The sequence below is a fragment of the Collinsella sp. TF07-1 genome (assembly GCF_003437235.1).
GTDB lineage: Bacteria > Actinomycetota > Coriobacteriia > Coriobacteriales > Coriobacteriaceae > Collinsella.
Map to the genome: position 1 here is coordinate 44,203 of NZ_QSRV01000008.1, position 54,800 is coordinate 99,002.

A 54,800-nucleotide genomic window follows, 5' to 3' on the forward strand; every position below is an offset into this window, starting at 1 on the left:
GGCGGGGGCTGTCGCTAGCGTATGGCGTTGTAAGTCTTTAGGCCTCGTCGACGACCTTGAGACCGCGGGTCTGGTCGATCTCGTTGAGGAGGTTGACGCGACGCTCGTGGCGGCCGCCCTCGAACTCGGCGTCGAGCCACTCGTCGACGATCATCTTAGCGAGCTCGGAGCCAACGACGCGGGCGCCAAAGGCGAGCACGTTGGTGTTGTTGTGCATGCGGGAGAGCTTGGCGCTGAAGGGCTCGGAGCACACGACGGCGCGTACGCCCTCGACCTTGTTGGCAGCCAGGCTGATCCCGACGCCGGTACCGCAGATCAGGATGCCCAGGTCGACGTCGCCGTTGGCAACGGCCTTACCCACCTTGTAGCCGGCGATGGGGTAGTCAAAGCTCTCGGAGGTGTCGGTGCCAAAGTTCACGACCTCGCAGCCGCGCTCCTTCAGGTGCTCGGAAATGATGTTCTTGAGCTCGACGGCGGCGTGGTCGTTACCGATACCGATCTTCATAGATGGTTCCTCTCTGGTCTGTGCGGCGCAAATGCTAAAGGTGTTTACCGCGTTCGACTGCATGATAGCGCGACTTTTGTGTAAACGCTCGGGCGTTTTTTGATCAAACGCTTTAGCAGGCAACAAGACCCGCTTTTCATGAATGAATGCCGCCAGTTTGTGCTTGAGCGCCGTCCGCCGGAACCATGGTTGCGGTTTTTGATGCATTGTTATCAAATAGAAGAGCTAATTATTTTTGAGAGACCAGCCCGTTATGCAAGCAGGAGATACCTATGCCTACCGATTCCCTTCGTGATGCCGCGTTTTGCGATGTTTTGAACCGCGAGCTTGTCTGTGCGCTCGGCTGCACCGAGCCTATTGCCGTTGCCTATGCAGCGGCGTTGGCGAGCCAGACGCTCGGTTGCGAACCCGATCATATGGACGTTGCCTGCTCGGGCAACATCATCAAGAACGTTAAGAGCGTGACCGTGCCCAACTCGGGCGGTATGCACGGTATTGAGGCCGCGGCCGTGCTGGGTGCCGTGGGCGGCGACGCTAAGAGCGCGCTTGAGGTGCTCGAGAGCGTTAACGATGAAGACCGCGCTCGTGTGGCCGAGCTCCTCGCCGACGCCGGCTACTGCGATGTGTCGCTTGTCGAGGGTGTTCCCAACCTCTACATCAAGGTGACTGCGACGGCCGGGGGCCATACCGCGGTCGTCGAGATTACCGATCACCACACTAATGTCACGTGCCATACGCTCGATGGTATTCCGGTATGCGGCAAGTCGGCGGGGGAGTGCGCCGCCTGCGCCGAGCGCGTGGTGGCCGAGCGTGCGGCAGATAACGCCGATACGCCCATGTCCATTGATTCCATCATCGACTTTATCGAGGACGGTGACATTGAGGGCGCCCGCGCTGCCGTTGAGCGTCAGATTGAGCTGAATGGCGCAATCAGTGCCGAGGGCCTTGTGCACGCTTGGGGCGCCGAGGTGGGTCGTACGCTGCTGGGTGCTCGTGCCGATGACGTCGCCTGCCGTGCCCGTGCCCGTGCGGCCGCCGGGTCCGACGCCCGCATGAACGGTTGCGCGCTGCCGGTCGCCATTGTGTGCGGCTCGGGCAATCAAGGCATTACCTGCGCATTGCCCGTCATGGAGTATGCCGAGTACCTGCGTTGCGACCACGAGCGCCTGGTGCGTGCCGTGATGCTGTCCGATCTTATCGCCGTGCATATCAAGAGCTATATTGGTGCGCTCTCGGCGTTTTGCGGTGCTATTTGCGCTGCGTGCGGTGCCGGTGCTGCGATTACCTGGCTGTGCGGTGGCACGCGCGAGCAGATTGGCTCGACGGTTTCGAACACGCTCGGTAACGTTGGCGGCATCGTGTGCGATGGCGCCAAGGCGAGCTGTGCCGCCAAGATTTCGGCTGCCGTCGATGCGGCGATTCTGGGACATGACATGGCCATGCAGGGGCGTGGCTTCCGTGCCGGCGAGGGTTTGATCCAGGATACCGTCGAGCAGACGATTGCCAGCATGGGCTACGTGGGCCGTGTGGGCATGAAGGACACCGACGTCGAGATCCTCAACATCATGATCGGCAAAACCCAAGTGTGCTAGGACAGTTCGTCGGCTACTTGGTGTTCGTAGAAGGCTTCTACTACGGCGTTGAATTCGCGGGCGAAGTCTTCCATGGTTCCTCGCCAGGTGGCTCGGCCGGGTTTTCCCTGACCAACATAGGCAGTCTGAATGCCGCAGGCGGGGCTGGGGAAGTCACGCTTGGGGTCGTTGCCCACCATAAGGACCTCGTGCGGCTCGAGCCCCATCACCTGAAGCTGCTCTAGATAGTAGGTGGCATCGGGCTTGCAGCGGGTGGTGTTTCCCATGTGCGTGACGAGCTCAAAGGGGGCGTCGGCCAGGTCGCCCCAACCCATGCGGCACTCGATGGCCCCCTGCGGAAAGCTGGGGTTGGTGAAGAGCGCGCAGCGCAGCCCTGCGTCCTGTACGGCCTGAAGCGCGGCGTGTGCGCCCGGCATGGCGTGGGCGTTGATGACGTCGTCATTCTTATGCGGAAGAACTTCGCGGTCGTAGTAGGTAAATGCCTCGTAGATGATAGGATCGGAGAGGCAGATGCCGCACCTGCGTTCGACCTCGGTGCGGTAAAACTCAAGATTGGTGCGGTTGTCCGTGCCGCTTCGGCGGTTGGCGTTGAGGTCGACCAGGATGGTGCCGAGGCGTGCCATCGTGCCACCGCGGCTGCGACGTCCGATGTCCGCGAGCATCGACGAGACATCCTTAAAATAGCGAAGGATGAACGCGTTGAGGTTGATGCTAAGAAGCGTCTCGTCCATATCGAAAACGACTGCTTTGAGCACGCGGGCACCTTTCTCGAAAAATCGTTCCAGAATCGTTGGTTCCGGATACTTTACCCCAAAGCCGTATACCTAACGGCCTATCGTCAACTTACGGAGACGGTCGTCCACAAGATTGCGAAAAAGTCTCCATACGAGTAAAAAATCGCAGTTCGCGCTTGAAATCGAAGTAATTTCCCCGTAATCTATACGAACGTGATTGCATAAGCGTCACATTAGTATCTGTCGGCTCCCGAGTGTTCCTAAACGTTGTGTGCTTGTCGCACCCTTCTGTAGGTCCTAGCAATCGGGGCCCCGTAGTTCGAAAGGGGTCCACCTTTGAGTGAGATTCAGAACTCGTCCATTTTCTCTCTTGACGATGTCAACGAGGAGGAGATGAACAACCTCATCGACGGTACGATTACCGACTTTGATGAGGGCGATCTCGTTAACGGCACTGTCGTTAAGATCGAGCATGACGAGGTGCTCGTTGACATCGGATTCAAGTCCGAGGGCGTTATCCCGGTCCGCGAGCTGTCCATCCGCAAGGACGCTAACCCTGCAGACATCGTTGCACTCGGTGATCCCATCGAGGCCCTGGTTCTCCAGAAGGAGGACAAGGACGGTCGTCTGGTCCTCTCCAAGAAGCGTGCCGAGTACGAGCGTGCTTGGAACCGCATCGAGGAGAAGTTCAACTCCGGCGAGAACGTCGAGGGCGAGGTTATCGAGGTTGTCAAGGGCGGCCTGATCCTCGACATCGGCCTGCGTGGCTTCCTGCCCGCTTCCCTCGTCGACCTCCGTCGTGTCAAGGATCTCACCTCCTACATGGGCACCCGCATCGAGGCCCGCGTCATCGAGATGGACCGCAACCGCAACAACGTTGTCCTCTCCCGTCGCGTCGTGCTCGAGGAGTCCCGTAAGGCCGAGCGCTCTGAGATCCTGTCCAAGCTCAAGTCTGGCATGCGTCTCCAGGGCACCGTTTCCTCCATCGTCGACTTCGGCGCCTTCGTCGACCTCGGCGGTATCGACGGCCTCATCCACATCTCCGAGCTCTCCTGGAACCACGTCAACCATCCTTCCGAGGTTGTCAAGGTCGGCCAGGAGGTCGAGGTCGAGGTTCTCGACGTCGATCTCAACCGCGAGCGCATCTCCCTGGGTCTCAAGCAGACCACCGAGGATCCGTGGCGCGCACTGGTCAAGAAGTACCCCGTCGGCGCTATCGTCGAGGGCACTGTGACCAAGCTTGTCCCGTTTGGCGCTTTCGTCGACCTGGGCGAGGGCATCGAGGGCCTGGTGCACATCTCCGAGATGGCCAACAAGCACGTCGACCAGCCTTCTCAGGTCACCCACGTGGGCGACAAGGTTCAGGTCAAGGTCATGGAGATCGACCTCGACCGTCGTCGTATCTCCCTGTCCATGAAGTCCGCTGCTGAGACTCTGGGCGTCGAGATCGAGGTTACTCCGCTGCCTTCCGAGAAGAAGGATGATGAGACCGACGCCGAGTAATTCGGTTTGACGATCACTTGTTTTAAGGGATCCGTCCGTAATGGACGGGTCCCTTTTTGCATTTGGCGCCGAGATGCGCAATGCTGCCGGGCTGTCCACAGGCTATTGGATTGTCGGTGCATGAAAAAAGCCGACATCCCGCCTCGGGGAGGAGGCGGGAACACACCGAGTAGACGGAGGGGTGCGGAGCGCGGTCGCGTCTCGACTGACGACGTTGCCCATCGACAGGACCATTGTAGCGCGTGGCGGTTCTTGGTTTATCGTGTCGAGCGTTTGCGTTGTGCCATTGCCTGCGGCAACGGTGTGTTACACTCTTGCACTGCTGAGTGGGCCAGACGGTCGCGCGATGTGCTGCTTGCAGTACGCGTGAGGAAAGTCCGGGCTCCAGAGGGCGGGATGCCGGCTAACGGCCGGGCGGAGTGATCCGACGGAAAGCGCCGCAGAAAAGAAGACTCCCACCTGCGCCGCAAGGCGTAAAGGGAAAAGCTGAAACGGTGGTGTAAGAGACCACCAGCGTCGTGGCAACATGGCGGCTTGGCAAGCCCCATCCGGAGCAAGCGCGAATAGGAACGCTATGGGCCGGCCCGGTCCGCGTTCGGGTAGCGTGCGTGGAGCTGCACGGTAACGTGCAGACAAGATAAATGACCGTTCACGACAGAACCCGGCTTACAGGCCCACTTGGCATTTTTGTTACCCTGACAATCGGTACGGCCTTTGCCGTATTATTGAGGCTGTTTGTTGCTGCGCTTTATTTTGTTGAGGGGCTTTGTTGGACAGCTATTTTACTCTGCAATCGAATATTGAGGCTTCGGGCGAGTTTGTGGACCGCAAGAGCCGGTTTATTGCCCAGCTGGTCCATATTGAGTCTGAGGACGAGGCGAATGCCTTTATCGAGATGGTTCGCAAACGTCATTACGACGCTCGACACAATGTTCCCGCGTGGATTTTGGTCGATGGACGCGAGCGCCAGAGCGACGATGGTGAACCGAGCCGCACGAGCGGTATGCCGACGCTCGAGGTGTTGCGCGGTGCGGAGCTCAAAAATGTTTGCTGCGTAGTGACGCGCTATTTTGGCGGCACGCTGTTGGGGCCGGGCGGCCTGGTTCGCGCCTATACTGCGGCGACGCAAGCGGCGGTGGCCGCGGCTCAGGAGGCCGGGCAGATCGTCGAGATGACGAGTGTCGTGCCTGTTGACGTGCATGTGGCCTATCCGCAGTATGAGCAGGTGCTTCGCTTGGCCCAGGATTCCGGTGCCAAGGTTTCGGATACCGAGTACGCGGATGCCGTGACACTTCATTTGGTGTTTAAGGCGGGGGAGCAGGAGTCGTTTTGCGCTAAGATGCGCGAGCTTATGGCGGGGCGCGAGGAGATTGAGGTCAGCACTCCCGAATTTGCCGAGTTCTAACGGCGACGGTCGGCGTGCTTTTGGACGGATCCCAAGCACACCGACCGTCGTTTTATGTCGCTGCCGTTTACTCGGCGAGCTGCTTTAGTACATCACAGGCGATTTCGACGGCATCGTCGATGCAACCGGGACAGCTGCGGAGCGGACCCTTGTCCGATCCGATGCCCTTGAGCGTGCCGCAGACGGTCGTCGTGTTCTTCTCGCCAAAGCGCTTGGCAATCTCGCGCGACAGCTTGTAGGTCTGGCCCTTGGTCTTCGGGTTTTCCATGCCATCGCTCATTACAAAGCCCATGATGGCCACGGCGCCCGAGATGGCGCCGCAGGTCTCGGTCATACCGCCCATGCCGGCGCCAAAGCCCTCGGTGAGGGTAAAGGCGACCTGGGGGTCGAGCCCGACAGCGGGCGCGAGCGTGCAGGCGACGGCCTGGGCGCAGTTAAAGCCACGGGCGTGGTATTCGGCAGCCTGAGCCTGACAGGCGGTGATGTCGAGCTGGGCCGTATCGATTTGCTTCATCGTTGTCTCCTTGGTTACGGTGTACCCGCCTATGGTACCCGTGACGGGGCATGTAATCATCGAGAGCTTCATGTATGCCTCGTTTTTATCTATCGAGCAAATGCCCAAGGCTTGAGATAAATACCTCTGATCAATTTGTCCATTAACCTACCTTGGGGATGGGTTGAGAGGGGTGCAGGGTAGCGGTATCGTGAACCGAATAAAACGTAACCCAGGCAAGGGAGCTAGATATGAGCGAGCAGACCATCGGAACTACATGTGTTCAGGGCGGCTATCACCCGGGAGATGCCGAGCCGCGCCAGGTGCCCATCTACCAGTCCACCACGTGGAAATACGACACGTCCGAGCACATGGGCAAGCTGTTTGACCTGGAGGAGTCGGGCTACTTCTACAGCCGTCTGCAGAATCCCACGTGCGATCTGGTCGCCGCCAAGATCTGCGAGATGGAGGGCGGCACCGCTGCGATGCTCACGAGTTCGGGCATGGCCGCGAACTTCCTCGCGATCTTTAACGTGGCCGGTGCCGGTGATCACGTGGTCGCGAGCTCTGCTATCTACGGCGGTACGTATAACCTGCTCGCCCACACCATGGGCCGCATGGGCGTGACTTGCACGTTTGTCGCCCCCGACTGCACCGATGAGGAGCTGGAGGCAGCCTTTGAGCCCAATACCAAGCTCGTCTTTGGCGAGACGATTGCCAACCCCGCCCTTGCCGTGCTCGATATTGAGCGCTTTGCCAAGGCCGCGCATGACCACGGCGTGCCGCTGATGGTCGACAACACCTTCCCGACGCCCGTGATGTGCCGTCCCTTTGAGTGGGGCGCCGACATCGTCACGCACTCTACCACCAAGTACATGGATGGGCATGCGGCCTACCTGGGCGGCGTGATCGTTGACCACGGCCAGTTTGACTGGATGGCCCATGCAGACAAGTTCCCGGGTCTCACCACGCCCGACGAGAGCTATCACGGCGTGACCTATGCCGAGAAGTTCGGTCGCGAGGGTGCCTTCATTACCAAGGCAACCGCTCAGCTCATGCGCGACCTCGGCCCCATGCAGAACCCGCAGGCGGCGTTTTTCCTGAATAGCTCGCTCGAGAGCCTGCATGTGCGTATGCCGCGTCATTGTGAGAACGGCCTGGCCGTTGCTAAGTTCCTGCAGAGCCATCCCAAGGTGCGCTTTGTAAGCTATCCGGGCCTGGAGGGCGATAAGTACTATGACCTGGCTCAGAAGTACATGCCCAACGGTACCTGTGGCGTCGTGAGCTTTGGCTTTAACGGTGGTCGCGCGGCGGCCGAGACCTTTATGAAGAGCCTTAAACTCGCCCAGATCGCCACGCATGTGGCCGATGCTCGCACCTGCTGTCTGCATCCCGCTAACGCCACGCACCGTCAGATGAACGATGAGGAGCTCATCGCCTGCGGCATCTCCGCCGACATGGTGCGCCTGTCGTGCGGCCTCGAGGACACGTCCGATCTGATTGCCGACCTTGAGCAGGCGCTCGAGCAGTGCTAGGCTAGCTTCTCGTATGAAGCGACGGAGCCTCTTGGGGTTCCGGTGACATATAGTTCCGATTCCGTAGGCGGGACCCCAATCGCGGCTGTTCACAGGCGATTGGGGCCCCGTTTTTGCGTTGCGCCACTCGAAAGGATGGATATGGAGAAAACCGCAGAGCAGCTGCGCCGCGAGCGTATTGCCCTAGAGGGCGACACCCATGGCAAGAACAAATGGGCGATTCTGTTTACCGTGCTCATCATGACGTTTATGGTGTGTCTGGATTCGACCGTCGTGACCGTGGCGCTGCCCGTGATGCAAAAGGAGCTGGGCGTGGGCCTCGATCGCATTCAGCTGGTAAGCTCGGTGTATCTGCTTGCGACTTGCGTGGCTATGTTGCCGTTTGGCCGTCTGGGCGACGTGCACGGCAAGGTGAATGTGTTCCAGCTGGGCGTCATCGTTTTTTCGGTCGGTTCGCTGCTGTGCGGCCTTTCGGCCTCGCTCGAGGTTCTTATTCTGGCACGCATTGTTCAGGGCGTCGGTTGCGCGGCGGCCATGGCTAACAACATGGGTATCATCACCGAGTCGTTTCCGGCGCGCGAACGAGGCCGTGCCATGGGTATTCTCGCGACCTTCGTGGCCCTCGGCATGATGTGTGGCCCCGTTCTGGGTGGCATGCTGGTGGCAAGCTTTCCCTGGGAGAGCATCTTCCTCATCAACCTGCCCATTGGCGTCATTTCGTTTATCGTGGGGCTCTACACGCTGCCGCATGTTAAGCCGGAGGCCGGCGAGCGCCCGATGTCCCTGATCGAGGCTGCTCGTCGCTGCTTTGCAAATTCGGCCTTCACCATCAACCTTGCCTGCATGCTCATCGTGTTCGTTGGCATCGGTGCGTCCGAGTTTATCCTGCCGTTCTATTTTCAGGACGCCCACGGCTTTGGTTCTGACATTTCCGGATTGCTCTTTTTGGCGTTGCCGATGGTGAATGCCTTTATCGGCCCGCTTTCGGGTACGGTTTCGGACCGTGTTGGCTGTGAGGGCCCCACGGCGGTCGGCCTGGGCGTGTACGTGTGCGGTCTCTTTGCGGTAAGCACGCTCGATGAGCACTCTTCTATCCCTGTGATCGTGTGCTGCGTCGCATTTATGTCGTGTGGTACGTCGATTTTCCAGAGCCCCAATAACTCGCTGTACATGGGCTCGGCTCCGCGCGAAGCGCTCGGCTTTGCTGGCAGCCTGGGTAGCCTGGCGCGCTATGCGGGTATGGCGGTGGGTATTACGGCGGCGTCGCATATCCTGTATGGGCAGATGAGCGTGGCGATGGGCGAGGCCGTGACCAGTTTTGTTGCAGGCCGTCCGGATGTATTCCTATTTGGCTTTCGCTCGGTGTTCTACGTGCTTATGGCTGTGGCCGCTGTGGGCTTTGCGCTCGCCATGGTGCGTTTTGTGAGGATGCGCGCCCGCCATTAGCGTGTTGGGAGGCTGTCTGCCACGATTCGCGCCGTCCCAAAAAGACTGGTTTGTGGTGCGATGCGGCTTGTGGGGCGGGCGGGGGTCGGTCCGTGGTAGACTATCGAACAACGTTTATTAATCGCGCGGTATCGTTGCCGCGAGAAGGGGTTGCGCCATGCAGGAGCTTGAGGATCGTATTCGCCATGACGGCATCGTAAAGGCCGGTAACGTCCTTAAGGTTGATGCCTTCCTCAACCACCAGTGCGACGTTGAGCTGTTTGACCACATGGGCGCCGAGTGGGCCCGTCTGTTCAAGGATGCCGAGATCAACAAGATCCTGACGATTGAGGCTTCGGGCATTGGCATGGCTTGCATCGCGGCTCAGCATTTTGGCGGCGTGCCGGTGGTCTTTGCCAAGAAGGCACAGTCCATCAACCTCGACGGCGAGCAGTATGCCACGACCATCTACTCCTTTACCAAGCAGAAGGAGTACCCGGTCATCGTTGGCAAGCGCTTTCTGTCCGAGGGTGACAAGGTTCTGATCATCGACGACTTCTTGGCCAACGGCTGCGCGCTCGAGGGTCTTATCAAGATCTGCGAGGCTGCGGGTGCCGAGGTGTCCGGTATTGGCATTGCAGTGGAGAAGGGCTTCCAGGACGGCGGCGATAAGCTCCGCGAGCGCGGCTTCCGCGTCGAGAGCCTGGCCCGTATCGCCGATATGGACTGCGAGACCGGCGAGATCACCTTCGCCTAAGCGCGCAACACAAGCGATTGGTATGCGATGTGACAAAGGGACTGTCCCTTTGTCACATTTTTTGTATGAGGGAAGGTGTTGATATGGATGAGAACAAGATGGGATGGCGCGAATATGCGCGCTATGCCGAGATGTCGGCCGAGGAGTTGGCGCGCGATTGCGAGGTGCAGGTGTTTCGCGCGACGGGTCCGGGCGGACAAGGCGTCAACACGACGGACTCGGCGGTGCGCATGAAACATATCCCTTCGGGGATTACCGTGACGGCGCGCGAGAGCCGCAGTCAGTTCCAAAACCGTAGTAGCTGCCTGCGTAAGCTGCGCGCTGAGCTTGAGCGTCGCGGGCGTCCACCGCGCCGACGCGTAAAGACCAAGGTGCCTCAGCGCTCTCGCCAGCGCAGGCTCAATGACAAGCACTTCAACGCCATTAAAAAGGCCAACCGTCGCAAACTGGGCAGCGACGAATAGCCTCCTCATAAGTTGCGGTGAAATAGGGACTGTTTTGCGGCTTTAGCTGCATAAGCAGTTCCTATTTCACCGCAACTTAGGCGGGGTTAGCGGGTTGGGTGCCAGACTTGGAGGGCACCGGGTAGGATGTCGACTTCGATGCGCGAGGCGACAACGGGCTCGCCGTCGGCCTGGATGGGGTAGTCAGGCTTCTCAAAGGTGAGCTCGGCATGGCGGCAGCGGCGCATGCGAACCGGCGGCAGCTTGGTGTGGTGGCCGTCCTTGGCCGAAAGAAACATAGGCAGGGCTACCGCGCGAGGGACAGGGCCGCATGCGTAGCAGACGTCGAGCATGCCGTCGCAGGGGTCGGCATCGGGGCAGATGCGATAGCCCGAGCCATAGGTGGGGCCCAGCTGAATTGCCATGATGATCGCCCTCACGCGCTCGGCGGGCGCGCCGTCAAAGCTGACTGTCATGGGGTAGTTGCGATAGCGTAGGCCAAACTGCTCAAGTCCCGAGAGGGTGTAGAGCGGAGCGCCCGTCAAGCCGGTCTTTTTGCGCAGTTCGGTGGTGCCAAGGCCGATGGCGGCATCAATACCGACGGAGAGCGTCTGGTCGTAATACTCGACGATCGCCTCGCCGCTGCCTCTTGCGGGGTTCCATGAGCGAATCCGCCCGATGTCCTGACGCTGCAGCTCACAGGTGAGCAGCGCGCCAAAATCCTTGCCGGAGAAATCTTCGATGCCGAGCGTCTGGGCAAAATCGTTGCCGGAGCCCACGGGCAGGACGGCAAGAGCGGGGCGGGCGTCCTCCTTTTGCGTCATAAGCCCGTTGACGACCTCGTGGATCACGCCGTCGCCGCCGAGTGCGATAACGGTGCGATAGCCCTGAGCCCGTGCGGCCAGCTCCTTGGCGTGTCCCATACGCTCGGTCAACACCAGGTCAAACTGGGATGCGCGTGCAGTCATGTCCAAAAAGCGTTGCAGGCGCTCGGCAACTTCGCGTGCCGCACCCGACTGGGCGGCTGGGTTGGCGATGATGAGCGTGCGACCAAAATCAGTTGCGTGCATGGGGCGACTCCCGGCGTGTGACATGACAGTGCGGTCGCGCTCAGGTCGAATTGCCCCCGATTGTGGCTGCACGGTGATTACTACGTCTACTCTATCAGGTCGTTGTGGCGCTCGATAGCATCCGCCACCGTGCCGCCCTCATCCACAATAAGCGAACGGCGTTTGGGTGAGATGATGCGCTGCGCGGGATACACGCCACGGTGGCCGCCGGCAAGGTAGCTAATAAACGAAACGATGACAAAGAAGCCCGCGGCCGTTCCATGGAACAGGTCGATGGCCATCATGCAGGTGGTGATGGGCACGTTGAGGCCGGCGCAGAACACGCCGAGCATGCCGAGAGCCGCCAGAAAACTGGGGTCGAGCCCGGTAAGGCAACCGATCCAGCCACCGAGTGCCGCGCCGATGCCAAACAGGGGCGTGACCTCGCCGCCTTGGAAGCCCGCGCCCAGGGTAAGCGCTGTGACGACCAACTTGATGACTGCGTCCGCCAGGGTGGTGTTGCCTGCAAATCCGGCGCCGGAAAGCCACGTGGAAAGGCCGGCGTAGTCCCAGGCGTCGAGGAGGGCATAGGCGGCCAAAACCACGAGTGCGCCTATGAGTGCGCGAACGAGGTAATTGGTGATAAAGCGACCGTACAGGCTCTTGACGGTTCGAACCGACCAGGCAAAGAGGCGTGCCGTCAGGCCGAAGATAATTGCGCTGATAACAACGATAACGACCGTTTTGGGCGTCATGTCGGGGACGCTGGCGATAACATTCGTCTCATACTCGGTACCCAGGGCAAGCGACGTAAAGTAGCCGGTAAACGAGGCGACCAGGCAGTAGATGCCCGCGGTGTAGTCGATCTTGCCGATAAAGCACATCTCCATGCCAAAGAACGCGCCGGCAAGGGGCGAACCGAATACGGCGCCAAAGGCCGACGAGATGCCGGCGAGCATGAGGTCGTGGTGGTCATGCTTTTTGAGGTGGGCGAGGCTCGAGATGTTGCTGGCGATGGTGCCGCCAATCTGCACCGCAGCTCCCTCGCGACCGGCCGACCCGCCCGTTAGGTGCGTAAGCGTGGAGCAGACGAAGGTGAGGACGGCCATGCGCATATGGATGAGGCGTGTGCCCAGAGCGGAGTCGATGACCAGGTTGTTTCCGCGTTTGGCGGCGAGACCGTGGTTCTTGTAGACCCACGCGGTGGCCATACCCACGATGGGGAGCAGGGCGTACACCCACGCATGGTGTTCGCGATAATCGGTCGCGATATTCAGTGAGGCCAAAAACGCCCAAGCGGCAACGCCCATGGCGAGCGAGACGATGACGACGAGCACGAGCAACTTGGCGCTCGCAAGTAGGTTGCGGGCGTTGCGGCGCGTGTCGGCAGCCAAGAGATGCTCGGAGCGGGTGAGCTGGTTGCGACCGCTGATGATCAAGTCGGCCGGAGAGAAGGACCTGCCGTCTGTGTCCTGACGGGTGTCATCAGACGGGTCGAGTGTATTTTCACGTTTATCGATAAAAGCCATAACGTCCTCTTTTTTGTTGCGATGCATGCATTATAAGACGGCACCCCGTGCCTTAAGGCAATTGACAGGTTTCGGTTCTGTTACGAAAGGCGCATGGCCGACAGGTGTATTTGCCGTTGCGGGCCATGTCTTGAGCGGGCAGCGGGGGATTATACTGAACCAAACATAAAGAATCGGCGCCACTGTTGCGCGCCGTGGCATGTAAGAGGTGTATATGGCTAAGACGCTCATCCCGCTGGAGGACGCGCAGGCAATCGTCCTTTCGCAGGTGCGCAGGACCGAGCTCGTCGAGATCCCGGTTTGGCAGGCGGCCGGTCTTCCCCTGGCTGAGGATGCCACGGCCGATATCGATATCTCGCCGTTTGCCAACAGCGCCATGGATGGATATGCCGTGCGTGCCGACGACCTCGCCAAAGCGTCCTCCGATACGCCCGTGACGCTTTCCGTCGTGGGGCACGAGGCGGCGGGCCATGTGTTTGAGGGCGCGATTGGCGCGGGCGAGACCGTCCGTATTATGACGGGTGCACCGGTGCCCGAAGGTGCGGATGCCGTTGTGAAATACGAGGTCGTCGAGGTGCTCGACGGCGACGGCAACGAGGGCTCACACGTGAGCTTCTCGGCACCGGCTAAGGTGGGGGAGAACGTTCGAGCTGCAGGCGAGGAGGCCCATGCCGGCGATGTTGTGATGCACGCTGGCGAGGTTGTGGCCCCGGCCGGCGCCGGTTTGCTGGCGAGCGCCGGTTACGCGAACGTTAGAGTGCACGCCGCCCCGCGTGTGGGCGTTATCTCGCTGGGCACGGAGCTGGTCGCGCCCGGCCAACTGCCGGCGCGTGGGCAGATTCGCGATTCCAATTCCTCGGCGTTAATGGCCGAGGCACTCGATGCTGGGGCCGACCCGGTGTTCTACGGCTTTGCGCCCGACGACGAGCGGGCGATTGCCGAGCTGGTGCACCGCGCCGCGCAAGAGTGCGATTTTGTCATTACGAGCGGTGGCGCCTCTGCGGGCGACTACGACTACGTGACGGCGCTGGTCAAGCGCGAGGGCGAGGTGCTGTTCGATCGCATTTCGTTGCGTCCCGGCAAGGCCATTACGTTTGGCCTGCTCGGCGGCAAGCCCTATCTGGGGCTTTCGGGCAACCCCGCGGCGGCCTATGTGGGCTTTGAGATGCTCGCCCGCCCGGCGATTCGCAAGATGCGCGGCTTTGCCGAGGGTGCGCGTCCCGTGCAGCAGGCGGTTCTTACCCACGGCGTGAAGAAGCGACAGGACCGACGCTTCTATGATCGCGCCACGGTTGCGCGCGATGCGCAGACGGGTGAGCTTACGGTCGCCGAGGCGCACAGCCAGAACTCGGCGCTGCTCGGAACCATGCAGCGTGCGAACTGCCTGTTGCGCATCAACGAGGGCCCGTGCGATCTTGAGCCGGGCGACGTCGTGGATGTTGTCCGCGTCGATCTGCCCGAGGGTACCGTGCTGTAGGAGGAATGCTATGGAGTTGAAGATTTCGATCGTGACGTGCTCGGATACGCGCGATATTGCCCAGGACGAGGCGGGCGCTGCACTCGAGGAGCTCGTCGCGGCGCAGGGCTGGACGGTTGCCTCGCATACGGTGGTGCATGACGATGTTGACGAGATCGGTGCTGCCATTGTGGCTGCGGCCGACGATTGCCAGGCCAACGTGGTCATCACCTGCGGCGGCACGGGGCTTTCGATGCGCGACGTGACGCCCGAGGCGACGCGTGCCGTCTGCGACCGCGATGTGCCGGGTATTGCCGAGGCGATCCGTGCATACTCTATGACCAAGACGCGCCGTGCCATGCTTTCGCGCGCCGTGTGCATGCAGCGTGGGGCTGCGCTTGTCATCAACTTTCCGGGATCCACGAAGGCGGCTCGCGAAAGCTGGGAGGCCGTGAGCGACCAGCTGGAGCACGCGGCCCACATGACGGCGGGCGGTGGACACACTCGCTAAACTGCTTGCCTGTAGCGGAGTGATCTTATGGGTCGCTCCGCTTTTTTAAGCGGCGACAACGCGAGCGTCTTGCGGCTATCGGTATAAGAAATTATCAAACGATAATTTCTTATCACAAGCATTATTCGCGCTAAAGTATAATTCAATTACAGGATAAAGCTCGCGGCGGGGTGCCCGGGCGTAGCGCTCGAAAGGGTTGAACATGTTCGATATGGTTTCTCGCCGCGGATTCGTCTCGCTTTCTGCTGTCGCCGCTGCCGGCCTTGGCCTTGCTGGCTGCTCGGGCAACAAGGAGCCTGAGTCGGCCGGCTCCGATGCCGGTTCTGCCAAGGCATCTTCCAAGAAGGCCGTCGGGCTGCAGGTGTTCGCCGCCAACTCGCTCGAGAAGGCTCTGCCCGAGGTTCAGAAGCTCTACACCGAGCAGACGGGTACCACCTTTGCCGACACGCAGTTTAAGGCTTCTGGCGACCTTGTCGAGCAGATGCGCGCCGGCGCCGCGGTTGACGTGCTCATCACGGCCTCCAAGGGCACTATGGACGACGCCGAGGCCGCCGAGCTCGTCGACGCCGACACGCGTGAGGACATGTTCGTCAACGACCTCGTGATTATTCGTGCCGAGGGCTCCGACACCAAGGTCGAGGCTATCGCCGACGTCGCGAACCTGGACGGCAAGATTGCCGTCGGCGACGCTAAGACCGTTCCCGCCGGCAAGTATGCCAACCAAGCGCTGGCTTCTGTTGGGCTCTACACCGGTACCGAGGGCGACGACGGCGAGTATGCACCCGAGCTCGCCGACAAGGTGGCTTTGGCCGACAAGGTCGGTACCGCCGCAGCTTACGTCTCTACGGGCGACTGCGTGGCCGGCTTTGTCTACAGCTCCGACATCTTCCGCTACGACGGCATCGAGGAGGCCTTCGTGTGCCCCGAGGATTCGCACAAGCCCATCGTGTATCCGGGTGCCGTTGCCGAGAGCTCCGAGCACGCCGACGAGGCCAAGGCGTTCATCGACTTCTGTCTGACCAACAAGAAGGCGCAGAAGATTTGGGCTAAGTACGGATTTGAGCTTTCCGCGTAGTGCGGCTTGGAGCGATAATCCCATCGTTTTGTCTTTTGCCCTGTCCTCGTCTTTCCTTGGAGCGTTTCGTGCGTAATAGATTTCGCATTCTTGTCGCCTGTGCTTTGACCTTCGCGCTTTGCTGGGTGCCGGGATTTGCGTTTGCTGGGGTCGCTGAGGACGGGGCCCAGGTTGCTGCGACCGCTCATGGGCTTTCCTATGGGATCGAGGGTTTTGAGCGGTTGGCCAAGGGGACCGCTCGTGCTATGGAGGGCCAGCCTGAGGGCTACCGGTTTCCCGTTGACGAGGACGTGGACCTTGTAGTGGCGCCTGCTGCCGATCGCGTTGTGGTGTGGATATCGCCCAAGGCGGCCGAGAAATATGGATTGGATCTGCAGAACAACGAGAGCGCATCGGATCTAAAGACCCTCGTCTGCGAGCTTGACGGCGCAAACTGCATGGGAGGCGCACGGCTGGAAGACATGGATCTTCCTTGGTATGCCACGACGGAAGCGGCATTTAATGTCGGTGGGTATACCTATGCCTTTGATGAGCGCGGTGCGAATGGGGACCGCTATGTGGTCATCGCATCTGCCTCGGGTGATGCCAAGGGCGGCGCGCGTTGGCTTGATAGCGCTCAAATCGTGGTAGCATCATCCGTTGTGATGCAAGATGAACAGGAGCCCTTGGCGTCCCTTGTCGCCTTTTTGACCGGCATCGACTATCGCCCGCTTTGGGTGTCTATCAAAACGAGTGGCCTTGCCTTGGTGATTGCCTTTGCGCTGGGCCTGTTTGCCGCATGGAAGACTATGGGCACGACGAGCCGCGTGAAGGGCCTGCTCGACTCGGCCTTTACCATCCCCATGGTGCTGCCTCCCACGGTGTGCGGCTTTCTGCTCCTCATGCTGTTTGGCCGCTCGACCGGGGTTGGCCAGTGGCTTATCGCGCACGGCATCTCGATCGTCTTTACCTGGCCAGCGGCGGTGATATCTGCCGTGGTGGTGTCGTTTCCCCTGGTCTACCGCACGGCGCTCGGCGCCTTTGAGAGCCTGGACACGCAGATGCTCGACGCCGCGCGAACCCTGGGGTGGTCCGAGCGCCGTATCTTTGCCAAGCTTATGATGCCACTCGGCTGGCCCTCGATCGCCGCCGGTACGGTGCTCGCCTTTGCCCGTGCGATGGGTGAGTTCGGTTGCACCCTCTTCTTTGCGGGTAACTATGCCGGTATTACGCAGACCATCCCCATCGCTATCTACTTTGAGTGGATGGGTGGCAACATCTCAGTTGCCCTCTTTTGGGTTGTCGTCGTGATTGCGTTTAGTTTCCTGGTCATCCTGTTTATCAACATGTACACCGCGCATTCGCAAAAGTATCGCGAGCGGGGCCTTTCCCGTGCGGAGCGCAAGCGGGCCAAAGAACTCGCCGATACGGCCGATTCGCTCGACCCGGTGGGCGGCGATGCCCCGCGTATCGATCGCGAGGCGCTGGCCGAGCTCATGCGCGATGATGCCACTCTGCAGGGAGGTCGATAGGCCATGTCGATCGTTCTGGATATCAAAAAGCGCTATCCCGGGTTTATGCTCGACATGCAGCTCGATGCCGGCGAGGAGCGTGTGGCGCTGCTCGGCGCCTCCGGATGCGGCAAGAGCTGCACCTTGCGCTGTATTGCCGGTGTGGAGACGCCCGACGAGGGTAAGATCGTCGTCAACGGCGTGACCTTTTTTGATTCGGCGGCGGGCATCAACCTATCGCCCCAGGAGCGTAAATGCGCCCTGCTGTTCCAAAACTATCAGCTGTTTCCCAATATGACGGTGGCCGATAACGTGTGCGCCGGCGTACAGGATGCGGGTGACGTCGCTGCACGCAAAAAGCTCGCCGAGCGCTATCTGGGCATTTTTGGTCTGGCCGATTTTGCCGACCGCTATCCCGCACGCCTCTCGGGTGGTCAGCAGCAGCGCGTGGCGCTTGCGCGCATGGTGGCGGCACACCCGGGCATTTTTATGTTCGACGAGCCCATGAGCGCGCTCGATGCCTACTTTAAGAGCGCGCTCGAGCAGAACATGCTCGACCTGTTCGACGTATGCAACCGCACCGTGCTCTACGTGAGCCACGATATCGACGAAGCGTGTCGCCTGTGCCAGCGCATTTGCGTGATGCATAACGGGCATGTGGAGGAGATCGGCTCCGTCGAAGATGTGGTCCGCCGGCCGCAAACCTTGGCCGCGCTGCGCTTGACGGGCTGCAAGAACACAAGCCGGGCGTGCAAGATCGGCGACGAAGAAGTTGAGGCTCTCGACTGGGGCATGACCTTTAATGTGGGTCGCGAGGTTCCTGATGATGTGGCGTACCTGGGGATTCGCGCAAGTTACTTCCATGTTGACAACCGTGCCGAGCGGGGTCGTAACAGCTACGACTTACACGTGGTCCGGGTGAGCGATTCGCGCTTTGAGCGGCTGGTGCTGTTGGACGTGCCACGTGTCGATGCGCCCACGCGTCTGCAGTGGAAGGTCAACAAGGTGAGCGTGGCTTCCGACGAGCTGCCGCAGGCCGACGAGACCCTGCGCATGCACTTCGATGCCAAGAGAATTCATCTGGTTTGTCGATAATGTGACAAAGGGACAGTCCCTTTGTCACATGCGGGACCTCGGTCGCCTAGAAGCGCGACCGTTTGCCGAATCTAGACTGACAAAACCTTATCAATATGATAAATAATTATCAGAGGGTAGGTTCGGGCATTAGACATCTTGTGCTCCGATGCTGTCGTACGTGTGTCGGCGGTGTTCGTCTGGACGACGACCGCCGGTATAATTGCCTTCGATAAGAAATAGGAGGGTGCGTCGATGCCGCAGATGACATATTCGCGTCGTATTGCGGCGCGCGCCCTGTATATGGCTCGGAGCCGCATATGAGCAGGTATGTTCACGGCTCCGGGAGAGACGACGCACAACTAAATAATCGACCGCAAAGTAGGTTCCCTAAAAATCCGGTTTTGAGCACGGCCGGGCAATCGCCGCCCGTCGTGCATCGATACCGCTGTTATCCGTTTTTGGTTCGAGAGGGGAACCGCCATGGCTGAAGAATTCGATTTCCATCCGATGTGGGAGAGCCTCGGCATGAATCTTGCCGACCACGACATGCTGCTGGGCGCCGTGGGCCAGATGTACGGCGACATGTTCCTGACGCAGAACAATCGCCCCAAGTCCACGTCCTACCTGGACTTTGTGGCCACCAACATCCATAGCGGCCGCATTAAGGAGATGCTCGACAAGAAGGAGGCTGGCGAGGCCACCAAAATCGTGGGCTCGTTCTGCGTGTACGTGCCCGAGGAGATCGTGCTTGCCTGTGACGGCATTCCCGTTGGTCTGTGCTCGGGTGCCGATTGGGCAACGGACAAGGTCGAGGAGCATCTGCCGCGCAACACCTGTCCGCTTATCAAGAGCTTTGCCGGCTTTAAGCTGGGCGAGGTCTGCCCCTACATTGAGTCGAGTGACCTAGTGGTAGGCGAGAACACCTGCGATGGCAAGAAGAAGGCCTACGAGTTCTTTGCAACGCAAAAGAACATGTACGTCATGGATATTCCCAACGTGCACGACGAGTCGACGCTCGTGACCTGGAAGGCCGAGGTCAAGAAACTCGCCGCCAAGATCGAGGAAGAGTGCGGCGTCAAGATTACGCCCGAGCGTCTGAAGGCTGCCATCCACGCCGTCAATGAGAAGCGCCGCGCCCTGCAGCGCCTCGCTGCCACGCGCGCTGCCGACCCTGCACCTATTAGCGGTCTCGACAGCCTACTGACCGTTCAGGCCGCCTTTATGGACGACACGCCGCGTCTGACCGGAGCCATCAACGATATGGCGGCTGAGTGCGAGCAGCGTGTCGAGGCTGGCGAGGGCGTGGCGCCCAAGGGGACCAAGCGCATCCTGTACACCGGCACGCCCATGGCCGTGCCCAACTGGAAGCTGTTCAACCTCATCGAGAAAGCCGGCGGCGTTGTGGTAGGCGAGGAGTCCTGCACGGGCTCGCGCTACTACAAGGACCTGGTCGACGAGTCCGGTGAGACGGTGGACGAGATGCTCGATGCCATCGCCGAGCGCTACTTTAAGATCAACTGCGCCGTCTTTACGCCCAACGACCAGCGTATGAAGGACATTGTCCAGATGGCCAAGGACCTGCATGCCGACGGCATCGTCGACGTGGCCCTGCAGTTCTGCACGCTCTATGAGATGGAGTCGTTTGCCGTGGAGAAGGCCGCCGAGGAAGCCGGCATTCCGTTTATGCACATCACGACCGACTACGCCGGTGAGGATGCAGGCCAACTGCAAACCAGGATCGAGGCCTTCTTGGAAACCATTTAGGACTATTCGTCCCGGCGGCTTCCCCAGGCACCCGATCTTGCTGTTCAAACCGTCGCTTGCGTACCAAAGTACGCGGCGCTTCTCTTTTACGGCAACCTCGGGCTCCTGGGAAAGCCGTTTCCTTGGTTGGTTAAAAGGTTTAGGAGTTATATGTCGGAAAATATTGAGCAGCCGTTGCCCAGCACGTTTGAGGAGTTTAACGAACAACGCAAGGCGGCGTTTATTCGCGTTAAGGATTACAAGCAGGCGGGTAATCGCCTGGTCGGCTTTTTGTGCAGCTATACGCCGCTCGAGATTATCGATGCCGCGGGCGCCTCGAGCGTGGCTCTGTGCGGTACGTCCGACGAGGTGATTCCCGAGGCCGAGAAGGTGCTGCCGGCAAACCTCTGCCCGCTCATCAAGTCGACGTATGGTTTTGCCTATTCGCAAAAGTGCCCGTTTACGTACTTTAGCGACATGATCATCGGCGAGACCACCTGCGACGGCAAGAAGAAGATGTACGAGCTGCTCAACGAGCTCAAGCGCACGCACATTCTACACCTACCGCAGGGCCGCGACCGCGCCTACGAGCGCGAGGGCTGGTACGAGGAGTGCCGTCTGCTCAAGGAGGAGCTCGAGAACTTCTACGACATTACGATTACCGACGGCGACCTACGTGCTGCTGCCCGTCGTCGCAATCGCCTGCGTGCGGCCCAGCTCGAGATGTTTGCGCTGCAGGCCAACCAGCCGGCGGCCATGAGCGGCGTCGATCTGATGAGCACCATGTTTGCCGGTACGTTCAGCTTTGATATCGAGGCCTATACGCAGCAGCTGGAGCAAAAGGTCGCTAACCTGCGCGAGGCCTACGAGGCCGGCGAGCACCCGGTTGCGGCGGATGCCAAGCGCATCCTGATCACCGGTTGCCCGGTGGGCGGCGTAATCAACAAGATCGGTCGCACCATCGAGTCCAACGGCGGCGTGGTCGTGTGTATGGATGACTGCTCGGGTGAGCGCACGGCGGCCATGATGGTCGACCCGGATGCGCCCGACATCCTGCGTGCGATCGCCGACCGCTACCTGGATATCAACTGCTCGGTTATGACGCCCAACGACGGTCGTATGGAGAACACGCTGGCCATGTGCGAGAAGTATCACGTCGATGGCGTAGTGGAGAGCGTGCTCCAGGCGTGCCACACCTTTAACGTGGAGAGTGCACGCATGCAGGAGGCCGTCGAGGGTGCGGGTATTCCGTATATGAAGATCGAGACCGACTACAGCAACGGCGACATGGGCCAGATCGAGACGCGTATCGCCGCCTTTATCGAAACCCTCTGACGTCTGAGGCACCCGACCTTCCGGCTCCAACCCTCCTCGCGTACCTTGAGTACGCTTCGTCGGGCTTGTCGCTCGGAATCTCGGGCACCTCAGACGCCAGAGGGCCGTTGTTGCAGCAGTGTCTGATCGTTTGATTTTCTTGCTGATTAGGAGAGAGCCATGATAGGGATCGGGATTGATATCGGGTCTACGGCGGCTAAGGCTGCTGTGGTCGATGGTGAGGGTTCGGTGGCGTGGACGTGCGTGCAGCCAACCGGGTTCTCCTCGGTCGTTGCAGCCGATAGGTTGCGCGAGGCGCTCGCGGCGGCGGGCTTTGACGTTGCATCCGATTCTGCGCGTGTGGTGGCCACGGGTTACGGGCGCGTGGCTGTGCCATACGCCCACAAGGTTGTGACCGAGATTACCTGCCACGGCGCCGGTGCCGTGCGTCTGTTTGGCGATCGCGGCACGGTGATTGACGTGGGCGGCCAGGACACCAAGGTCATTCAGCTTAAAAATGGCCGCGTGGCCAAGTTTGCCATGAACGACAAGTGCGCTGCCGGCACGGGGCGCTTTTTGGAGATCATGGCCGACCGCCTAGGTATTTCTCAACAGCAGATGGCCGACCTGGCGCGTTCCGGCGAGCCTACCAAGATTTCCAGCATGTGCACGGTGTTTGCCGAAAGTGAGGTCATTAGCCTGATCGGTCGCGGTGAGCCGCGCGAGAACATCGCACGTGGCGTGATCGACAGCGTGGTCTCGCGCGTGGCGACCATGGCCGGGCAGGCCGCGGGCGCCCCGTACTACCTGACCGGTGGCCTGTGCGAGAACGCCTTCGTGGTGGAGCGGTTGGGCGAGCTGCTGGGGTCGCCGGTGACCACCTCGCCCCAGGCTCGCTTTGCCGGTGCCATCGGCGCGGCGATTCGCGCACAGGCGCTCGATTAATGCATCGGCCGTGGGCCTGCATTCATGCGTATACTGGGAGGAAATGATTGACCGATGAGAGGAGGTATCGATGGCTGACGATCAGATTAAGCTCACGTCTATGACTGCCGCGAGCGGTTGAGCCGCTAAGTTGGCTCCTGGAGCCCTCGCCCAGGTCCTGGGCGACTTACCCAATGTGCATAACGACAACCTGCTCGTGGGGTTCGATACCTCCGACGATGCGAGTGTTTTTCGTGTTGGCGAAAACCTGGGCCTCGTGCAGTCCGTCGACTTCTTCCCGCCGATGGTCGACGACCCGTTCCTGTTTGGTCAGATCGCGGCGGCCAACTCGCTGTCGGACATTTATGCCATGGGTGGACGACCGAGCCATGCCATGAACCTGCTGTGCATTCCCAGTTGCCTGGGCGTCGAGGTCGCAGGTGAGATTCTGGCGGGTGGCGCCGACAAGTGCGTCGAGGCTGGCTGCACCATCGCGGGCGGCCACACCATCAACGACGACGAGCCCAAGTACGGCCTGTCCGTGAGTGGCTTTGTCGCGCTCGACCGCATGCTCGCCAACAGCGGTGCGCGCGTGGGCGATGTCCTACTGCTGACCAAGGCGATCGGCTCGGGCATTATCACCACGGCCATTAAGGGCGTGCTCATCGAGCAGGACGAGGCCGCAGCCATGTTTGACTCGATGCGCACCCTCAACGAGGCCCCGATTCGCCTGGCCGAGGGACTCGAGCTTCACGGCTGCACCGATGTCACGGGCTTTGGCCTGATCGGGCATGCGTGCGAGATGGCCGAGGGCTCGGGCGTGCAGATTGAGCTCGCGTCGGGGGCGGTGCCGCTCTTTGACCAGGTGCTCAATATGGCGCGTCTGGGCATTATCCCTGCCGGCGCCTACCGCAACCAGGATTTCTTTGGCCCGCGCGTGGCGGCCGACGATGACCTGGAGCCGGGAATGCTGGATGCGCTGTACGATCCGCAGACCTCGGGCGGCCTGCTCATCGCAGCGCCTGCTGCCGATGTGGATGAGCTCGCCCGCCGCCTGCATGCCGAAGGTCGCGTTGCCGCCACAATCGGCCGCGTGTGCGAGGCGGTGCCGGGTGGTCCTGCCGTTCACGTTGTGCATTAAGGAAAACCGTTTATGCGACCGTCTACTGTTCTGGGCGGTCCCTTTTGAAAGGATTTGCTATGTCTACCAAAATTGAAGTCAATGCCATGGGCGATGCCTGCCCGCTGCCCGTCGTCAAGACGCTCAAAGCTCTGAAGCAGCTTGATGGCGAGGGTGTTGTCGTGACCTCGGTCGACAACGAGACGGCCGTCAAGAACATCTCCAAGATGGCACAGGAAAAGGGCTGCACGGCCTCGGTCGAGAAGGTCGCCGATGCCGAGTGGCACGTGATCGTGGCGACCGCCGGCGCCGTTGCCGTGGCCGATCCTGAGCAGGACGGCGCCGCTTTCTGCGACGCCAGCGCCGGCAAGGGCAAGCTGGTCGTGGCCGTCTACACCGATTGCATGGGTCGCGGCGACGATGAGCTGGGCCACAAGCTCATGAAGGCCTTTATCTTTGCCGTGACGCAGCAGGAGGAGCTGCCCGCCACGATGCTCTTCTACAACGGCGGCGCCAAACTCACCGTCGAGGGGTCGCCGGTGCTTGACGACCTCAAGGGCCTGGCCGAGCAGGGTGTCGAGATCCTTACCTGCGGCACCTGCCTCGACCACTTTGGCATTAAGGACCAGCTTGCCGTGGGCGATGTCACGAACATGTACGTGATCGTCGAAAAGATGGAGCAGGCCGGCCGCGTCGTGCGTCCGTAGCGCCTGGGTGGGATTGCCATGAGAGAAAAGCGCCCGGCGCTTGTCATCACGTTTCCCACCACGGCGGCCGCCATGGGCTGCGAGTCTCTGTGCCGTGAGCGTGGCCTTCCCGGGCGAACGATTCCCGTACCCGGAGAGGTTGCTGCCGGCTGCGGCCTGGCATGGAAAGCCCTGCCTGAAAATGAACCACTGCTGCGAAGCGAGCTTGCCGCGGCGGACGTTCCCACCGAGGGCTTTACTGTGATCGATATGTGGGAGGTCGTGCGATGATCTACCTGGATAACGCGGCGACGACCATGCACAAACCTCAGGCGGTCATCGATGCCGTGGTGCAGGCGATGTGCTCGCTCGGCAATGCTGGGCGAGGCGCCACGTCGGGTGCGCTCGACGCGGCGCGCACCATCCACAGCTGCCGCACCAAGCTTGCGCGCTTGCTGGGCTGCCCGCGGGTGGACCATATTTGTTTTACGCCCAACTCCACGGCGGCGCTCAACACCGCCATCAACGGCGTGGTGCGCCCCGGCGATCGTGTGGTCACGACGGTGCTCGAACACAACTCCGTGCTGCGTCCGCTCAACCGCCTGGCGGCAGAGCAGGGCGTGACTGTTGAGCATGCGGGCTGCGACGCGAACGGCGTGCTCGACTACGACGAGCTCGAGCAGCTGGTCACGCCGGGCACGCGTGCCGTGGTGGTGACACACGCCTCCAATGTGACCGGCAACGCGGCCGACATTGCACGCGTGGCTGCCATGGCCCATGCGGCCGGCGCGCTTGTGATCGTCGATGCCTCGCAGTCTGCCGGCACGGCGCATATCGATATGCAGGTCATGGGGCTCGACGTGGTGTGCTTTACCGGCCACAAGGGGCTCATGGGCCCGCAGGGGACCGGTGGCCTAGCCGTGGCGGAAGGCATTGACGTGGCTCCTTGGGCCATGGGTGGCACGGGCGTGCGCAGCTTCGATGCGCTGCAGCCGCAAGAGTGGCCCACGCGTCTTGAGGCGGGCACGCTCAACGGTCACGGTATCGCCGGCCTTTCCGCCGGCCTCGACGTTATCGAGGCCCAGGGCGGGGTAGAGGCGATTGCGGCACGCGAACGTGCGCTTGCCGAGCGCTTCCTCGCCGGCGTTCGCGACATTCCCGGCATTGCGCTCTACGGTGCGTTTGACCAGCCCGTGCGCTCGGCGATCGTTTCGCTTAACGTGGGCGATATCGATTCGGCCGAGGTCTCGGACGCGCTCATGCAAGGGTGGGGGATTGCGACGCGCCCCGGCGCCCACTGCGCTCCGCTCATGCACCGCGCACTGGGGACCGAGCGCCAGGGTGTCGTTCGCTTCTCGTTTGGGTATTTCAACACGGACGAGGAAGTCGACACCGCGATTGACGCTCTGCACGATTTAGCCTGCTAAAGCGTATATACTTGCGGGACGGGTCTTTTGCCCGTCCCGTTTTGTTTCGACCCGAAAGGTGGTCCTATGGCATCATCCGCCCCGCGCGGTCTGCGCTCCGACCATGTCCTCACCGTCGGCATCGCCCTGTTCTCGATGCTCTTTGGCGCCGGCAACCTCATTATTCCGCCGCTGCTGGCGCTGCAGGCGGGCTCTGCCACGCCGCTCGCCATGCTCGGCTTTCTGATTGCCGCCATCGGCCTTCCCGTCATGGGCTTTATCGCCGTGGCACTTGCCGGAACGGCGCGCGAGCTTGCCGGTCGTGTGCACCCCAAGTTTGGCGAGTTTTTTGTCGCGGCGGTGTATCTGGCTATCGGTCCGTGTCTGGCCATTCCGCGCACGAGCTCCACGGCCTTCGAGATGCTGGTGCCGCTGCTGCCCGAGGGTGTCTCGCTCGGCACGGCCCGCCTGGTGTTTGCCGTCGCCTTCTTTGCCGTCGCCTTTGTGCTCACGCTGCGCCCGGGTGTCATTACGCGCGTGCTCGGCCGCATTACGGGCCCCGCGCTCATCGCCCTTATCGTATTGGTCGTGGGCGCTGCCGTGGTCTCGCCGCTGGGTTCCGCTGCCGCGCCGCAGGCTCCTTACGATGCCGGTGCCGCCGTGCAGGGCTTTTTGACCGGCTATCAGACCATGGACCTGCTCGCGTCGCTCGCCTTTGGCATCATCATCGCCGAGACCATCCACGAGCTGGGCGTTACCGACGACAAGCGCGTGGCCTTCGAGATTTCGCGCTCCGGCGTGATCGCTGGTGTGCTCATGGCCATCATCTACTGCGGTCTGGCGCTTGCCGGCACGCAGCTGAGCACCGTGATGCCCGATGCCACCAACGGAGCCGCCATCCTCGCCCGCTCGGCCTCCATGCACTTTGGCCTTGCCGGCACGGTCGTGGTCTTTGCGATCTTCTTCCTCGCCTGCATGAACGTATGCATCGGCCTCATCAGCTGCTGCTCGCGTTACTTCTGCGAGACGTATGTGGTCGAAGGGGGAGCAGAGGCTTCCGAGGAGGCCATGCGCCGTCCCTTTGCGATACTCGCCTTTGTGTTCGCGGCGTTTTCGTGCGTGCTCTCAAACGTGGGCCTCGACGTGATCCTCATGTTCTCGGTGCCCATGCTCAACGCCCTGTACCCTGTTGCAATTGTTCTGGTGCTTATGGGCCTAGTGCACGGTTTTTGCGACGCGCATCCGCAGGTGTGGGTCTGGGTCGGCGGCGTTGTCGCGGTGCAGAGCGTGATCACCTCGATCCGCGACGCGTTCTTTGCAGGCGTGTGGCTGCCGTTCGATGCGCTGCCGCTGGCCGACATTGGAGCCGCATGGGCGCCGGTTGCCGTGGTGGCGTTTGTGATTGGCCTGCTCCACAGCCGGTTTGTCGCACATTCGAGGAGCTAGGGTATCGTCGCTTGCACAGGCGGGGAGTCTCCCCTATAATTTCCTTCGCTTTGGGACACGCAAGGTTTAGACCTTAGCTGCTCAACACCTTCGGGACGTGGCGCAGTTTGGTAGCGCGCCTGCTTTGGGAGCAGGATGTCGCAGGTTCAAATCCTGTCGTCCCGACCATATCTTGCGGGCGTAGTTCAATGGTAGAACCCCAGCCTTCCAAGCTGATGACGCGGGTTCGATTCCCGTCGCCCGCTCCAAGTAATTTGCAGGTCAGAGGTACGTTTACTTCTGACCTGTTTTGTTTTGACCGTCCGACGCGGGGCCTTTGCATTGGCAATGCTCGTCCCTGCTGATTAGGAAAGAAGTGACTGACATGGCAGATTTCAAGGCAGAATACCCCAACCCCGACTGCCTGGCGCCTGCCGCAATCGAGACCAAGACCGAGGCCGCCGGCGTTACCAAGGCCAGTCTGCCTGCCTCGAAGGCCTTTTTGCTCGCCATGTTCGCCGGCGCGTTCATCGCCTTCGGCGGCCTGTTCTTCACGGTCTTTCTGAGCGATCCCACGCTTGGCTGGGGCGCCCAGCGCTTCGTGGGCGGTCTTGCTTTTTGCCTGGGACTGGTGCTAGTGCTCATTTGCGGCGCGGAACTGTTTACCGGCAACTCGCTTATGGTCTGCGCGCTTAAGAGCAAAAAGATCACGCTCGTCCAGATGCTCAAGGCTTGGGCTATTGTGTGGATCGGCAACTTTGCCGGCGCCCTGTTCGTTGTCTTTTTGATTTACATGGCAGCCATTTACAAACTCAACGGCGAGGCCGTCGCCAACACCATGGTGAGTGTCGCCGCCGGTAAGGTTACGATCGGCGCCGTTACCATCTTCTTCCGAGGCATTCTGTGCAACATCTTTGTGTGTCTGGCCGTATGGATCGGCACTGCCGGCAAGACCGTGGTCGACAAGGTCGTGGGCATTTTGCTGCCCATAGCTGCCTTTGTAGCCTGCGGTTTTGAGCACTGCGTTGCCAACATGTACTTTTTGCCCATGGGCATTTTGATGCACTCCTGCGGCTATGGAGCCGATGTCGCTGGCGCCGATGCCCTCAACGCTGCCGGGTTGGCGCTCAACCTTACGGTCGCCACGCTGGGCAATATCGTGGGTGGCGCCCTGATCGTGGCGCTGGGCTACTGGTTTATCTACGCCAATAAGGAGGCCTAAAGCCACCAAGCCATAACCGACCAAAAAGGGACAGGTTTATTTTGGCAGGTTTTAGACGAGGCGCTTCGACGTCTTGCCACGAGCTGCCATAATGGACCTGTCCCTTTTGCGTGCGCGCCGGTATTTATTTGCCCGATGACGATCGCGGGGGACCAGCTTTTTATTGAACATGTCGAAAGGCTTTTCATGAGCGACTGCGAATCCATGTCTGCCGAGGTGCGCGGCCGCCTGCGTTCCATTCCCGCCGTTCACGAGCTGCTTGCCGAGTGGCCGGTCATGAAGGCTGCTGGCGATGCAGGCGACACGATGGTACGCGAGGCGATTGACGCCGAGCTCGATGCCGAGCGCGCGGCGATTCGCTCCGGCGCCCCTGCAAGGGACAAGCGCGAGCTCGCCTTGGCAATTGAGCAGCGGACCCATCGCCTGTCGCTGCCGACCCTGCGCCCTGCCGTCAACGCGACGGGCGTTGTGATTCACACCAATCTGGGCCGCGCTCCGCTCGCTCCCGCGGCGGTGCAGGCGGTGACCGATGTCGCCCGAGGCTACAGCACGCTTGAGTATGACGTCTCAACCTGCGCTCGCGGGGGCCGCAAAGAGCATGCCGCGCGTCTGCTGCGCACGCTCACGGGGGCGCAGGACGCCTTAGTTGTCAACAACAATGCCGCCGCGGTGCTTTTGGTGCTTGCCGCGCATGCCTTCGGCAAAGAGGTCATCGTGAGCCGCGGCGAGCTTGTCGAGGTGGGCGGCAGCTTCCGCATCCCCGACATCATGGCGGCTTCGGGTGCCAAGCTTGTCGAGGTTGGCTCTACCAACCGCACACATCTGGATGATTATCGAAACGCCATCACGCCCAACACGGCGATGATCCTCAAAGTCCATCCTTCCAACTACCGTATCGAGGGCTTCCACGAGGAGGTTTCCGTGGCGGAGCTTTCTGCGCTGGCGCATGAACATGGCCTGTTGCTTTACGAGGACCAAGGCTCAGGCGCTTTGCTTGCAGATGGGGTACTCGCCGATGCGGGGGAGAGGCCCACGTCCGTGTCTCTTGGCGCCGGCGTTGACGTCGTCTCGTGCTCGGGCGACAAACTGCTCGGTGCTTCGCAGGTGGGCATCATCCTCGGCAGCGCCCAGGCAATCGCCGCCTGCGCCTCTCATCCGCTTATGCGCGCGCTTCGCCCCGGTAAGCTCACGCTCGCGGCGCTCGAGGCCACCCTGCGTCTGTATGTGGCCGGTCCCGATGCGGCACATCGTGAGATCCCGGTGCTCAACATGCTTTCCGCTGCGCCGGCTCCGCTCGAGCGTCAGGCCAAGCGCCTGCACGACCGCATGCTGCGCAAGCTTCGCGAGGCTCAGTGCGAGGAGGCCGTGGAGCTGCAGGTTGTCGAGGGCGCCTCTACTCCCGGCGGCGGATCGCTGCCGACTGTCGAGCTCCCTACATTTTGCGTTGCCGTCTGTCCCGTCGATGGGCGTCTATCCGCCGATGGCCTAAAGCGCGCTATGGTACAGGAGCCCGATACGCCGGTTGTGACACGCGTGCGCCACGACCAGGTGCTGTTTGACGTTCGCACGCTTTTGCACGATACCGACCTTGATCTGTGTGCGTCTGCGTTGGCGGATACCGTGCGGGCTGGTTTGCGTCGATGACTGCGCGTGAGCTTGTCGAATGTCCCGTTGTCGTTGGAACAGCAGGACACGTCGACCACGGAAAGTCGGCCCTTATCGAGGCGCTGACCGGCAAAAATCCCGACCGTCTGGAGGTCGAACGCCGCCGAGGCATGACTACGGAGCTCGGCTTTGGCGAGCTCGAGCTTCCCAGCGGCAAGCTTGTCGGCCTGGTCGACGTGCCCGGGCATGCGCACTACCTGCGCGCGATGGTACAGGGTGCCACCGGCGTGGGCGTTGCGTTGCTGGTGGTTTCTGCCGTTGAGGGCGTGATGCCGCAGACGCGAGAGCACGTGTACGTGTTGGAGCTGTTGGGCGTGAGGCACCTCGTGGTGGCGCTCACGATGCGCGATCTGGCCGATGACGAGACGGCGGAGCTCGCCGAGCTCGACGTGATGGACTTCCTCAGCGATACCGTCTTTGCCGATGCGCCCGTGGTGCCTGTTTCCTCGCGCACGGGCGTGGGCATCGAGGACGTTCGCCTTGCCCTCGATGCCGCCATCGACTCTTTCCTGGCCGATGCCGCATCCCGCCCGGTGCGCCCCGGTCTGGCCCCGCGCCTGCCCATCGACCGCTGCTTCACCATCAAGGGATCCGGGACGGTCGTCACGGGCACGCTTCACGATGCCCCCGTAGCGGTGGGCGACGAGCTCGTCTCATGTCCCGCGGGCGTGCGCTGCCGCGTGCGCGCGATTCAGGTGCATGGTGATACTCCTCGGGCGTTGCCCGGACAGCGCGCGGCGCTCAACATCGTGGGCGACGGTGCGGGCGACCTTCCGCGTGGCGAGGTCCTCTGCGGGTCTGGTGCCGAGGGCTTGACGCTCAGACTCATCGCCCGCTTCACGTATCTGGGGCGCGAGGGCACCAAGCCCGCGCCCTTCGAGTCCGGTACGCGCGTTCATGTGATGGCGGGTACGGCGGAGGTCCTTGGCCGTGTCATGCTCATGGAGGGTGAGGGACCCATTGAGGCTGGCGAGACCCGCATCGTGCAGGTCCGTCTGGAGGAGCGCCTTCCCGTGCGATCAGGCGACGGCCTCATTGTGCTCGCGTTCTCGCCGGTGGTGCTTATCGGCGGCGGTCGTGTTCTTCTTTCGCGGTGCCGCCGCTCGCGCGTCCTCTCCGCGGGCGAGTGCGCGCTGCTCGGGGCCCTGGATGCCGACGACCGCGCCGCCGCCGTTGCCGCATGGTTGGGGCTGCAGCGCCTGCCTGTGCCTGCCGCGGCCGCAGCCCGTGCTCTCGATCTTTCGGGTGCCGAGGCGGCTGCGCTCCTGCACGGGGCGGTTTCCTCGGGTGACGCCGTGGCGCTTCATGCCGAGCGCTCGACCGAGGAGCTCTATGCCGCCCCCGCTGTGCTCGATGCCGCCCTCGCCACGCTCTCCGTCACGTTGGCCGCCATGCACGGGGCCGCGCCCAAGCAGACGGGTTTCACGCCGGGCGAGGTCGCGCATGCCGCCTGGCCGACAGCGGGCGAAGACATTGCGTCCGCGCTCGTTCTCGAGGGCTGTGCGCGCGGCGTGTGCACCGTCGACGGTGCCGAGGTGTTCGACCCGCACTCTGCCGCTGCGGCGATACGTGTGGTGCGCGAGGCGAGCCAGCGCATCGTGGCCGCCCTCGACGAGGCGGGTCTCGGTGCGGCGACACTGCCCGAGGTGGGTGAGCGTCTGCAGCTCGATCGCGACACCATGACGCGTGCCCTGCGCGAGCTTTCGCTCAACCGCGCGATCGTTAAGATCGAACGCGACGTTGCCTTGTCTGCCGCCGCCGAGGCCCATGCACGTGAGGTCGTCGCCGCGGCTATCGAGGCTGCTGGCGGCGTTGCCACGACGAGTGTGCTGCGCGAGGCCTTAGGCGTGTCGCGCAAACGAGCCATTAGCATCTTGGAGCACCTGGATGCGGTGCGTTTTACGACGCTCAACAAGGAGGCCGGCGGTCTCAGATCCCTGCGCTAGGGCTCCGAATCGCCGCTCGCCACAAAACCGGCCTATCTACTACGTTTAAGTGACTACCCTCGACCATTTCAAAAACCGCAAAAACAAAACCGCAGGTAGATGACTTGCCGATGTTACGAAAAAGTGGGTATGGTTTACCCTTGCTGGTTAAACGTAGTAGATGGGCCGTTTTCGTGGCGCGACACTGCGCGTTTGGTAAAATACCGCCACGTTTGGGAACGGATGGGCTCCGGTGGGCCCCGCGGTCCTCAAAACCGTTGTGAGGCGTGCAAAACGTCTTGGATGTGTTCGATTCACATACGTTCCCGCCAACGCATCCTGCCAACCGCCACAAAGGTGCCTGTCCTCTTTGTGGTGGTATGGACCACGTGGACGAAACAGCTTCGAAACACGCGATTTGCTCGTCAGGCGGTCAAAAAGCTATCTACCTGCATCGTAATCAAAATGAAACATCCGCTCGTTGCCTTATTCGTAACTTTGTAGCAACAGTGCGATATTATCCATACTCGATAAAGCTCACGGCGCATGGGGCGCCGCGAACGACACCTTTCTTTTCCATCAATTGGAGGAAGCATGAGCTACACGCAGAAAGTTCTCGACGAGCTCAAGGCCCGCTATCCCGAGCAGCCTGAGTTCATCCAGGCCGCGACCGAGATCCTCGGCACCATCCAGCCGGCGCTCGACGCCCACCCCGAGTACGAGGAGGCCGCCCTGCTGGAGCGCCTCGTCGAGCCCGAGCGCATCGTCATGTTCCGTGTTCCCTGGGTCGACGACCAGGGCAAGGTCCAGGTCAACCGCGGTTACCGCGTCGAGTTCAACTCTGCCATTGGACCCTACAAGGGCGGTCTGCGCTTTAACCCGACGGTCACTCTGGGCATGCTCAAGTTCCTGGGTCTGGAGCAGATCCTCAAGAACAGCCTGACCACCCTTCCCATGGGTGGCGGCAAGGGCGGCTCTGACTTTGACCCCAAGGGCAAGTCCAACAACGAGATCATGCACTTCTGCCAGTCTTTCATGACCGAGCTCTATCGCCACATCGGCCCCAACACCGACGTCCCCGCCGGCGACCTTGGCGTTGGCGGCCGCGAGGTTGCCTACATGTTCGGTCAGTACAAGCGTCTGACCAACGAGTGGACCGGCGTCCTCACCGGCAAGGGCCTCTCCTTTGGCGGCTCGCTCGCCCGTACCGAGGCCACTGGCTACGGCCTGGTCTACTTTGTGGACGAGTACCTCAAGAGCCGCGGCGACTCCTTCGAGGGCAAGAACGTCGTCGTTCACGGCTCCGGCAACGTCGCTATCTACGCCGTCCAGAAGGTTTCCCAGCTTGGCGGCAAGGTGCTCGCCTGCTCCGATACCCACGGCTGGGTCGAGGATCCCGACGGCATCGACTACTCCGTGCTCGAGCACGTCTACAACCAGAAGCGTTCCGGCCATGATAAGGGCGTCACGCTCGCCATGTACGTTGACGAGAAGCCCGGTGCCGTGTGGCACGAGGGCGACGGCCGCGGCGTGTGGCAGCTGCCCTGCGACATCGCGCTGCCCTGCGCTCGCGAGAACACGCTGCTGCTCGAGGACGCCCAGGCGCTCGTCGCCAACGGCTGCAAGGTGGTCGGCGAGGGCGCAAATATGCCCACGACCATCGAGGCCACGACCTACTTCCAGGAGAACGGCGTCGCCTTTATGCCCGGTAAGGCTGCCAACGCCGGTGGCGTGCTCGTGTCCGGCCTTGAGATGAGCCAGAACGCTGAGCACCTGTCTTGGACCTTCGACGAGGTCGACGGCAAGCTCGAGCAGCTCATGCGTGGCATGTTCCACAACGTGGACGACACCGCCAAGGAGTATGGCCAGGAGGGCAACTTTGTCATGGGCGCCAACATCGCCGGCTTCCTGAAGGTCGCCGACGCCATGATGGCCCAGGGCGTCTGCTAAATCCAGCTTGACATAGCAACTGATGAGGCTCCCAGCATTTGTGCCGGGAGCCTTTTTCTATGGTGGTGAGGGCCGTGCGCCCTCGTTTGGTACACTAGAGGACACTGGACAAGTGAAGAGATGGGGGAGAACGTGCTCAAGTTCGGTACCTACGTCCGTGTTGGAAACGCGGCCGAAGCCTATGAGCTCTTACAGAAGAACCGCAACAACAAGATTGTGGGCGGCGGCATCTGGATGCGTCTGGGTTCGCGTCGCGTGGCGACGGCGATTGACCTTTCGGCCTGCGGACTCGATCAGATCGAGGAGACCGAGACCGAGTTTCGCATCGGTGCCATGTGCACCCTGCGCCAGCTCGAGCGTCATGCCGGGCTCAACGCGCTTGTCAACAATGTCTTTGAGTTCGCCGTCCACGATATCGTGGGCGTGCAGCTGCGCAATACCGCCACGGTGGGCGGCAGCATCTACGGTCGCTTTGGCTTCTCGGACGTTCTCTCTGCCTTCCTCGCGCTCGATTCCTATGTTGAGCTGACGGGCGCCGGCCGCGTGCCGCTCGCCGAGTTCGTGGATATGGGCTACGTGCGCGACGTGATCGAGCGCGTCGTAGTCGTCAAGCACGACTACCGCGCGAGCTACGAGGCCGTGCGCAAGGCCGCGACCGACTTCCCCTCGCTCAACGTCACCGCCGCCTGGTGGGACAACACCTGGCACGTCACCGTGGGCGCCCGCCCGCTGCGCGCAACCCTGCTGCAGGGCGAGGCGTGTGGTCTCACCAACGAGCAGCCTTCCGAGGACGAGCTGCGCGCCCTGGCTGCGTCCGTGCGCGCGCTGAGCTACGGCACCAATATGTGGGGCTCGGCCGACTACCGCCGCCGCATCTCGGCGCCGCTTGCCGTGCAGGCCGTTCGCCGCGCCGCCGGCATCGAGCTTTCGGCCGCGCTTGCCCGCGAGCTCGAGACCGTGCAAGTGCCTAAGTTTGCCACGGACGAGTATTCCTGCCGCCGCGTGCCCGGCGTCGATTCTAGCGAGGTGCGCTAATGGCTACCAAACTCATCGATCTTTCCTTTACGCTCAACGGCCGTAAGGTCAAGGTTCAGATTGCCCCCGACACTATGCTCTTTGCGCTGCTGCGCGAGCAGGGCTGTGCGTCGGTGCGCTGCGCCTGCGAGACCACCAACTGCGGCCTGTGCACGGTGTGGCTCGACGGCGACCCGGTGCTGAGCTGCTCGGTTCCCGCCGCCCGCGTTGAGGGCCACACCATCACCACGCTCGAGGGTCTCAAGGCCGAGTCCGAGGCGCTTGCCCGCGCGATGGCTGCCGAAGGCGCCGAGCAGTGCGGTTTTTGCGCCCCCGGCCTTATCATGAACGTGCTGGCGCTTGCCCGCGCCGCCAAGGAGGACCCGAGCCTCGTCGCCACGCGCGAGGAGCTGTCGCGCCAGCTCGCCGGCAACCTCTGCCGTTGCAGCGGCTACGAGAGCCAGCTGCGCGCCATTGTCCGCTTCCTCAACGAGTCCGGCGTGCAGGTGGGCTTTGAGATGCCCGAACTGCCGGTCAACGACACCAGCTGCGACGGTGTCTCGTACAAGCAGATCACCCATAAGCAGCCCAAGAAGGACTCGAAGGCGCTGCTCGAGGGCCGTCCCGTCTACACGGGCGATATGGTGCCCGCCGGGGCCCTGATCGTCAAACTCAAGCGCAGCCCCTATGCCCGCGCCAAGATCCGCTCCATCGATACGTCGCGCGCCCTGAAGGTGCCCGGCGTCGTGGGCGTCTACACTTACGAGGACGTGCCCAAGCGCCGCTTTACTATCGCCGGTCAGAGCTATCCGCAGCCGAGTCCCTACGACCGTTTGATTCTCGAGAACCTTGTGCGCTACCAAAACGAGGAGGTGGCGATCGTCGCTGCCGAGACCGAGGAGGCTGCCGACAAGGCGCTCAAGCTCATCAAGGTCGACTATGAGGTGCTCGAGCCCCTGCTCGACTTTACCCAGGCACTCGATAACGATATCGTGGTCCACCCCGAGGGCGACGTGACCTTTATGTTCCCGCAGGGCGGCGATGTCCCGCGCAACCTGGTGTGCAGCGGTACCAGCGATTTTGGCGACCTGGACGAGGCCTTCGCCCAGAGCGACATCGTCTTTGAGCGCACCTACACCAGCCAGGCCACGCAGACCGCGCCCATGGAGACCTTCCGCGCCTTCGCGACGACCGACGCGTTTGGGCGCATCTCCGTGACCACCTCGACGCAGGTGCCCTTCCACGTGCGCCGCATGGTCGCGCAGTCGCTCGACATTCCGCAGTCGCAGGTGCAGGTCATTAAGCCGCGCATCGGCGGTGGCTTTGGCTCCAAGCAGACGGGCTGCTGCGAGATCTTCGTTGCGTTTGTGACGCAGCAGACCGGCCGTCCGAGCTACTGCTGCTACACCCGTGAGGAGACCATCACTGCGGGCAACTCGCGCCACCAGATGCAGATGACCGTTAAGCTGGGCGCCATGAACGACGGCACCATCACGGCCATCGACCTGCACACGCTGTCCAACGCCGGCGCCTATGGCGAGCACGCCACCACGACGATCGGCCTTTCGGGCCACAAAAGCCTGCCCATCTACAACCACGTGAAGGCGAGCCGCTTTAGCTGGGACGCTGTCTACACCAATACCAACCGCGGCGGCGCGTATCGCGGCTACGGTGCCACCCAGGGCCAGTTTGCCGTGGAGAGTGCCGTCAACGAGCTCGCTGACATGCTGCACATGGACCCCGCCGACCTGCGCCTTAAGAACATCGTGCGCGAGGGCGAGATCATGACGCAGTACTACAACGAAAAGCTCAACGCCTGCGCACTCGACCGCTGCCTGCTGCGCGCGATGGACATGATCGGTTGGCGCGACAAGCCGCTGGCCGTCGACCTGGGCGACCGCGTGCGTGCTCTGGGCTGTGCGCTCACCATGCAGGGCTCGGGCATTTCCAACGTGGATATCGCCGGCATCGACATGCGCCTGGAAGAGGACGGCTTCATTTCCATCGGCACCGGCGCCACCGATAACGGCATGGGCGTCGACACGATCCTGGCGCAGATTGCCGCCGAGGAGCTGGGCGTGGAGAGCTCGCTCATTGTGGTGCGCGGCGTGGACACCGACGTGTCGCCGTTCGATGCCGGCTCGTACGCGAGCTCGGGTACGTACGTGACGGGCCTGGCAGCCAAGAACGCCGCGACCGAGCTGCGCGAGAAGATCTGCGCCAAGGCCGCCCAGATGTGGGACGTGGACGCCGCCGATGTGGTCTTTGATGGCCAGTACGTGCGCCTGTCCGACGAGCGCGCCGCGCGCGAGCAGAACCGCTACCTCACGCTGCGCGACTTTGCCAACCTGTGCGTCAAGAACATCGCGGGCGGCGACGCGCTCACCTCGCATGCCTCTGCCTGCCTGCCCGTTTCGCCTCCGCCGTTTATGGCCGGCATTGCCGAGGTCGAGGTCGACAAGGCCACCGGCAAGGTGACTGTGGTGGACTACGCGGCGGCTGTGGACTGCGGCACCGTGATCAACGAGGCACTCGCGCGCGTCCAGGCCGAGGGCGGCATTGCCCAGGGCATCGGCCACGCGCTCTACGAGATCGTCGAGCACGACGACCGCGGCCGCCTGCGCACCGGCAACTTTATGAGCTACAAGCTGCCCACGCGCCTGGACATCGGCAGTATTCGCGTGGCCTTTGAGCCGAGCTACGAGCCGACGGGCCCGTTTGGCGCCAAGTCGATCGGCGAGGTCGTCATTAACACGCCGCTCGCCGCCGTGGCCTCGGCCGTGGCACACGCCACCGGCCACCAGGTGCGCTCGCTGCCGATCACGCCCGAGAAGGCCCTGCTGGGGGAGTAGCGGGTCGGCGAACAAGTCGTAATGGGCGGGGCGGGGCAACTCGCCCCGCCTTTCGCACTCGTGGTGAGGTCGTGAGCCTGTAAAACGTGTGCGTGCGCTTGTCGTTCGTATCTGCTATCATTCCTAGTCTGTGCGCTCATGCGGGCGTGGCGGAATTGGTAGACGCGCCAGATTTAGGTTCTGGTGGGATTCCCGTGAAGGTTCGAGTCCTTTCGCCCGCACCAACGCATCTGCGTCGGCTTCGGCCGTCGCGACTCTTTGTTGCATAAAGGTACCAGCACCTCAGATAAGCTGGGCAGTATGAGGAGGAACGTGTTGAACATCACCGCTTCTGACGTCAAGGACGCCAAGCTCACCGCTACGGTCACCATCCCGGCCGCCGACGTCGACGCCGCGATCAAGAAGGCCTACAAGGACACCGCCAAGAAGTACCGCTTCCCGGGCTTCCGTGCCGGCAAGGCTCCCCGTCCGGTCATCGATTCCGCTCTTGGCGCCGAGGCTACCCTCGCTCAGGCCACCAACGACCTGATCGCCGCCAACGAGCCCGCCGTCCTCAACGAGCTGGACATCGTCCCCACCAAGAGCGGTGACTACAAGGAGCTCGACCTCGCCAAGGATCACGAGGACTACACCTACACCGTCGAGTTCTCCCTGCGTCCCGCCGCTGAGCTCTCCTCCTTCGACGCTGTCGAGATCGAGATGCCCCCTGCGGAGGTCACCGAGTCCGAGATCAACAACCAGGTCGAGATGCTCCTCAACTACCGTGCCACCTTCGAGGATGTCGAGGGCCGCGCTGTCGAGTCCGAGGACTACGTTACCGTCGACCTCAAGGCCGTCGAGAACGCCGACAACTTTGCCGCCGAGGGCCGTATGCTCATCGCCGGTAGCGACAGCAACCCCGCCGAGTTCAACGAGGCTCTGATCGGCGCCAACGTTGACGACGTCAAGTCCGTCACCTGGACCGACGAGGCCGAGGAGGGCGAGGAGGCCGAGACCCACACCGTCGAGGTCACCGTCAAGGGCATCAAGGTCCGCAACACCCCCGAGCTCACCGACGAGCTCGTCAAGTCCGACTTTGGCTTCGACAGCATCGACGCCATGCGCGACGCCATCAAGATTGAGATTGAGCAGGACAAGGCTTCCCGCCTGCCGGCCGAGAAGGAGAACCGTTGCGTCTCCGCTCTCGCCGAGCGTCTGCAGCTCGACGAGATGGACGCCGACTACGAGCAGTCCGTCTTTGAGGAGCTTGGCCAGAACTTCCTGTCCAACCTCGCTGCCCGCGGCATGACGCTCGACACCTGGCTGCCCGCTTCCGGTCTGACCATGGAGCAGTTCATCGGCGACCTGCATAAGCAGGCCAACGACGTTGCCCGTGAGTCCCTGGCTCTGGACGCCCTCGCGCGTGAGCTCAAGATTGAGGTCACCGAGGACGACATCAACGCCGAGTTCGAGAAGGCCGGCGTCAAGGACGTCGAGGCTTCCAAGGCCGAGTTCATCGCCGATGGCCGCATGCCTGCCGTCCGCGAGTCCATCCGTCGCTCCAAGGCCGTCGACCACCTGGTCGAGAACGCCAAGGTGACCGAGGTCGACGAGACCGCCAAGGACGCCGAGTAATTCTCGCCACCTTGCCCGCGAGCGCATGTATGTGCCCGTGATGGGGTAAAGTTAATAGCCGGTTATCCGGTTGCTTCGTACGGTGCCAGCCAATGCATAGCATGCGGGCACCGTACGTTTATCTAGAACCAATTTGGTCCGCAAGAGAGAAATGGAGATGCGTATGATCGCTAAGTTCGATTCCGCCCTCGTGCCATACGTTATCGAGCAGACGCCGCGCGGCGAGCGCAGCTACGATATCTATTCGCGCCTGCTCAACGACCGCATCATCTTCTTGGGCGAGGAGATCAACTCCGTCAGCGCCAACCTGGTCGTTGCCCAGCTGCTGCATCTTGAGAGCCAGGATGCCGAGAAGGATATCTCGCTCTACATCAATTCGCCCGGTGGCGAGGTTTACTCCGGCCTGGCGATTCTTGACACCATGAACTTCATCAAGCCGCAGGTCTCCACCATCTGCGTCGGTATGGCCGCGTCCATGGCCGCCGTGCTGCTTTCGGCCGGCGCTAAGGGCAAGCGCTTCTGCCTGCCGCACTCCAAAGTCATGATTCACCAGCCCAGCGGCGGTGCCCAGGGTCAGCAGACCGAGATTGAGATTGTGGCCGAGGAGATCAAGAAGACCCGCCGCGAGCTCAACCAGATCTTGTCCGATGCCTCGGGCCAGCCCATCGAGAAGGTCCAGGCCGATACCGAGCGCGACAACTACCTGACCGCCGCCGAGGCCCTCGACTACGGCCTGATTGACCGTATCGTCACCTCGCGAGATCTCGCCGCGAAGGATGCCTAGGATGGCAGGTAACATGCAGGACAACTTTGACGAGAACGGCAACCCCATCCGCTGCTCCTTTTGCGGAAAAGAGCAGGGCCAGGTCCGTCGCCTCGTAAAGGGCCCGACCAACATCTTTATCTGTGACGAGTGCGTCGCCGCCTGTTCCGAGATCCTTGAGGAGTCGCTGGCTTCGGACTTTATGGACGCTGCCCGCAACGGCAAGCTGCCGGGCTTCCTCAACGACCACGGCCAGGCTGCATCCCAGCCCGCCGTGGACCCCGAGGCCGAGGGCTTTGAGCTCGAGGACGACCGCCAGGTCATCACGCACGTGCCGACGCCGCACGAGATCTATGACGAGCTTTCGGCCTATGTCATGGGGCAGGAGGACGCCAAGCGCGCCATGTCGGTGGCCGTGTACAACCACTATCGCCGCGTGATCGAGGGCGGCGCCGCGGTGTCCGCTTTTGACGACAGCATGGGCTCGCAGTTCGACACCGATATGGACGAGGTGGAGCTCGCCAAGTCCAATATTTTGCTGCTCGGTCCCACCGGTACCGGTAAGACCCTGCTCGCCCAGACGCTCGCCCGCATTCTCGAGGTGCCGTTTGCCATCGCCGACGCCACCGCGCTTACCGAGGCCGGTTACGTGGGCGAGGATGTGGAGAACATCCTGCTCAAGCTCATCAACGCCGCTGATGGCGACATTGAGCGCGCTCAGGTGGGCATTATCTACGTGGACGAGATTGACAAGATTGCCCGCAAGGCCGAGAACCTCTCCATTACCCGCGATGTCTCGGGCGAGGGTGTGCAGCAGGCGCTGCTTAAGATTCTTGAGGGCACGGTGGCCAGCGTTCCGCCTACCGGTGGCCGCAAGCATCCCCAGCAGGAGCTGCTGCAGATCGACACGACTAACATCCTGTTTATCTGCGGCGGTGCCTTTGTGGGTCTGGACAAGATCATCGCCGACCGCGTGGGCAACAAGGGCGTGGGCTTTAACTCCGAGATCGCCGGCCCCACCTCGGTCGACGAGAACGACCTGCTGCGTCAGGTGCTCCCGCAGGACCTCAACGCCTTTGGCATGATCCCCGAGTTCGTGGGCCGTACGCCCGTTGTCACCCAGACGCAGGCGCTCGACGAGGACGACCTGGTGTCGATTCTGACCGAGCCCAAGAACGCCGTGGTGCGTCAGTACCGCAAGATGTTCCAGCTCGAGGACGTTGAGCTTGAGTTTGAGGACGCGGCGCTGCACGAGATCGCCCGCATGGCACTCGCCCGCAAGACCGGCGCCCGCGGCCTGCGCTCCATCTGCGAGGACGTGCTGCAGCAGACGATGTTCGACCTCCCCAGCGAGGAAGGCGTCGCCAAGGTCATCGTGACCGAAGCCTCCGTAAAGGGCGAAGAACAGCCCCAGCGCATCTATGGGTAAATAGCGCCCGTTTAGGTCCCGCGGCAACCACTGCGGGACCTGCCTTTTAGGGACAGGTTTATTTTGGTCGGTTTTATATGGGCAAACGTCATTCTGCCTGATAAAACCTGCCAAAATAAACCTGTCCCTTTTTGGTAGGTATGCCTGTGCTATTCTGTGAGATTGTTTAGCTAGTATCTTCAGACTGAAGTAATCGATACCTAAGGCGTGTCCGCCTGCTTGGTTTTCGTAGATTCCGCACGAGCCGAAGGCCACTTAATGTGGCCTTCGTGCGAGCCAGGACTTGACCGAGCGAAAACCAAGCAGGCGGACACGCCGGCGGGACAGGGAGAGATATATGGAAGAAATGCCCAAGAACTACGATCCGTCGACCAACGAGCCGGCGATCCTGCAGAAGTGGCTCGACGGCGGCTACTACAAGCGCCGTGAGGGCGTGGGCGACTGCACCGTCACCATTCCGCCTCCCAACGTGACCGGCAAGCTCCATATGGGTCACGCTACTGACGACTCCATCCAGGACGCCATCATCCGTATGGCCCGCATGCGCGGCAAGTCCACGCGCTGGGTGCTGGGCACCGATCACGCCGGTATCGCCACGCAGACCAAGGTCGACAAGAAGCTCAAGAGCGAGGGCATCAGCCGCCTGGAGATCGGTCGCGATAAGTTTGTCGACGCCTGCTGGGACTGGACCCACGAGTACGGCGGCATCATCGTCGAGCAGATCAAGCGCATGGGCTGCTCCGTCGACTTTGATAACGAGCGCTTTACCATGGACGAGGACTACGCGCAGGCCGTGCGCAAGGTCTTTTGCGACTGGTACCACGACGGTCTGATCTACCGCGGCAAGCGCATCGTCAACTGGTGCCCCAACTGCACCACCGCCATTTCGGACGATGAGGCCGAGTATAAGGACGAGAAGGGTCACCTGTGGCACCTGCGCTACCCGCTGACCGAGCCGGTTAACGGCCAGGACTACATCGTCGTCGCCACCACGCGCCCCGAGACCATGCTCGGCGACACGGGCGTCGCCGTCTCCCCGAAGGATCCCGAGAAGGCCGCCTTCGTGGGTAAGACCGTCAAGCTCCCCATCGTCGACCGCGAGATTCCCATCTTTGAGGATTGGCACGTCGATGCCAACTTTGGCTCCGGCTTCGTCAAGGTCACCCCGGCCCACGACCCCAACGACTACGCCATGGGTCAGGCCCACGACCTGCCGCAGATCAATATCTTCGACGAGCACGCGGTGGTCGTCGAGGGTTACGGCGAGTTCACCGGCATGAACCGCGAGGAGTGCCGCGAGGCCGTCATCAAGTGGTTTGAGGAGCACGGCCTGCTCGATCACGTCGAGGACCTCGACCACTCCGTCATGCACTGCTACCGTTGCGACTCCGCGCTGGAGCCGTGGCTGTCCGAGCAGTGGTTTGTGGCCGTCGACAAGCTCAAGGGACCGGCGCTCGACGCCGTCAACTCCGGCAAGGTCACTTTCCACCCCGCGCGCTGGACGCAGACCTACACCACCTGGATGGAAAACCTCAAGGACTGGTGCATCTCGCGCCAGCTGTGGTGGGGCCATCGCATTCCCGTGTTCTACTGCGAGGACTGCGGCTGGGAGGACGCCCTCACCGAGGACACCGATGTGTGTCCCAAGTGCGGCGGCCATCACGTGCATCAGGACGAGAACGTGCTGGACACCTGGTTCAGCTCGCAGCTGTGGACCTTCGCCACGCAGGGCTGGCCGCAAAAGCCGGAGCTGCTCGAGGGCCATCACCCCACGACGGCGCTCGTCACCGCACGCGACATCATCGCGCTGTGGGTCGCCCGCATGGTCATGAGTTCGCTGTATTTCTTGGACGAGGTGCCGTTTAAGGACGTCGTCATATACCCGACGATCTTGGCCAAGGACGGCAGCCGCATGTCCAAGTCCAAGGGCAACGGCGTTGACCCCATGGACCTCATTGGCATGTACGGCGCCGACGCCATGCGCTTCAACTTGCTCACGCTGTGCACCAACAACCAGGACGTCAAGTTTGACGCGAACATCGACAAGAAGACCAAGAAGCTCATCGACAGCCCGCGTACCGACCAGGCCAAGAGCTTTGTGACCAAGATCTGGAACGCCAGCCGCTTCCTGCTCATGAACATGGAGGGCTACACGCCCGGCGAGCCTGTCGTGGAGACGCCGGCCGACGCTTGGATGTTCAGCCGCCTGGCCAAGGCCGTGAAGATGGTCACCGAGGGTATTGAGAACTACACCTTTGGCGACATGGCCCGCGGCCTGCAGCAGTTCTTCTGGAACGAGGTCTGCGACTGGTACGTCGAGGTCACCAAGGCCCGTCTGAAGGGCGAGGGCCGTCTACAGGCGCAGCGCAACCTGATCTTTGTGCTCGACACCTCCATTCGCCTGATGCACCCGCTTATGCCGTTTGTCACCGAGGAGATCTGGGACAACATGCCGGCGAGCGTGCTCGACCTGGACGCCGAGGGCAACGTGAACCGCGCCGAGGCGCTCATGATCGCCAAGTGGCCCGAGCCCGCCGACTACGCCAAGTACGTCGACGAGCCCGCCGAGCGCGCGTTTGAGCTGTGCCGTGCCGTCGTTTCCGCCGCCCGTGCCACCCGTTCGCGTTATCGCTTAAGCCCCAAGGCGGAGCTCGACGTGGTCGTGCGCGCCGGTGCCGAGGACATCGAGAAGCTCGAGAGCCTGCGCTCCACGATTGAGCCGCTGGCGAACACCGCTTCGCTGGTCATGGGCACCGATGTTGAGAAGCCGGCTGCGAGCATTGCCGTGGTCGATAGCGGTGTCGAGGTCTTTGTGGTGCTCGAGGGCAAGGTTGACCTTTCGGCCGAGAAGGCACGCCTGGAGAAGGAGATCGCCGCGGCCCAGAAGGAGCTTGCTGGCTGCGAGAAGACCCTTGCCAACGAGGGCTTTGTGGCCAAGGCCGCACCCGCGGTGGTCCAGAAGAAGAGGGACCGTGCAGCTGAGCTCAAGGAGATCCTGGCGGCGCTGACTGCTCAGGTTGCTGACTTCTCGTAGGCGTTACTGGGGGGCGCGTCCCGACGCCTTGCTCGCTACTGCGAACACTTATTCCGCCGTTCTAACGAACGGCGGCTGACTCGACGCTGCAAACGCCTCTGATGGCCAATCTGCCGTTCAACTTCGGGCGCATGGGCATAAGCCCTATGCGCCCTTGTTTCACGGCACCTTGGCTCATCAGAGGCGTTTTCGCTGACTATCCTCAACCTATACTGTTTTATTTTTCTATGAATGGCGGTTCTAAAAATGCCTAAGCGTTCCGGCTTGTATACCGTTCCTTTTGAGTTTGATTTGCTTTCGTTTGATGAGGCTGTTGGGCTGGCTGCTGATACGGGGCGGATTTCTGGGGATGCTGGGCCTCTGCTCGAGACGGTTGTCGATATGCTTGATGAGCTGGGACGTCCGGACGAGTACTTTGATTGCATTCAGGTTGCCGGCACCAATGGCAAGACTTCGACTACGCGTTTTTCGGCTGCCATTCTTCGTGGTGAGGGGCTCAAGACCGCGCTGTATACGTCGCCACAGCTGGTACGCTATCCCGAGCGCATGGAAGTCGATGGATGTGTCGTGAGCGATGAGGCATTCGCCCGTGGCGTTTCGGCCGCTGTTGAGGCGGGGCATCGAGTGAATGCCCGTCGTGTGGCGGCGGGGGAGCGCGCCTATACCATCACGCCGTTTGACCTTTTGACGGCTGCTGCACTTGTGGTGTTTGCCGAGGCTCGCGTGGATGTTGCCGTGCTTGAGGTTGGCATGGGCGGACGCTGGGATGCTACGAGTGCGACTGATCCCGTGGCCGTCGCCATTACGGGTATTGGGCTCGATCACACACGTATTTTGGGCGATACGCTCGAGGCCATTGCGGGGGAGAAGGCTGCGGTTATTAAGCCTGGGCGATTGGTTGTTTTGGGCGAGGGCACGCATGAGCCGAGCGTTCAGCGCGTAATGGATACGCGCTGCCGCGAGTGCGGTGTGGTGCCGCTGGTGGTGAGCCATTCCACGACCAAGGTACCGGCGCATGTAGGCGATACCGTGGAGTTTAGCTGTACTACGCCGCGTGCCATCTATACGTCGAGTATGGTTAAGCCGGCGTATCAGCCGCAGAATGCTGCGTGCGCGATTATGCTGTGCGAGGGCTATCTTGGCCGCGAGCTCGACCACGATGCGCTCGACGCTTCGCTTATGGGCTGCCCCACGCCGGGTCGCTTTGATGTGCTGGGAACCGATCCGCTCAAGCTGATCGACGCCTGCCATAACCCTCAGAGCTGCGAGAACTTTGTGAGTGCGCTGGACGAGATCGATCCGTGCGTGGAGAATCGCCCCACGCTGTTGTGTGCCGCGCTGGCCGATAAGGACGTGGCGGGTATCGTTGACGTTCTGGTTCCGGCGTTCCCCCGCGTGGTCGTAACCCAGACCGATTCCGATCGCGCCTTGCCCGCACAGGAGCTTGTCTCCCTGGTGGACGCCGACAAGCTCGCGGGCGTATATCCGAGCGTGCCCGAGGCCCTCGCTGCCTTCGATGCCGCGGGCGAGTCCTTCGTAGCCGCCGGCACCATCACCCTAGCCGGCGAAGTAGCCGGCCTGCTGCGCTAACCCATCCCCTCAGCGGTTGCGGTGAAATGCGGACTGTTTTACAAGCCAGGAGCCTCAAACAGTCCGTATATCACCGCAACTCAAAAGCAGTCAATTTGGGACGGGGCTTTTTGGCTGCCCTGTGCCCCGAGTTGACTCGCTTGCCACGAAATGGGCCTATTTACTACGTTTGACCGACTACCCTCGACCACGCGGGGCATTGTGAAATTAAAACCGCAGGTAAAGGGCTCGCCATTTTTCAAAAAAGACCTGCATGGTCGACCCATGCGGGTTAAACGTAGTAGATAGCCCGTTTTCGTGGTGCGACGTTAACGGAATGTGTCAACGGGGCTGTCCCTTTGGCACATTGGCTAGCCTAGGCGGACTGGGTCGTGGGGGTAGGCGTTGAGGATCTCGACGCCGGACTCGGTAACTAGGGCCAGGTCCTCGATGCGGACGCCGGTGCGGCCGGGGAGGTAGATGCCCGGTTCGATGGAGAACGTCATGCCTGGCTCTACGACCTGCTCGTTGACCAGCGAGACGTCGCCCGGTTCATGGTCCTGCAGACCGATCGAGTGGCCCAGGCGATGCGTGAAGTACTTGCCGTAGCCAGCGTCCTCAATCACGTCGCGCGCGGCACGGTCCAGGTCGCACATGCGCACGCCCGGCGCGATGAGCGCCTCGGCGGCCTCGTTGGCGCGGCGCACGATGTCGTAGATGTGTGCCGTCTCCTCGTCCGGCTCGCCCCAAAAGAACGTGCGCGTCATGTCCGAGCAGTAGTTGCGGCGACGTCCGCCAATGTCGAACAGCACCACGTCGCCTCGCTTGAGTACGGTGCCGTCGGGCTCGTGATGCGGGTCTCCGGCGTTGGCGCCAAAGCTCACGATGGGCGGAAAGCTAAAGCCCTCGCAGTCGTGCTTGCGGTACAGGCCGAGCATCTGGTCGGCAATTTCGCGTTCCGTTACGCCCTCGTGGACGAGCTTGATGGCGTCGGCCATCACAGTGTCGTTGGCGGCCGAGGACGCGCGCATGAGCTCCTGCTCGGCTTCGTCCTTGTGGGTGCGTGCGGCGGTGACGGCAAAGTCGCCTAGGAAGAACTCGCTCGCGGCGTGACGATCCATAAGGGGCATCAAAAAGCCGGAACGCATGACGGTGTCGATGCCGAGTGGCTTGGCAGGATTGATCTCGCGTGCGATGGCGTCGGTCGCGACGTCGGTGTCGGTGTGGTAGGCCACGCGGGCATTATCGTACTCGGGCAGCTGATGCAGGGCGTTGACCAAGATCACGGGCTCGGCATCGCGCGCGAGCAGCACGCCACAAAAACGCTCGAACATATCGGCATAAAAGCCGGTCAGATAGTAGATCGACCACGGGTCGTTCACGAGCAGCTGCGCGCCGAGGTGCTGAGCCTCGAGCGCATCGAGCACGCGCGCCACACGCTGGCCATCGATATGTGCCATACATCGTCCTTTCGCTAGGTTGCCACCATGGTATCCCCAATGCCAGGGTAGTCAATTTGGGACGGGGCTATTTTGGCTGCGTCAAACATGCGGGCTGATAGGTAAAAGTAGTCAATATGGTCCCGTCCCAAATGGGCTGCTTTCAAAACTATGGCGGATTACGGGGCTGGACCTGTATTGCTTGACCATGGGAAAAATCGCGAAATTAAAACCGCAGGTAGAGGACTTATCAAAAATCGATAATTGCCGGTATGGATGGGGGTCTCCGAATCAGCCCCGTAATCCGGCATAGTTTTGAAATGGCACTAAAGTAGGCACAGGCTAAATACCGATTCCAATGATAGTTGCGGTGGAATAGTTCCTGGATACCGGGGTTTTGGCGGAAATCAGGAACTATTTCACCGCAATTCAGGAGGGACGGGGTGGATGGCGGGGTAGCTAAAAGAGCCCGGTCCTAAATGAGCTGATTAGGCGGGGTCGATGTCCATGCTGGCGATGAGGTCGGTGCCGGTGTCTAGGAGGTTCGGGAGGACTACGTCGCCCATGCGGATGGGGGCGTCGACGACTAGGCCGCGAATGAGGTCCATGGCCTGGGCATGGAGTTCGAGCGGGATGGCTTCGGCCGTGCGCACGGGTAGCAGCGCCTCGTCGCCGCCGGATACGGCTACGGTGGTGGTGAGCACGCGCATGGGGCAGGTGAGCTCCTGATGCGCGAACGTATCACCGCGCGGGCAGCTGTTGCCGGTCACGGAGCGCACCTCTACCACGGCGTCGTCTGTGTCACGCTCCACCTCCACGGTCAGGAGGCACTCGGAGGGGCAGGTGGTGCAGTTGAACTGCAGAGTTTCGATCGCATTCGTGCTCATGAGCTATGCCTCCTCAACGGGGTCGACGGACAGGACAATCTCGCTAACACCCAAGTCGAGCGCATGCTGAATCACCTTTGCCGGCAGCGGGAAGCTTTCCATGACGCTCGGTTTAAACGGGCGGACCTTGCCGGTGAACAGTTCCTCGTCGCCTGCTAGAATGCGCACGCGGGCGGCGTCGACGGGTCGGCGCACGCGGAAGTTAAGTTTAGTGAGCCCGACGGTCGTAATGCGCCCCGGCAGCGCGTAGCCCGCAATGCCGGCGGGGGAGACCGTGAGCTCGCAGCCCGCGTCCGCAGTGCCCGCATCGGCCCCAGCACCACAGCCCAGCGCGTACGCCGCCGCGGCTGCGCCGGCGCGTTCGGACTCGGTCGTCACGTTGTCGGCCAGATCGTGTACGTGCAGTACGTTGCCGCAGGCAAATATGCCCGGCACGTCCGTCTGCAGACTCTGGTCCACCACGGCGCCGCGCGTACGTGGGTCCAGCTCCACGCCCGCGGCAACCGAAAGCTCGTTCTCGGGAATCAGACCCACCGAAAGCAGTAGCGTGTCGCACGGAACAACGCGTTCGGTCCCGGGGATGGGTGCAAGATGCTCGTCAACCTGGCTCACCTCGACAGCCTCCACGCGGTCGTGCCCGATCACGCGCGTGACCGTGGTAGACAGATGTAACGGAATACCAAAGTCATCCAGGCAGTTCTTAACGTTGCGGCGCAGGCCGTTGGCGTACGGCATGAGCTCGTACACGCCCTCGACCGAAATCCCCTCGAGCGTGCAGCGGCGCGCCATGATAAGCCCGATGTCACCCGAGCCCAAAATGACGGCGCGCGAGCCGGGCTTGAGGTTCTCGATATTGATGTATCGCTGCGCCAGGCCGGCCGTAAACACGCCGGCGGGTCGGCTGCCGGGGATCTTGATCTCACTGCGGGTGCGCTCGCGGCAACCCATGGCAAGGACGACCGCACGCCCGGTGAGCTGCAGCATACCGGTGGGGCTCATGAGCGTGACGGTGTGGAGTGCGGCGTCTTCCGTGGACTCGCCCGAATCAATCCCGAGCACCATGTTGTCCAAGAACAGCGCAATGTTGGTCGCGCGCACCTGGTCGATAAAGCGCTGCGCGTACTCGGGGCCGGTGAGCTCCTGCTTGAAGTGCGAAAGGCCAAAACCGGGGTGGATGCACTGGCGCAGGATGCCGCCCAAGTGCTGCTCGCGCTCCACGATGGCCACGCACGCGCCGGCCTTATGCGCGGAAAGCGCGGCCGCCATGCCGGCAGGTCCGCCGCCGATAACGACCACGTCGAAGGCCTGCGTCGGCACGGCGTCCGCGGCGCCGTCGGTCGCGCTCGCTGCATTCACTTCAAAGCTTGCCATCCTAGCGCACCCCCTTCAGTGGTCCCTCAACCAGCCAAGATCCGGCATCCTCCAGCAGCACCTCGCTGGGATCACACCCCAGCTCTCGGGCAAGGATTGCCACCACGCGGCTCTGGCAAAAACCACTCTGGCACCGACCCATGCCGGCACGGCAGCGGCGTTTGACGCCCTCGACCGAAACCGCACCCGGGCGGCGTCGAATCGCGGCAACAATCTCGGCCTCGGGCACCGTCTCGCAGCGGCAGACAATCTGCCCCCACGCGGAGTCGGACTCAATGAGCTCCTCCTTGCGCGCAAGCGGCGCACGGTCGAAGTCGTCCGGCGCGCGGCGAATCGGATTCCAATCGGCTCGTTCGCGCAGGGCCACGCCGACATTGCGCAGTACCTGCTCCATGCGCTCGGCAATGGCTGGCGCGCTCGCCACACCCGGTGACTGAATGCCTGCCGCCTGGAACAGCCCCGGCACCACGGCCGACTGCCCAATAAAGAAGTCGTTCGTCCCCTTAATGACCGGGCGTCCGCCGGCAAACGCGCGCACCACGCGGCGCGTGTCCAGGTCGGGCACCAGCTTGCGCGCGCCGGTCAGCAGCGCGTCGACATCGGTCGCGTAGGTCTGCGTGTCGCCCGGCTCGCGCACGGCGGCGGTCGCGGTAATCACGGTGTTCCCATGTACGGTGCCCGTGACGATAACGCCCTTGGAAACTGGCGTGGGCACTGGGTAGAGCGGCATGAGCGCACGCGGCTCTTTGTCTAGCACCACGATGTTGCCTTGGCGCCAGACCATCTGGAACTCCTCGGCCCCCGCCATATGCGAGATGTCCGCGGCTCCGTTGCCCGCGGCGTTGATCAGGTAACGGCAGCGCACGTCGCCGGCGGGCGTCACCAGCGTAAAGCGCGCGCGGTCCTTGCTGTCGGCAGCAGCGTCCTCGTCGTGTGAGCTAGCAACCTCAATCGCCTCCACCGGTACGGAGCGCATAAACGTTACGCCGTTGGCAACCGCGTTCTCCAGCGCGGCGATGGCCACTTCAAACGGGTCAACGTAACCGGTCGAAGGACACCACAACGCGCATGTTGCGTCGGCGCTGGCACGCGGTTCCAGCTCGCGGATACGTTCGGGGCCGATAATCGACAGCTCGGGCACGCCGTTGGCCAGGCCATTCTGGCGCAGCTTCTCCAGGTGTGCGCGGTCTTCGTCGTTAAACCCCAGCACCATCGACCCGGTGCGGCGGAACAAAAAGCCCAGCTCCTGGGCCCAGATGCCATACAGTTCGCAGCCGCGGGCATTGACCTGTGCCTTTACGGTGCCCGGAGCCGGATCGTAACCGGCGTGCACCAGGCCGCCGTTGGCCTTCGAGGCGCCCAGCGCGATGTCGTTGGCCGCCTCGACCACGCAAATGGACAAGTCATAGCGCGAGAGCTGCCGCGCGATGGCGCACCCGGTGATGCCCGCGCCCACAATCGCGATATCAAACGTTTCTGCCACGGTGCCTCCCAGACGAGTTGACAGGCTGTCAATAGGACTATCCTACGGCCTGCACATCCCCAGTGCGGCGGCAATGCGGCGAACAGCCCCGCAACACCCGCCAACGGCAGGCGAGGGGAGACTCGGCAACGTCGACAACTTCGTCTGCCAACAACTACGGCAACCGTTCGTCTCGATCTGTAACAGTTGGACGAGGATTTGGGTTCCAGTTGTTACAGTTTGAGACATTCGGTTTGGACGGTTTTCTTTGTCTTAATCTGTAACAGTTAGCTGAGGATTTGGGTTCTAGATGTTACAGATCGAGACAAACCTTCCGGCGGATTTTGAATGTCTCGTTCTGTAACATCTAGGGACCGTTTTGGGGTCTAGATGTTACAGATTTAGATGAACCTATCAGTCGGTTTCGAATGTCTAAATCTGTAACGGTTAGACCTGTTTTTGCCGTGTTGTTGTTACAGATTGAGATATTTAACGGAGGGCTCACCGTTCGTCTTGATCTGTAACAGTAAGAGGGGTTTTGGGGCCCAAGATGTTACAGATCGAGATTGAAGTCGGGGAGGGACCCCTGTGTCTCGATCTGTAACACCTAGACCCGGATTCCGCTCCCACCTGTTACAGATTGAGATGTTTGTGTCCGCGCCAGCCCCGCCCCTAGCCGTAGTCCCATATAAACAAACCCCGTGGTAAACTTGAGCAGACTGTAAATATTCCGAAAGGTACACCCCAATGTCCAAGTACATCTCCGAGCTCATGTCGCCGCAGCTTATGGGCGTCGTCTATGCCTTCGTTGGCTTTATCATTGCCCTGTATGTGCTGTCGGTCGTCTATGTGTTCATCGACGCTCGCCGCCGCGGCGCCAGCGCCTACGTGGCATGGGGCATCATCGCCCTCATCCCGTTTGTGGGCCTTATCGCCTATCTGGTCCTGCGCCCGCACTCCTACGCGTCCGACCGCGAGGAGCAGGAGCTGGACATGGCTCTGCGCGAGCGCCAGCTTGCCCAGTACGGCACCTGCCCGCAGTGCGGCGCGCCCATCGAGAAGGACTTCGTCGTCTGCCCGGTGTGCGACACCCAGGTTCGAAACGTCTGCCCCAGCTGCCATCGCCCGCTCGATGCGCACTGGAAGGTCTGCCCCTACTGCCGAACTCGCATCCAGTAACGCATCCATCGCCGGGCCGGCCGCAAGCCACGGGCAGCGCGCGTCCCGCGCAAGCCACACGCGCACCCCGCCCCACACGATGAAGCATGCGTAGAAAATCGCCCGCCGTGCCATTAAGGTGCGGCGGGCGCTTGTATACCAAGGCAACCTGCCTATAATGATGCAAGTTAAAACGCCGAGCGCATCGCACGCACTTGCATCAGGCATCCGAGAGGAGAAAACATACCCATGAAGGCACTCTACAATGACGGTTCGGTGGCCGAGCTCCCGCAGGACGAGGTCACGCACGTCATCCGCCACTCCGCCGCGCACATCATGGCACAGGCCATCAAGCGCCTGTACCCCGAGGCCGACTTTGCCTACGGCCCCGCGACCGACAACGGCTTCTACTACGACGTCGACCTGCCCGAGGGCGTCAAAATCAGCGAGGACGACTTCCCCGCGATCGAGGCCGAGATGAAGAAGATCGTCAAGGAGAACCTCAAGTTTTCCGTGTACGAGAAGCCCCGCGCCGAGGCCATCGCTCTTATGGAGGAGCGCGGCGAGAAGTACAAGGTCGAGCACATCGGCGACCTGGACGACGACGCCCGCATCACCTTCTACCAGCAGGGCGACTACATCGACATGTGCGTCGGCCCCCACATCTGCTACACCAAGGCGCTGAAGGCCTTTAAGCTCACCGGCGTCTCGGGCGCTTACTGGAAGGGCGACAAGGACAACAAGATGCTCACCCGCATCAACGGCGTCGCCTTTGCCACCAAGGAAGAGCTCGACGAGCACATGCACATGCTGGAGGAGGCCAAGAAGCGCGACCACCGCAAGATCGGCCGCGAGATGGACCTCTTTATGATGCGCGACGAGGCCCCCGGCTTCCCGTTCTTCCTGCCCAACGGCATGATCCTTAAGAACACGCTGCTGGACTACTGGCGCGAGATCCACCACAAGGCCGGCTACGTGGAGATCTCCACGCCGCTCATCATGAACAAGCAGCTGTGGAAGACCTCGGGCCACTGGGACCACTACAAGGACAACATGTACTCCACCGTCATCGACGACGAAGAGTATTGCATTAAGCCCATGAACTGCCCGGGCGGCGTGCTGGTGTACGCCTCCAAGCCGCACTCCTATCGCGAGCTGCCCATTCGCGCCGGCGAGATTGGCCTGGTGCACCGCCACGAGCTGCGCGGCGCCCTGCACGGCCTGTTCCGCGTGCGCTGCTTTAACCAGGACGACGCCCACCTGTTTGTGCGCCCCGACCAGCTGACCGACGAGATCGTGGGCGTGGTCAACCTCATCGACTCCGTATACCAGAAGTTTGGCTTTAAGTATCACGTTGAGCTTTCCACCCGCCCCGAGGACTCCATGGGTTCCGATGAGGACTGGGCTCGCGCCGAGGAGGGCCTGCGCACCGCTCTGGAGAAGCTGGGCATGGACTACGAGGTCAACGAGGGCGACGGCGCCTTCTATGGCCCCAAGATCGACTTCCACCTGGAGGACTCGCTCGGCCGTACCTGGCAGTGCGGTACCGTGCAGCTCGACTTCCAGATGCCGCTCAACTTTGATCTGGAGTACGTGGATGCCGACGGCACCAAGAAGCGCCCCATCATGCTGCACCGCGTGTGCTTTGGCTCCATCGAGCGCTTCATTGGCATTCTGATTGAGCACTTTGCGGGCAAGTTCCCCACTTGGTTGGCTCCCGTGCAGGTCAAGGCGCTTCCCGTCTCTGAGAAGAGCCGCGACTACGCCCACGAGGTGTGCGCCAAGCTGGAGGAGGCCGGCATTCGCGTGGTCTGCGACGACCGCGACGAGAAGATCGGCTACAAGATCCGTGAGGCTCGCAGCATCGACCGCGTGCCCTACATGCTCATCTTGGGCGAGAAGGAGGTCGAGGCCGGCAACATCTCCGTCCGCGATCGCTCCAACGAGACCGTCCAGATGAGCGTTGACGAGTTTGTTGCAAAGGTGACCGAGGAGATCAAGACCCGCGCCTAAGGCAAACTTCACATCAAGTAACAAAGGCGACCGTCCACAAAGGGCGGTCGCCTTTTTTCATACCCAAAAAAGAAAAGCCGCTGGTTGAGCGGCTTTTTTTGTTGCACAAAAAGGTACAGGTTTTTGTAGAGGGGTATGGAGATGTATCTACCGGCAGAACATTTTGCGTAATCTGGGCAATCGTGGTTGATTTTCAATCTCAACGCAACAGCCTGAACGGGCCCCGCGTTTCCGCA

At 61.7% G+C, this 54,800-nt stretch carries 43 protein-coding genes, 4 tRNA genes, 1 other RNA gene and 1 pseudogene; 39 read left to right on the plus strand and 10 right to left on the minus strand.

Annotated features, from left to right (window positions below):
• Positions 1–37: 37 nt before the first annotated feature.
• The gene (gene rpiB, locus DXC67_RS04675) at positions 38–505 is read right to left on the minus strand and encodes a ribose 5-phosphate isomerase B (protein WP_055251633.1); all 468 of its coding nucleotides are present in this window, start codon (positions 503–505) and stop codon (positions 38–40) included.
• 272 nt (positions 506–777) lie between these two features.
• On the opposite strand from rpiB, the gene DXC67_RS04680 reads away from it, so the two are divergent.
• Positions 778–2,097, plus strand: coding sequence for a serine dehydratase subunit alpha family protein (locus tag DXC67_RS04680; protein WP_117637542.1), 1,320 nt, complete (start codon positions 778–780; stop codon positions 2,095–2,097).
• On the opposite strand, the gene DXC67_RS04685 is transcribed toward DXC67_RS04680, so the two are convergent.
• Positions 2,094–2,852 (minus strand): HAD family hydrolase, encoded by a 759-nt coding sequence (locus DXC67_RS04685; protein ID WP_117637543.1) that lies wholly within the window; start codon positions 2,850–2,852, stop codon positions 2,094–2,096. The genes DXC67_RS04680 and DXC67_RS04685 overlap by 4 nt on opposite strands.
• Positions 2,853–3,167: 315 nt before the next feature.
• On the opposite strand from DXC67_RS04685, the gene rpsA reads away from it, so the two are divergent.
• From rpsA to DXC67_RS04700, 3 genes are all read left to right on the plus strand, one after another.
• A complete protein-coding gene (gene rpsA, locus DXC67_RS04690) occupies positions 3,168–4,334 on the plus strand; it encodes a 30S ribosomal protein S1 (RefSeq protein WP_117637544.1) in 1,167 nt (388 codons plus the stop codon).
• Positions 4,335–4,657: 323 nt separating this feature from the next.
• Positions 4,658–5,019, plus strand: an RNA gene (rnpB, locus tag DXC67_RS04695) — RNase P RNA component class A.
• Positions 5,020–5,100: 81 nt separating this feature from the next.
• The gene (locus DXC67_RS04700; RefSeq protein WP_199410607.1) at positions 5,101–5,739 is read left to right on the plus strand and encodes a YigZ family protein; all 639 of its coding nucleotides are present in this window, start codon (positions 5,101–5,103) and stop codon (positions 5,737–5,739) included.
• A gap of 67 nt (positions 5,740–5,806) precedes the next feature.
• On the opposite strand, the gene DXC67_RS04705 is transcribed toward DXC67_RS04700, so the two are convergent.
• Positions 5,807–6,253: a C-GCAxxG-C-C family protein gene (locus DXC67_RS04705; RefSeq protein WP_055251626.1), complete on the minus strand. Its 447-nt coding sequence runs from the start codon at positions 6,251–6,253 to the stop codon at positions 5,807–5,809.
• A 230-nt stretch (positions 6,254–6,483) separates the two neighbouring features.
• Between DXC67_RS04705 and DXC67_RS04710 the strand changes: the two genes are divergently transcribed.
• The 4 genes from DXC67_RS04710 to DXC67_RS04725 all read left to right on the plus strand — a co-directional run bounded on the left by DXC67_RS04710 (position 6,484) and on the right by DXC67_RS04725 (position 10,413).
• Positions 6,484–7,767, plus strand: coding sequence for an O-acetylhomoserine aminocarboxypropyltransferase/cysteine synthase family protein (locus tag DXC67_RS04710; RefSeq protein WP_117637547.1), 1,284 nt, complete (start codon positions 6,484–6,486; stop codon positions 7,765–7,767).
• A gap of 141 nt (positions 7,768–7,908) precedes the next feature.
• Positions 7,909–9,213 carry an MFS transporter gene (locus tag DXC67_RS04715; protein WP_117637548.1) on the plus strand — a complete coding sequence of 435 codons (1,305 nt, stop codon included), beginning with the start codon at positions 7,909–7,911 and terminating at the stop codon, positions 9,211–9,213.
• Between the two features lie 157 nt (positions 9,214–9,370).
• On the plus strand, positions 9,371–9,949 hold the full coding sequence (locus tag DXC67_RS04720; protein ID WP_117637549.1) for a xanthine phosphoribosyltransferase: 579 nt from the start codon (positions 9,371–9,373) through the stop codon (positions 9,947–9,949).
• 83 nt (positions 9,950–10,032) lie between these two features.
• Complete coding sequence (locus DXC67_RS04725) at positions 10,033–10,413, plus strand: peptide chain release factor-like protein (RefSeq protein WP_369831360.1); 381 nt, start codon at positions 10,033–10,035, stop codon at positions 10,411–10,413.
• Positions 10,414–10,499: 86 nt separating this feature from the next.
• Here the strand turns inward: DXC67_RS04725 and DXC67_RS04730 are convergent, their stop codons facing one another.
• Positions 10,500–11,462 carry a diacylglycerol kinase family protein gene (locus DXC67_RS04730; protein ID WP_117637550.1) on the minus strand — a complete coding sequence of 321 codons (963 nt, stop codon included), beginning with the start codon at positions 11,460–11,462 and terminating at the stop codon, positions 10,500–10,502.
• Between the two features lie 86 nt (positions 11,463–11,548).
• Positions 11,549–12,970: a chloride channel protein gene (locus DXC67_RS04735; RefSeq protein ID WP_117637551.1), complete on the minus strand. Its 1,422-nt coding sequence runs from the start codon at positions 12,968–12,970 to the stop codon at positions 11,549–11,551.
• Positions 12,971–13,184: 214 nt separating this feature from the next.
• Between DXC67_RS04735 and glp the strand changes: the two genes are divergently transcribed.
• The 29 genes and pseudogenes from glp (at position 13,185) to DXC67_RS04870 (ending at position 46,255) form a co-directional block, all read left to right on the plus strand.
• Positions 13,185–14,447 carry a gephyrin-like molybdotransferase Glp gene (gene glp / locus DXC67_RS04740; RefSeq protein ID WP_117637552.1) on the plus strand — a complete coding sequence of 421 codons (1,263 nt, stop codon included), beginning with the start codon at positions 13,185–13,187 and terminating at the stop codon, positions 14,445–14,447.
• Between the two features lie 10 nt (positions 14,448–14,457).
• Entirely contained in the window at positions 14,458–14,937 is a 480-nt protein-coding gene (locus DXC67_RS04745) for a molybdenum cofactor biosynthesis protein B (protein ID WP_117637553.1), read from the plus strand.
• Between the two features lie 202 nt (positions 14,938–15,139).
• On the plus strand, positions 15,140–16,012 hold the full coding sequence (gene modA / locus DXC67_RS04750) for a molybdate ABC transporter substrate-binding protein (RefSeq protein ID WP_117637554.1): 873 nt from the start codon (positions 15,140–15,142) through the stop codon (positions 16,010–16,012).
• Positions 16,013–16,080: 68 nt separating this feature from the next.
• Positions 16,081–17,523 carry a molybdate ABC transporter permease subunit gene (gene modB, locus DXC67_RS04755; protein WP_233503162.1) on the plus strand — a complete coding sequence of 481 codons (1,443 nt, stop codon included), beginning with the start codon at positions 16,081–16,083 and terminating at the stop codon, positions 17,521–17,523.
• Positions 17,524–17,526: 3 nt separating this feature from the next.
• Positions 17,527–18,597 (plus strand): sulfate/molybdate ABC transporter ATP-binding protein, encoded by a 1,071-nt coding sequence (locus DXC67_RS04760; protein WP_117637555.1) that lies wholly within the window; start codon positions 17,527–17,529, stop codon positions 18,595–18,597.
• A 462-nt stretch (positions 18,598–19,059) separates the two neighbouring features.
• Positions 19,060–20,343, plus strand: a complete 1,284-nt coding sequence (locus DXC67_RS04765; RefSeq protein ID WP_117637556.1) for a double-cubane-cluster-containing anaerobic reductase — start codon at positions 19,060–19,062, stop codon at positions 20,341–20,343.
• 150 nt (positions 20,344–20,493) lie between these two features.
• A complete protein-coding gene (locus DXC67_RS04770; RefSeq protein WP_117637557.1) occupies positions 20,494–21,657 on the plus strand; it encodes a double-cubane-cluster-containing anaerobic reductase in 1,164 nt (387 codons plus the stop codon).
• 159 nt (positions 21,658–21,816) lie between these two features.
• Positions 21,817–22,581, plus strand: coding sequence for an acyl-CoA dehydratase activase (locus tag DXC67_RS04775; RefSeq protein WP_117637558.1), 765 nt, complete (start codon positions 21,817–21,819; stop codon positions 22,579–22,581).
• A gap of 70 nt (positions 22,582–22,651) precedes the next feature.
• A complete protein-coding gene (gene selD, locus DXC67_RS04780) occupies positions 22,652–23,701 on the plus strand; it encodes a selenide, water dikinase SelD (RefSeq protein ID WP_117637559.1) in 1,050 nt (349 codons plus the stop codon).
• 59 nt (positions 23,702–23,760) lie between these two features.
• Complete coding sequence (yedF, locus tag DXC67_RS04785) at positions 23,761–24,387, plus strand: sulfurtransferase-like selenium metabolism protein YedF (protein ID WP_117637560.1); 627 nt, start codon at positions 23,761–23,763, stop codon at positions 24,385–24,387.
• A gap of 18 nt (positions 24,388–24,405) precedes the next feature.
• Positions 24,406–24,657 carry a DUF3343 domain-containing protein gene (locus DXC67_RS04790; RefSeq protein WP_117629429.1) on the plus strand — a complete coding sequence of 84 codons (252 nt, stop codon included), beginning with the start codon at positions 24,406–24,408 and terminating at the stop codon, positions 24,655–24,657.
• The gene (locus tag DXC67_RS04795; protein WP_117637561.1) at positions 24,654–25,793 is read left to right on the plus strand and encodes an aminotransferase class V-fold PLP-dependent enzyme; all 1,140 of its coding nucleotides are present in this window, start codon (positions 24,654–24,656) and stop codon (positions 25,791–25,793) included. The genes DXC67_RS04790 and DXC67_RS04795 overlap by 4 nt, the downstream gene beginning before the upstream one ends.
• Positions 25,794–25,859: 66 nt before the next feature.
• Positions 25,860–27,218: a branched-chain amino acid transport system II carrier protein gene (gene brnQ / locus DXC67_RS04800; protein ID WP_117629431.1), complete on the plus strand. Its 1,359-nt coding sequence runs from the start codon at positions 25,860–25,862 to the stop codon at positions 27,216–27,218.
• Between the two features lie 91 nt (positions 27,219–27,309).
• Positions 27,310–27,386, plus strand: a tRNA-Pro gene (locus tag DXC67_RS04805).
• A gap of 6 nt (positions 27,387–27,392) precedes the next feature.
• Positions 27,393–27,466, plus strand: a tRNA-Gly gene (locus tag DXC67_RS04810).
• Between the two features lie 116 nt (positions 27,467–27,582).
• Positions 27,583–28,419, plus strand: a complete 837-nt coding sequence (locus DXC67_RS04815) for a formate/nitrite transporter family protein (protein ID WP_117637562.1) — start codon at positions 27,583–27,585, stop codon at positions 28,417–28,419.
• 186 nt (positions 28,420–28,605) lie between these two features.
• Positions 28,606–30,063 (plus strand): L-seryl-tRNA(Sec) selenium transferase, encoded by a 1,458-nt coding sequence (selA, locus tag DXC67_RS04820; protein WP_117637563.1) that lies wholly within the window; start codon positions 28,606–28,608, stop codon positions 30,061–30,063.
• Complete coding sequence (gene selB, locus DXC67_RS04825) at positions 30,060–32,030, plus strand: selenocysteine-specific translation elongation factor (RefSeq protein WP_117637564.1); 1,971 nt, start codon at positions 30,060–30,062, stop codon at positions 32,028–32,030. Before selA ends, selB begins: the two co-directional genes overlap by 4 nt.
• Positions 32,031–32,244: 214 nt before the next feature.
• A tRNA-Sec gene (locus tag DXC67_RS10375) sits at positions 32,245–32,341 on the plus strand.
• Between the two features lie 262 nt (positions 32,342–32,603).
• Positions 32,604–33,959 (plus strand): NADP-specific glutamate dehydrogenase, encoded by a 1,356-nt coding sequence (gene gdhA / locus DXC67_RS04830; protein ID WP_117637565.1) that lies wholly within the window; start codon positions 32,604–32,606, stop codon positions 33,957–33,959.
• Positions 33,960–34,091: 132 nt separating this feature from the next.
• Positions 34,092–34,994 carry a xanthine dehydrogenase family protein subunit M gene (locus DXC67_RS04835; RefSeq protein ID WP_199410610.1) on the plus strand — a complete coding sequence of 301 codons (903 nt, stop codon included), beginning with the start codon at positions 34,092–34,094 and terminating at the stop codon, positions 34,992–34,994.
• Positions 34,995–35,068: 74 nt separating this feature from the next.
• Positions 35,069–35,437: pseudogene (locus DXC67_RS10805) on the plus strand ((2Fe-2S)-binding protein); the annotation flags it as partial.
• Between the two features lie 177 nt (positions 35,438–35,614).
• Positions 35,615–37,825 (plus strand): xanthine dehydrogenase family protein molybdopterin-binding subunit, encoded by a 2,211-nt coding sequence (locus tag DXC67_RS04840; protein ID WP_369831361.1) that lies wholly within the window; start codon positions 35,615–35,617, stop codon positions 37,823–37,825.
• A 140-nt stretch (positions 37,826–37,965) separates the two neighbouring features.
• A tRNA-Leu gene (locus tag DXC67_RS04845) sits at positions 37,966–38,049 on the plus strand.
• An 88-nt stretch (positions 38,050–38,137) separates the two neighbouring features.
• Entirely contained in the window at positions 38,138–39,439 is a 1,302-nt protein-coding gene (tig, locus tag DXC67_RS04850) for a trigger factor (RefSeq protein WP_231501567.1), read from the plus strand.
• A 163-nt stretch (positions 39,440–39,602) separates the two neighbouring features.
• The gene (locus DXC67_RS04855; protein WP_022095182.1) at positions 39,603–40,223 is read left to right on the plus strand and encodes an ATP-dependent Clp protease proteolytic subunit; all 621 of its coding nucleotides are present in this window, start codon (positions 39,603–39,605) and stop codon (positions 40,221–40,223) included.
• A gap of 1 nt (position 40,224) precedes the next feature.
• Positions 40,225–41,631, plus strand: a complete 1,407-nt coding sequence (gene clpX, locus DXC67_RS04860; RefSeq protein ID WP_117637569.1) for an ATP-dependent Clp protease ATP-binding subunit ClpX — start codon at positions 40,225–40,227, stop codon at positions 41,629–41,631.
• 337 nt (positions 41,632–41,968) lie between these two features.
• On the plus strand, positions 41,969–44,665 hold the full coding sequence (locus DXC67_RS04865) for a valine--tRNA ligase (RefSeq protein WP_117637570.1): 2,697 nt from the start codon (positions 41,969–41,971) through the stop codon (positions 44,663–44,665).
• A 246-nt stretch (positions 44,666–44,911) separates the two neighbouring features.
• Positions 44,912–46,255, plus strand: coding sequence for a folylpolyglutamate synthase/dihydrofolate synthase family protein (locus tag DXC67_RS04870; RefSeq protein ID WP_117637571.1), 1,344 nt, complete (start codon positions 44,912–44,914; stop codon positions 46,253–46,255).
• Between the two features lie 350 nt (positions 46,256–46,605).
• Here the strand turns inward: DXC67_RS04870 and DXC67_RS04875 are convergent, their stop codons facing one another.
• From DXC67_RS04875 to DXC67_RS04890, 4 genes are all read right to left on the minus strand, one after another.
• Positions 46,606–47,694 carry a Xaa-Pro peptidase family protein gene (locus DXC67_RS04875; protein WP_199410612.1) on the minus strand — a complete coding sequence of 363 codons (1,089 nt, stop codon included), beginning with the start codon at positions 47,692–47,694 and terminating at the stop codon, positions 46,606–46,608.
• Between the two features lie 467 nt (positions 47,695–48,161).
• Complete coding sequence (locus DXC67_RS04880; RefSeq protein WP_117637572.1) at positions 48,162–48,560, minus strand: DUF1667 domain-containing protein; 399 nt, start codon at positions 48,558–48,560, stop codon at positions 48,162–48,164.
• 3 nt (positions 48,561–48,563) lie between these two features.
• Positions 48,564–49,931, minus strand: coding sequence for an NAD(P)/FAD-dependent oxidoreductase (locus tag DXC67_RS04885; RefSeq protein ID WP_117637573.1), 1,368 nt, complete (start codon positions 49,929–49,931; stop codon positions 48,564–48,566).
• Between the two features lies 1 nt (position 49,932).
• Complete coding sequence (locus tag DXC67_RS04890) at positions 49,933–51,414, minus strand: NAD(P)/FAD-dependent oxidoreductase (protein ID WP_117637574.1); 1,482 nt, start codon at positions 51,412–51,414, stop codon at positions 49,933–49,935.
• Positions 51,415–52,140: 726 nt separating this feature from the next.
• Between DXC67_RS04890 and DXC67_RS04895 the strand changes: the two genes are divergently transcribed.
• The gene (locus DXC67_RS04895) at positions 52,141–52,572 is read left to right on the plus strand and encodes a zinc ribbon domain-containing protein (RefSeq protein ID WP_055251579.1); all 432 of its coding nucleotides are present in this window, start codon (positions 52,141–52,143) and stop codon (positions 52,570–52,572) included.
• Positions 52,573–52,800: 228 nt separating this feature from the next.
• Positions 52,801–54,564, plus strand: coding sequence for a threonine--tRNA ligase (thrS, locus tag DXC67_RS04900; protein ID WP_055251577.1), 1,764 nt, complete (start codon positions 52,801–52,803; stop codon positions 54,562–54,564).
• Between the two features lie 8 nt (positions 54,565–54,572).
• Here thrS and DXC67_RS10590 read toward each other — a convergent pair.
• Positions 54,573–54,800: hypothetical protein (locus DXC67_RS10590; RefSeq protein WP_233503164.1), on the minus strand; the 228-nt coding region annotated here is incomplete at its 5' end.

Excerpts from the sequence above, each read along its gene's own strand:
- DXC67_RS04880 (WP_117637572.1), bottom strand. The coding sequence starts at position 48,560 with ATGAGCACGAATGCGATCGAAACTCTGCAGTTCAACTGCACCACCTGC.
- DXC67_RS04815 (WP_117637562.1), top strand. The coding sequence starts at position 27,583 with ATGGCAGATTTCAAGGCAGAATACCCCAACCCCGACTGCCTGGCGCCT.
- rpiB (WP_055251633.1), bottom strand. The coding sequence starts at position 505 with ATGAAGATCGGTATCGGTAACGACCACGCCGCCGTCGAGCTCAAGAAC.
- DXC67_RS04745 (WP_117637553.1), top strand. The coding sequence starts at position 14,458 with ATGGAGTTGAAGATTTCGATCGTGACGTGCTCGGATACGCGCGATATT.
- DXC67_RS04790 (WP_117629429.1), top strand. The coding sequence starts at position 24,406 with ATGAGAGAAAAGCGCCCGGCGCTTGTCATCACGTTTCCCACCACGGCG.
- DXC67_RS04895 (WP_055251579.1), top strand. The coding sequence starts at position 52,141 with ATGTCCAAGTACATCTCCGAGCTCATGTCGCCGCAGCTTATGGGCGTC.
- DXC67_RS04715 (WP_117637548.1), top strand. The coding sequence starts at position 7,909 with ATGGAGAAAACCGCAGAGCAGCTGCGCCGCGAGCGTATTGCCCTAGAG.
- DXC67_RS04865 (WP_117637570.1), top strand. The coding sequence starts at position 41,969 with ATGGAAGAAATGCCCAAGAACTACGATCCGTCGACCAACGAGCCGGCG.
- DXC67_RS04725 (WP_369831360.1), top strand. The coding sequence starts at position 10,033 with ATGGATGAGAACAAGATGGGATGGCGCGAATATGCGCGCTATGCCGAG.
- DXC67_RS04855 (WP_022095182.1), top strand. The coding sequence starts at position 39,603 with ATGATCGCTAAGTTCGATTCCGCCCTCGTGCCATACGTTATCGAGCAG.
- DXC67_RS04760 (WP_117637555.1), top strand. The coding sequence starts at position 17,527 with ATGTCGATCGTTCTGGATATCAAAAAGCGCTATCCCGGGTTTATGCTC.
- DXC67_RS04840 (WP_369831361.1), top strand. The coding sequence starts at position 35,615 with ATGGTGCCCGCCGGGGCCCTGATCGTCAAACTCAAGCGCAGCCCCTAT.
- DXC67_RS04875 (WP_199410612.1), bottom strand. The coding sequence starts at position 47,694 with ATGGCACATATCGATGGCCAGCGTGTGGCGCGCGTGCTCGATGCGCTC.
- clpX (WP_117637569.1), top strand. The coding sequence starts at position 40,225 with ATGGCAGGTAACATGCAGGACAACTTTGACGAGAACGGCAACCCCATC.
- selB (WP_117637564.1), top strand. The coding sequence starts at position 30,060 with ATGACTGCGCGTGAGCTTGTCGAATGTCCCGTTGTCGTTGGAACAGCA.
- DXC67_RS04720 (WP_117637549.1), top strand. The coding sequence starts at position 9,371 with ATGCAGGAGCTTGAGGATCGTATTCGCCATGACGGCATCGTAAAGGCC.
- DXC67_RS04795 (WP_117637561.1), top strand. The coding sequence starts at position 24,654 with ATGATCTACCTGGATAACGCGGCGACGACCATGCACAAACCTCAGGCG.
- thrS (WP_055251577.1), top strand. The coding sequence starts at position 52,801 with ATGAAGGCACTCTACAATGACGGTTCGGTGGCCGAGCTCCCGCAGGAC.
- DXC67_RS04730 (WP_117637550.1), bottom strand. The coding sequence starts at position 11,462 with ATGCACGCAACTGATTTTGGTCGCACGCTCATCATCGCCAACCCAGCC.
- DXC67_RS04770 (WP_117637557.1), top strand. The coding sequence starts at position 20,494 with ATGTCGGAAAATATTGAGCAGCCGTTGCCCAGCACGTTTGAGGAGTTT.
- DXC67_RS04870 (WP_117637571.1), top strand. The coding sequence starts at position 44,912 with ATGCCTAAGCGTTCCGGCTTGTATACCGTTCCTTTTGAGTTTGATTTG.
- DXC67_RS04735 (WP_117637551.1), bottom strand. The coding sequence starts at position 12,970 with ATGGCTTTTATCGATAAACGTGAAAATACACTCGACCCGTCTGATGAC.
- brnQ (WP_117629431.1), top strand. The coding sequence starts at position 25,860 with ATGGCATCATCCGCCCCGCGCGGTCTGCGCTCCGACCATGTCCTCACC.
- DXC67_RS04680 (WP_117637542.1), top strand. The coding sequence starts at position 778 with ATGCCTACCGATTCCCTTCGTGATGCCGCGTTTTGCGATGTTTTGAAC.
- glp (WP_117637552.1), top strand. The coding sequence starts at position 13,185 with ATGGCTAAGACGCTCATCCCGCTGGAGGACGCGCAGGCAATCGTCCTT.
- DXC67_RS04705 (WP_055251626.1), bottom strand. The coding sequence starts at position 6,253 with ATGAAGCAAATCGATACGGCCCAGCTCGACATCACCGCCTGTCAGGCT.
- DXC67_RS04765 (WP_117637556.1), top strand. The coding sequence starts at position 19,060 with ATGGCTGAAGAATTCGATTTCCATCCGATGTGGGAGAGCCTCGGCATG.
- yedF (WP_117637560.1), top strand. The coding sequence starts at position 23,761 with ATGTCTACCAAAATTGAAGTCAATGCCATGGGCGATGCCTGCCCGCTG.
- modA (WP_117637554.1), top strand. The coding sequence starts at position 15,140 with ATGTTCGATATGGTTTCTCGCCGCGGATTCGTCTCGCTTTCTGCTGTC.
- selA (WP_117637563.1), top strand. The coding sequence starts at position 28,606 with ATGAGCGACTGCGAATCCATGTCTGCCGAGGTGCGCGGCCGCCTGCGT.
- DXC67_RS04775 (WP_117637558.1), top strand. The coding sequence starts at position 21,817 with ATGATAGGGATCGGGATTGATATCGGGTCTACGGCGGCTAAGGCTGCT.
- DXC67_RS04885 (WP_117637573.1), bottom strand. The coding sequence starts at position 49,931 with ATGGCAAGCTTTGAAGTGAATGCAGCGAGCGCGACCGACGGCGCCGCG.
- gdhA (WP_117637565.1), top strand. The coding sequence starts at position 32,604 with ATGAGCTACACGCAGAAAGTTCTCGACGAGCTCAAGGCCCGCTATCCC.
- DXC67_RS04710 (WP_117637547.1), top strand. The coding sequence starts at position 6,484 with ATGAGCGAGCAGACCATCGGAACTACATGTGTTCAGGGCGGCTATCAC.